The 54,161-nt window shown below is 67.9% G+C and carries 59 protein-coding genes (2 of these 59 cut by a window edge); 19 read left to right on the top strand and 40 right to left on the bottom strand.

Annotation, left to right across the window (positions count from 1 at the left end; genetic code table 11):
• On the bottom strand, positions 1–1,235 hold the 5' portion of the coding sequence (locus ACZ5V4_RS00530; protein WP_464316229.1) for a dephospho-CoA kinase. 346 nt of this gene lie to the left of the window's left edge; 1,235 of the gene's 1,581 nt are visible here — the first part of the coding sequence; its start codon is at positions 1,233–1,235; its stop codon lies off the left edge, out of view.
• 176 nt (positions 1,236–1,411) lie between these two features.
• On the opposite strand from ACZ5V4_RS00530, the gene ACZ5V4_RS00525 reads away from it, so the two are divergent.
• On the top strand, positions 1,412–2,350 hold the full coding sequence (locus ACZ5V4_RS00525; RefSeq protein ID WP_464316228.1) for an MDR/zinc-dependent alcohol dehydrogenase-like family protein: 939 nt from the start codon (positions 1,412–1,414) through the stop codon (positions 2,348–2,350).
• Here ACZ5V4_RS00525 and ACZ5V4_RS00520 read toward each other — a convergent pair.
• The 25 genes from ACZ5V4_RS00520 to ACZ5V4_RS00400 all read right to left on the bottom strand — a co-directional run bounded on the left by ACZ5V4_RS00520 (position 2,306) and on the right by ACZ5V4_RS00400 (position 24,682).
• On the bottom strand, positions 2,306–2,965 hold the full coding sequence (locus ACZ5V4_RS00520) for a class I SAM-dependent methyltransferase (RefSeq protein WP_464316227.1): 660 nt from the start codon (positions 2,963–2,965) through the stop codon (positions 2,306–2,308). The two genes, ACZ5V4_RS00525 and ACZ5V4_RS00520, sit on opposite strands and share 45 nt — an antisense overlap.
• Before the next feature lie 141 nt (positions 2,966–3,106).
• Positions 3,107–3,319, bottom strand: coding sequence for a heavy-metal-associated domain-containing protein (locus ACZ5V4_RS00515; protein ID WP_464316226.1), 213 nt, complete (start codon positions 3,317–3,319; stop codon positions 3,107–3,109).
• A gap of 152 nt (positions 3,320–3,471) precedes the next feature.
• Positions 3,472–4,203: a 1-(5-phosphoribosyl)-5-[(5-phosphoribosylamino)methylideneamino]imidazole-4-carboxamide isomerase gene (gene hisA / locus ACZ5V4_RS00510; protein ID WP_464316225.1), complete on the bottom strand. Its 732-nt coding sequence runs from the start codon at positions 4,201–4,203 to the stop codon at positions 3,472–3,474.
• A gap of 56 nt (positions 4,204–4,259) precedes the next feature.
• Positions 4,260–4,916, bottom strand: a complete 657-nt coding sequence (locus ACZ5V4_RS00505) for a hypothetical protein (protein ID WP_464316224.1) — start codon at positions 4,914–4,916, stop codon at positions 4,260–4,262.
• Positions 4,916–5,497 carry an imidazoleglycerol-phosphate dehydratase HisB gene (hisB, locus tag ACZ5V4_RS00500; RefSeq protein WP_464316223.1) on the bottom strand — a complete coding sequence of 194 codons (582 nt, stop codon included), beginning with the start codon at positions 5,495–5,497 and terminating at the stop codon, positions 4,916–4,918. Before hisB ends, ACZ5V4_RS00505 begins: the two co-directional genes overlap by 1 nt.
• A complete protein-coding gene (gene tatB / locus ACZ5V4_RS00495; RefSeq protein WP_464316222.1) occupies positions 5,490–5,885 on the bottom strand; it encodes a Sec-independent protein translocase protein TatB in 396 nt (131 codons plus the stop codon). The genes hisB and tatB overlap by 8 nt, the downstream gene beginning before the upstream one ends.
• Before the next feature lie 4 nt (positions 5,886–5,889).
• Positions 5,890–7,443 (bottom strand): glutamine-hydrolyzing GMP synthase, encoded by a 1,554-nt coding sequence (gene guaA, locus ACZ5V4_RS00490; protein ID WP_464316221.1) that lies wholly within the window; start codon positions 7,441–7,443, stop codon positions 5,890–5,892.
• Complete coding sequence (gene guaB / locus ACZ5V4_RS00485; RefSeq protein WP_464316220.1) at positions 7,444–8,907, bottom strand: IMP dehydrogenase; 1,464 nt, start codon at positions 8,905–8,907, stop codon at positions 7,444–7,446.
• Between the two features lie 18 nt (positions 8,908–8,925).
• Positions 8,926–9,633 carry an ABC transporter ATP-binding protein gene (locus tag ACZ5V4_RS00480; RefSeq protein ID WP_464316219.1) on the bottom strand — a complete coding sequence of 236 codons (708 nt, stop codon included), beginning with the start codon at positions 9,631–9,633 and terminating at the stop codon, positions 8,926–8,928.
• Positions 9,626–10,411: an ABC transporter ATP-binding protein gene (locus tag ACZ5V4_RS00475; RefSeq protein ID WP_464316218.1), complete on the bottom strand. Its 786-nt coding sequence runs from the start codon at positions 10,409–10,411 to the stop codon at positions 9,626–9,628. Before ACZ5V4_RS00475 ends, ACZ5V4_RS00480 begins: the two co-directional genes overlap by 8 nt.
• 3 nt (positions 10,412–10,414) lie before the next feature.
• The gene (locus ACZ5V4_RS00470; RefSeq protein ID WP_464316217.1) at positions 10,415–11,443 is read right to left on the bottom strand and encodes a branched-chain amino acid ABC transporter permease; all 1,029 of its coding nucleotides are present in this window, start codon (positions 11,441–11,443) and stop codon (positions 10,415–10,417) included.
• 10 nt (positions 11,444–11,453) lie between these two features.
• Positions 11,454–12,341 carry a branched-chain amino acid ABC transporter permease gene (locus ACZ5V4_RS00465; protein WP_464316216.1) on the bottom strand — a complete coding sequence of 296 codons (888 nt, stop codon included), beginning with the start codon at positions 12,339–12,341 and terminating at the stop codon, positions 11,454–11,456.
• Positions 12,342–12,482: 141 nt separating this feature from the next.
• Complete coding sequence (locus tag ACZ5V4_RS00460; protein ID WP_464316215.1) at positions 12,483–13,643, bottom strand: ABC transporter substrate-binding protein; 1,161 nt, start codon at positions 13,641–13,643, stop codon at positions 12,483–12,485.
• A gap of 332 nt (positions 13,644–13,975) precedes the next feature.
• Positions 13,976–14,557: a tetratricopeptide repeat protein gene (locus ACZ5V4_RS00455; protein WP_464316214.1), complete on the bottom strand. Its 582-nt coding sequence runs from the start codon at positions 14,555–14,557 to the stop codon at positions 13,976–13,978.
• The gene (locus ACZ5V4_RS00450) at positions 14,547–14,684 is read right to left on the bottom strand and encodes a CcmD family protein (RefSeq protein WP_464316213.1); all 138 of its coding nucleotides are present in this window, start codon (positions 14,682–14,684) and stop codon (positions 14,547–14,549) included. Before ACZ5V4_RS00450 ends, ACZ5V4_RS00455 begins: the two co-directional genes overlap by 11 nt.
• A 7-nt stretch (positions 14,685–14,691) precedes the next feature.
• Positions 14,692–15,354 (bottom strand): cytochrome c biogenesis protein CcsA, encoded by a 663-nt coding sequence (gene ccsA / locus ACZ5V4_RS00445; RefSeq protein WP_464316212.1) that lies wholly within the window; start codon positions 15,352–15,354, stop codon positions 14,692–14,694.
• A 1-nt stretch (position 15,355) separates the two neighbouring features.
• A complete protein-coding gene (locus ACZ5V4_RS00440; RefSeq protein WP_464316211.1) occupies positions 15,356–16,027 on the bottom strand; it encodes a heme exporter protein CcmB in 672 nt (223 codons plus the stop codon).
• A 55-nt stretch (positions 16,028–16,082) separates the two neighbouring features.
• Positions 16,083–16,742, bottom strand: coding sequence for an ABC transporter ATP-binding protein (locus tag ACZ5V4_RS00435; RefSeq protein WP_464316210.1), 660 nt, complete (start codon positions 16,740–16,742; stop codon positions 16,083–16,085).
• A gap of 155 nt (positions 16,743–16,897) precedes the next feature.
• Complete coding sequence (locus ACZ5V4_RS00430; protein WP_464316209.1) at positions 16,898–18,784, bottom strand: heme lyase CcmF/NrfE family subunit; 1,887 nt, start codon at positions 18,782–18,784, stop codon at positions 16,898–16,900.
• A gap of 37 nt (positions 18,785–18,821) precedes the next feature.
• Entirely contained in the window at positions 18,822–19,244 is a 423-nt protein-coding gene (locus ACZ5V4_RS00425) for a cytochrome c maturation protein CcmE (protein WP_464316208.1), read from the bottom strand.
• A gap of 232 nt (positions 19,245–19,476) precedes the next feature.
• The gene (locus ACZ5V4_RS00420) at positions 19,477–20,541 is read right to left on the bottom strand and encodes a hemolysin family protein (protein ID WP_464316207.1); all 1,065 of its coding nucleotides are present in this window, start codon (positions 20,539–20,541) and stop codon (positions 19,477–19,479) included.
• Between the two features lie 111 nt (positions 20,542–20,652).
• A complete protein-coding gene (locus ACZ5V4_RS00415; protein ID WP_464316206.1) occupies positions 20,653–21,522 on the bottom strand; it encodes a substrate-binding domain-containing protein in 870 nt (289 codons plus the stop codon).
• The gene (locus tag ACZ5V4_RS00410) at positions 21,519–22,703 is read right to left on the bottom strand and encodes an alginate O-acetyltransferase AlgX-related protein (RefSeq protein ID WP_464316205.1); all 1,185 of its coding nucleotides are present in this window, start codon (positions 22,701–22,703) and stop codon (positions 21,519–21,521) included. Before ACZ5V4_RS00410 ends, ACZ5V4_RS00415 begins: the two co-directional genes overlap by 4 nt.
• Positions 22,704–22,731: 28 nt before the next feature.
• On the bottom strand, positions 22,732–23,391 hold the full coding sequence (gene nadD, locus ACZ5V4_RS00405) for a nicotinate (nicotinamide) nucleotide adenylyltransferase (protein ID WP_464316204.1): 660 nt from the start codon (positions 23,389–23,391) through the stop codon (positions 22,732–22,734).
• Positions 23,392–23,422: 31 nt separating this feature from the next.
• Entirely contained in the window at positions 23,423–24,682 is a 1,260-nt protein-coding gene (locus tag ACZ5V4_RS00400) for a glutamate-5-semialdehyde dehydrogenase (RefSeq protein WP_464316203.1), read from the bottom strand.
• A gap of 174 nt (positions 24,683–24,856) precedes the next feature.
• On the opposite strand from ACZ5V4_RS00400, the gene ACZ5V4_RS00395 reads away from it, so the two are divergent.
• The 4 genes from ACZ5V4_RS00395 to ACZ5V4_RS00380 are packed head-to-tail and all read left to right on the top strand — an operon-like array spanning position 24,857 to position 29,526.
• Complete coding sequence (locus ACZ5V4_RS00395) at positions 24,857–25,486, top strand: tetratricopeptide repeat protein (protein ID WP_464316202.1); 630 nt, start codon at positions 24,857–24,859, stop codon at positions 25,484–25,486.
• Between the two features lie 18 nt (positions 25,487–25,504).
• The gene (gene iorA, locus ACZ5V4_RS00390; protein WP_464316201.1) at positions 25,505–27,346 is read left to right on the top strand and encodes an indolepyruvate ferredoxin oxidoreductase subunit alpha; all 1,842 of its coding nucleotides are present in this window, start codon (positions 25,505–25,507) and stop codon (positions 27,344–27,346) included.
• Position 27,347: 1 nt separating this feature from the next.
• Positions 27,348–27,935 (top strand): indolepyruvate oxidoreductase subunit beta, encoded by a 588-nt coding sequence (locus tag ACZ5V4_RS00385; RefSeq protein WP_464316200.1) that lies wholly within the window; start codon positions 27,348–27,350, stop codon positions 27,933–27,935.
• A gap of 13 nt (positions 27,936–27,948) precedes the next feature.
• Positions 27,949–29,526 (top strand): sigma 54-interacting transcriptional regulator, encoded by a 1,578-nt coding sequence (locus ACZ5V4_RS00380; RefSeq protein WP_464316199.1) that lies wholly within the window; start codon positions 27,949–27,951, stop codon positions 29,524–29,526.
• A gap of 70 nt (positions 29,527–29,596) precedes the next feature.
• Here ACZ5V4_RS00380 and ACZ5V4_RS00375 read toward each other — a convergent pair whose 3' ends face one another.
• Positions 29,597–30,280 (bottom strand): type 1 glutamine amidotransferase domain-containing protein, encoded by a 684-nt coding sequence (locus tag ACZ5V4_RS00375; protein ID WP_464316198.1) that lies wholly within the window; start codon positions 30,278–30,280, stop codon positions 29,597–29,599.
• A 166-nt stretch (positions 30,281–30,446) separates the two neighbouring features.
• Here ACZ5V4_RS00375 and ACZ5V4_RS00370 point away from each other — a divergent pair, with 166 nt between their 5' ends.
• Positions 30,447–30,827: a hypothetical protein gene (locus ACZ5V4_RS00370; RefSeq protein WP_464316197.1), complete on the top strand. Its 381-nt coding sequence runs from the start codon at positions 30,447–30,449 to the stop codon at positions 30,825–30,827.
• Between the two features lie 49 nt (positions 30,828–30,876).
• On the opposite strand, the gene ACZ5V4_RS00365 is transcribed toward ACZ5V4_RS00370, so the two are convergent.
• The gene (locus tag ACZ5V4_RS00365) at positions 30,877–31,194 is read right to left on the bottom strand and encodes a saposin domain-containing protein (RefSeq protein WP_464316196.1); all 318 of its coding nucleotides are present in this window, start codon (positions 31,192–31,194) and stop codon (positions 30,877–30,879) included.
• 126 nt (positions 31,195–31,320) lie between these two features.
• Between ACZ5V4_RS00365 and hisH the strand changes: the two genes are divergently transcribed.
• On the top strand, positions 31,321–31,962 hold the full coding sequence (gene hisH / locus ACZ5V4_RS00360) for an imidazole glycerol phosphate synthase subunit HisH (RefSeq protein WP_464316195.1): 642 nt from the start codon (positions 31,321–31,323) through the stop codon (positions 31,960–31,962).
• Complete coding sequence (gene hisF / locus ACZ5V4_RS00355) at positions 31,952–32,731, top strand: imidazole glycerol phosphate synthase subunit HisF (protein WP_464316194.1); 780 nt, start codon at positions 31,952–31,954, stop codon at positions 32,729–32,731. The genes hisH and hisF overlap by 11 nt, the downstream gene beginning before the upstream one ends.
• Positions 32,732–32,805: 74 nt before the next feature.
• Here the strand turns inward: hisF and radA are convergent, their stop codons facing one another.
• From radA to ACZ5V4_RS00325, 6 genes are all read right to left on the bottom strand, one after another.
• Positions 32,806–34,146 (bottom strand): DNA repair protein RadA, encoded by a 1,341-nt coding sequence (gene radA / locus ACZ5V4_RS00350; RefSeq protein ID WP_464316193.1) that lies wholly within the window; start codon positions 34,144–34,146, stop codon positions 32,806–32,808.
• 4 nt (positions 34,147–34,150) lie between these two features.
• Positions 34,151–35,065 carry a DUF3426 domain-containing protein gene (locus ACZ5V4_RS00345; protein ID WP_464316192.1) on the bottom strand — a complete coding sequence of 305 codons (915 nt, stop codon included), beginning with the start codon at positions 35,063–35,065 and terminating at the stop codon, positions 34,151–34,153.
• 16 nt (positions 35,066–35,081) lie between these two features.
• A complete protein-coding gene (gene hpt / locus ACZ5V4_RS00340) occupies positions 35,082–35,600 on the bottom strand; it encodes a hypoxanthine phosphoribosyltransferase (RefSeq protein ID WP_464316191.1) in 519 nt (172 codons plus the stop codon).
• Between the two features lie 3 nt (positions 35,601–35,603).
• Positions 35,604–36,071: an N-acetyltransferase gene (locus ACZ5V4_RS00335; protein ID WP_464316190.1), complete on the bottom strand. Its 468-nt coding sequence runs from the start codon at positions 36,069–36,071 to the stop codon at positions 35,604–35,606.
• Positions 36,072–36,074: 3 nt separating this feature from the next.
• Positions 36,075–36,545 carry a TlpA family protein disulfide reductase gene (locus ACZ5V4_RS00330; protein WP_464316189.1) on the bottom strand — a complete coding sequence of 157 codons (471 nt, stop codon included), beginning with the start codon at positions 36,543–36,545 and terminating at the stop codon, positions 36,075–36,077.
• Positions 36,546–36,606: 61 nt separating this feature from the next.
• On the bottom strand, positions 36,607–39,009 hold the full coding sequence (locus ACZ5V4_RS00325) for a homocysteine S-methyltransferase family protein (RefSeq protein WP_464316188.1): 2,403 nt from the start codon (positions 39,007–39,009) through the stop codon (positions 36,607–36,609).
• A gap of 113 nt (positions 39,010–39,122) precedes the next feature.
• Between ACZ5V4_RS00325 and ACZ5V4_RS00320 the strand changes: the two genes are divergently transcribed.
• The 8 genes from ACZ5V4_RS00320 (at position 39,123) to glpX (ending at position 47,490) form a co-directional block, all read left to right on the top strand.
• Positions 39,123–40,172: a sigma-70 family RNA polymerase sigma factor gene (locus ACZ5V4_RS00320; RefSeq protein WP_464316187.1), complete on the top strand. Its 1,050-nt coding sequence runs from the start codon at positions 39,123–39,125 to the stop codon at positions 40,170–40,172.
• A 17-nt stretch (positions 40,173–40,189) separates the two neighbouring features.
• Entirely contained in the window at positions 40,190–41,860 is a 1,671-nt protein-coding gene (locus ACZ5V4_RS00315) for a tetratricopeptide repeat protein (protein WP_464316186.1), read from the top strand.
• A complete protein-coding gene (locus ACZ5V4_RS00310) occupies positions 41,857–42,699 on the top strand; it encodes a hypothetical protein (protein ID WP_464316185.1) in 843 nt (280 codons plus the stop codon). Before ACZ5V4_RS00315 ends, ACZ5V4_RS00310 begins: the two co-directional genes overlap by 4 nt.
• Before the next feature lie 208 nt (positions 42,700–42,907).
• Positions 42,908–43,342: a ribose 5-phosphate isomerase B gene (gene rpiB / locus ACZ5V4_RS00305; protein WP_464316184.1), complete on the top strand. Its 435-nt coding sequence runs from the start codon at positions 42,908–42,910 to the stop codon at positions 43,340–43,342.
• A gap of 12 nt (positions 43,343–43,354) precedes the next feature.
• Positions 43,355–45,352 carry a transketolase gene (tkt, locus tag ACZ5V4_RS00300; RefSeq protein WP_464316183.1) on the top strand — a complete coding sequence of 666 codons (1,998 nt, stop codon included), beginning with the start codon at positions 43,355–43,357 and terminating at the stop codon, positions 45,350–45,352.
• Positions 45,353–45,645: 293 nt separating this feature from the next.
• Complete coding sequence (locus tag ACZ5V4_RS00295; RefSeq protein WP_464316182.1) at positions 45,646–45,951, top strand: RNA recognition motif domain-containing protein; 306 nt, start codon at positions 45,646–45,648, stop codon at positions 45,949–45,951.
• A 93-nt stretch (positions 45,952–46,044) separates the two neighbouring features.
• Positions 46,045–46,263: a translation initiation factor IF-1 gene (infA, locus tag ACZ5V4_RS00290; RefSeq protein WP_464316181.1), complete on the top strand. Its 219-nt coding sequence runs from the start codon at positions 46,045–46,047 to the stop codon at positions 46,261–46,263.
• A 243-nt stretch (positions 46,264–46,506) separates the two neighbouring features.
• Positions 46,507–47,490, top strand: a complete 984-nt coding sequence (glpX, locus tag ACZ5V4_RS00285; protein WP_464316180.1) for a class II fructose-bisphosphatase — start codon at positions 46,507–46,509, stop codon at positions 47,488–47,490.
• A 100-nt stretch (positions 47,491–47,590) separates the two neighbouring features.
• Here the strand turns inward: glpX and ACZ5V4_RS00280 are convergent, their stop codons facing one another.
• From ACZ5V4_RS00280 to ACZ5V4_RS00255, 6 genes are all read right to left on the bottom strand, one after another.
• Entirely contained in the window at positions 47,591–47,938 is a 348-nt protein-coding gene (locus ACZ5V4_RS00280; protein ID WP_464316179.1) for a cytoplasmic protein, read from the bottom strand.
• Positions 47,938–48,789 carry a thiamine pyrophosphate-dependent enzyme gene (locus ACZ5V4_RS00275; protein ID WP_464316178.1) on the bottom strand — a complete coding sequence of 284 codons (852 nt, stop codon included), beginning with the start codon at positions 48,787–48,789 and terminating at the stop codon, positions 47,938–47,940. Before ACZ5V4_RS00275 ends, ACZ5V4_RS00280 begins: the two co-directional genes overlap by 1 nt.
• A gap of 29 nt (positions 48,790–48,818) precedes the next feature.
• Complete coding sequence (locus ACZ5V4_RS00270) at positions 48,819–50,498, bottom strand: 2-oxoacid:acceptor oxidoreductase subunit alpha (RefSeq protein ID WP_464316177.1); 1,680 nt, start codon at positions 50,496–50,498, stop codon at positions 48,819–48,821.
• 72 nt (positions 50,499–50,570) lie between these two features.
• Positions 50,571–51,068, bottom strand: coding sequence for a hypothetical protein (locus ACZ5V4_RS00265; protein WP_464316176.1), 498 nt, complete (start codon positions 51,066–51,068; stop codon positions 50,571–50,573).
• A gap of 6 nt (positions 51,069–51,074) precedes the next feature.
• Complete coding sequence (locus ACZ5V4_RS00260) at positions 51,075–51,587, bottom strand: ferritin (RefSeq protein ID WP_464316175.1); 513 nt, start codon at positions 51,585–51,587, stop codon at positions 51,075–51,077.
• 4 nt (positions 51,588–51,591) lie between these two features.
• Complete coding sequence (locus ACZ5V4_RS00255) at positions 51,592–51,969, bottom strand: desulfoferrodoxin (RefSeq protein ID WP_464316174.1); 378 nt, start codon at positions 51,967–51,969, stop codon at positions 51,592–51,594.
• Between the two features lie 261 nt (positions 51,970–52,230).
• On the opposite strand from ACZ5V4_RS00255, the gene ACZ5V4_RS00250 reads away from it, so the two are divergent.
• The 3 genes in view from ACZ5V4_RS00250 to ACZ5V4_RS00240 are tightly spaced (at most 36 nt apart) and all read left to right on the top strand, a layout consistent with a single transcriptional unit that may run on beyond the window.
• Complete coding sequence (locus ACZ5V4_RS00250; protein WP_464316173.1) at positions 52,231–53,166, top strand: FlgO family outer membrane protein; 936 nt, start codon at positions 52,231–52,233, stop codon at positions 53,164–53,166.
• Between the two features lie 9 nt (positions 53,167–53,175).
• Positions 53,176–53,430, top strand: a complete 255-nt coding sequence (locus ACZ5V4_RS00245; protein ID WP_464316172.1) for a hypothetical protein — start codon at positions 53,176–53,178, stop codon at positions 53,428–53,430.
• Between the two features lie 36 nt (positions 53,431–53,466).
• Positions 53,467–54,161: the 5' portion of a FlgO family outer membrane protein gene (locus ACZ5V4_RS00240; RefSeq protein ID WP_464316171.1), read on the top strand. 34 nt of this gene lie beyond the right edge of the window; 695 of the gene's 729 nt are visible here — the first part of the coding sequence; its start codon is at positions 53,467–53,469; its stop codon lies beyond the right edge, outside the window.

Raw genomic sequence — 54,161 nt, 5'->3', positions numbered from 1 at the left:
TTGTCCGCCCAGAAGCGCTCCAGGCGGTTCAATACCATGGGATAGAGAAGCTCCATGAGCTCGCGCCGGAACGCCTCGGAGGAGCGCATGGCCGCAAGCAGGGCCTTTTTGTCCACGGGGGAGTCCATTTCCGGCGTGAAACGCTCGCCGAAGCGGCTGCGCAGCATGTGCCAGCCGTCCGCCCCGGGCTCGTAGAGCGCGGCCACGCAGGCGTCCGCGCTGAAAACCGGCCAGCCCCGCTCCCCGATCAGCCCGGCCAGGGCGCTCTTGCCCGAGCCGGGCAGCCCCACCACGCCCACGCGTTGCGGCACCCGGCAAAGCCCGAGGGGCAGCCGCCAGAAGTCTTTCGGGGGCGGACAGGTGAAGGAGAATTCCGCGCCCGTCTCCGGGTGGGTGAAGCCGAGCTTCCAGGCATGGAGCATCTGCCGGGAGGCGAGCCTGCCGAGCGCGCCGTTGCGCCGGGCGAACTCCACCTTCTGCTTGGGGCCGTAGAGCGCGTCGCCGAGCAGCGGGTGGCCGATGTGGGCCATGTGCACGCGGATCTGGTGGGTGCGCCCGGTGGCGATGTCCACCTCCAGGAGGCTCGCGCTCTTGTCCGGCGCGGACCAGACGACGCGGTAGAAGCTCAATGCCTCGCGCCCGCCCTTGACCACGCCCATGCGCGTCTTGTGGGACGGGTCGCGTCCGATGGGGGCCTCGATCTTTGCCTCGGGCTTTTGGGGGACGCCGTGCACCAGGGCCAGGTAGGTCTTCGTCACCTCGCGCCCGGCAAAGGCCTCGGAGAGCTTCAGGCGCGAGGATTCGGCCAGCGCCACCACCAGCAGCCCGGAGGTGTCCTTGTCGATGCGGTGCACTATGCCCGGGCGCTCGCCCTCCAGGCGCGAAAGCTCGGGGAAGTGGTGCAGCAGGCGGTTGACCAGGGTGCCCTCGGGGCAGCTCGGCGCGGGGTGCACCGTGAGCCCGGGCTCCTTGTCCACCACGGCCAGGTGGCGGTCGCGGTAGAGCACCCTGAGCCCGCCGCTCTCCGGCGCGGCCTGGGCTCGCGGCTCGGGCACGGCGAGCGTCAGGGCCTCGCCGCCGCGCAGCTTGTGCGAGGGTTTGGCCACCACGGCCAGGTCCACCGTGGCGAGCCCGGCCTTGATCCACTCCTGGACCCTGGCCCTGGTCACGGACCGCTCCGCGAGTTCCTCGGCCCAGAACTGGTCGAGCCGCCCCGGGCGCGCTGACGCGCTCACGGACCGGGCGTGCTCCGCCGCCTCAATTACCTTATCGCGCACGAAATCCTCTCATGGCCTTTGGATGCATCGAATCCCCGGCGCGGTCAACGCGCGGGCACGGGTGACAAGCGCGCCCTCCCCGACTACCATGCGCGCAAACCAGCCTGGAGCGTCCGCGCATCGAAGGAGGGAACATGCCCAGGGTCGTCTTCGCAAACAGCTCCGTCTCGCTCGAACCGCAGGACAGGCCCTCTCCCGGGCCGGACGAGGCCCTGGTCAGGGTGCTCGTGGCTGGCATCTGCAACACCGACATAGAACTCCTCAAGGGATACATGAACTTTTCGGGCACGCCCGGGCACGAATTCGTGGGCGTGGTGGAGGAGGCCCCCTCGGCCACGCACCTCGTGGGCCGCAGGGTGGTGGCGGACATCAACATCGGCCCCACTCCCGGCGACCACCGGCACACCGAAGGCCGCAGCGTGCTGGGCATCCTGAACCGGCCCGGCGCGTTCGCCACCTGGCTGCTCCTGCCCGTGCGCAACCTGGTCCTCGTGCCGCAAGGCCTGGCCGACGAGGCCGCCGTGTTCGCCGAACCCCTGGCCGCGGCCCTGGAAGTGGGCCAGCAGGTGCACATCAAGGCCACGGACCGCCTGCTGGTGCTCGGCGACGGCAAGCTCGGCCTACTTGTGGCCATGGGGCTCAGGCACCTCTGCCCGGGGCTGGTGCTGGCGGGCAAGCACCCGGAAAAGCTGGCCATCGCCCAGGCCCACGGGGTGCGCACCAGCCTCTCTCAGCACCTCTTCGGGACCTTCGACATGGTGGTGGAGGCCACGGGGAGCCCCCAGGGCCTGGAAACGGCCCTCAAGCTGGTGCGCCCGGAAGGGACCGTCGTGCTCAAGTCCACCACCGAGGCCAAGGCCAGCGTCAACCTCTCCGACGTGGTGGTGCGGGAGATCACCCTCGTGGGCTCGCGCTGCGGCGACCTGCGCCTGGCCCTGGACCACCTCTCGCGAGGGCTCGTGGACCCCTCGGGGCTCATCCAGTCCGTGCACCCCCTGGACGACTTCTCGCGCGCCTTCACCGAGGCCTCACGCCCCGGAGCCAGGAAGGTCCTGCTTCGGATCGGCCAATAGGGTCACGCCCCGGATGACGTTGCCGCTTCGCGTGGGCGCTGGCGCCTCTGCCAGCACCCGGACGCGGCCGCCCGCCTCGTCCATCAGGCCCCGAAGCTCCTCCGGGGTGAAGTGCCTGGCCCAGTAGAGAAGCCCGGACTCCCCGTTCACGGGGAACACCCCGCGCGGCTTGCCCATGGCCTCGCCCTCGCGGTAGCGCGCGGCGTACAAGGGGATCTGAGGCGTCTGGAGGAAGTCCTGCACACCCACCGAGCCCCGGCAAACCCGGAAAGCCTCGCGCAGCACGGCCAGCAGGGCCTCGCGCTCCGGCAGCACCGTGAGCACGGCGCGCAGCATCACAAGATCGAACGAGCGGGCCTTGAAGGGCAGGAAAGCGCCCTCCCCGGCCACGACCGTCCGGCTGACCCGGGCGCGCGCGAGGCTCGGCAGGTTCACGTCCAGGCCCACGTAGCGCGCGCCGCGCAGGGCCACGATCCCGCCCGCCCCGGCCTCGCCGCAGCCCACGTCCAGCACCCGGAAACCGGGGCGGATGCACGGCAGGAACTGATGCGCGAGGCTCAGGCTGGAAGGGACCTTTTGCGTGGTGCGCCAGTTCATGGCGGCGTCAGAATGCATGATGGGGTTCAGCCTCCGGCGGCCAAAGGGCTTCGCCCTCTGGACTCCCGTCTCCTCTTCTTTACGCCCGGCGGCAGCCCGTCCGGTCCGGCCAGAGGGGTCTGCGCAGTGCGGCCCCCTGGCCGGACGCCCGGCTCGTTCCTACCGGAAGTTCCCGGCCGTGAACCCGACGCGCTCGATGGCCGCCTTCACGTCGCCCTCGGCGACGGGCTTCTTCTCTTCATACGTGGCGGTCCCGCCGAGCAGGTCCACCTTCACTTCGCCCACGCCGTCGAGCGCTGCCAGCGCCTTGGTCACGGCCTGGACGCAGTGGTTGCAGCTCATGCCTTTGACTTCGATGGTCTTCGTCGCCATGTCTCACTCCAGATCAAGCAGTATCCAAAAATCCTACCACGCAGGCCCCGCCCTGCCAACGCCTTCCCCGGCCCAGGCCGTCTTGCCGCGAAAACGAAAGCGCCCGGCCGCAGGGGGCCGGGCGCGGAAACGTCAGAGAGCGACAGGCGGGGCTACTGGGCCGCCAGCCACTTCATGGCTTCGTCGAAGTCCAGCGTGCCGGTGTAGATGGCCCGGCCGCTGATCACTCCGTCCAAGCCCTTCTTCGCCAACGGAGCCAGGGCCTTCAGGTCGTCCATGGTGGCCACGCCCCCGGCCGCGATCACGGGTAGCTTCGTTTTGGACAGAAGCGACGCCATGGCCTCGATGTTCACGCCGGTCTGCATGCCGTCGCGGTTGATGTCGGTGTAGATCAGGCAGGCCGCGCCCTGGGCTTCCAGCCGGGGCAGCACGTCGTCCACGGTGAGCCCCGAATCCTCCACCCAGCCCTTGGTCTTGAGCCTGCCGCCGTCGGCGTCCAGCGACACGGCCACCTTGCCCGGCAGGGCAGCGCAGAGCTCCCCGAAGAGGTCCGGGTCGGCCAGGGCCATGGTGCCGATGAGCAGGCGCGTCACGCCCGCCTCCACATAGGCCTTGGCCGTGGCCAGGTCGCGGATGCCGCCACCGAGTTGCACGGGCACGCCCCCGGCGCGGGCGCAGATGGCGGCCACCAGCTCGCGGTTGGCGGGCAGGCCGTCGAAGGCCCCGTCCAGGTCGACCACGTGCAGGGCTTTCGCGCCCCTGTCCAGCCAGTGCCCGGCGGCCGAGACCGGATCGGGGTCGAAGACTGTCACCTGGTCGGCCAGGCCCTGCTTCAGGCGGACGCACTGTCCGTTCTTGATGTCGATGGCCGGGTAGAGAATCACAGGCCCAAATCCTCCGTGGTCTCGCTCGTCTGGGGAAAGCTTACGCCAGGGGCCTACTACAGGCCCATCTCCTTGAGGCCCTTCTCGATGCCCTCGCGGGCCAGGTCAGCGGCCGTGACCCACTGGCCGCGCCGCTTGAAGAACTTGTCGGCCTCCAGGATGTTGTCCGTGAGCGCCTTCTGCTGGTAATCATAGTGGAAGTGCCCGGCCAAGCCGCCGGTCTTCACGTTGATCAGGTAGAGGTCCAGGATGACCCAGGCCGGGCTGGTGGACCCTGCGGCGGAGCCTTCGCGCTCCTTCCAGTGGGCGGCCATGGGCACCAGCAGGTACTGCGCGCCCATGCACTTGCCCACTTCCTGCCAGTACTTGAGGGTGGCCAGGCGGTTGGCGTCGGCCGGGCGGCGCACGCCCTTCATGCAGGACTCGGCGGCGGCCCCGGAGACCACGCTGCGGTTCTTGGAGGACGCGCCCAGGGTCTCGAGCAGGATGGAGTCCAGCGTGGCCAGGGCGTCGGGCCTGGGGGGCGTCACGCGCTCGGGCAGGTACCCGGCGATGAGCTCCCAGGGCTCGGCCGGCACGGTGAAGGGCGCCACGGCCAGGGACAGCTCGGGGTTCATTTTGGGCGCGTCCGTCGCGGCGGGACGGCGCTGACAGGCTGTGACGAAAAGGGCCGACAGGGCCAGGAGGACGATGATGGTGCGGTTGAAGCGCATCAGCCTAGGCTCCCTTTGGTGCTTGGCACACCGGTCCGCTCGCGCCCCACGGCCTGGCGCAACGCCACCCCCACGGCCTTGAAGGCCGACTCCAGCAGGTGGTGTCCGTTCTTGCCGTAGAGCATGCGGACGTGCAGGTTCATCTGGCCCTTGAAGGCCATGGATTTGAAGAACTCCCGCCAGACGTCCTTCTCCTCGCCCGCCACCTGGGCGGGGAGCAGGTCGTCCTCATACACCAGATACGCGCGCCCGGAAAGGTCCACCACGGATTCGGACAGCGCCTCGTCCAGGGGGAAGCGGGCGTGGCCCACGCGGTTGATGCCGCTCTTGTCGCCCAGCGCGTCGGAGAGGGCCTGGCCAAGGCAGAGCCCCACGTCCTCCAGGGTGTGGTGGGCGTCCACGTGCAGGTCGCCCTTGCAGAAGACCTTCAGGTCGAAGCCCGACCAGAAGGCCAAAAGCGTGAGCATGTGGTCGGCGAAGCCCACTCCGGTGGAGACTTCGGCCTGCCCGGAGCCGTCCAGGTCGAGCTCCAGCTCGATGGAGGTCTCCTTGGTGACGCGGGTGATCTGGGCCTTACGCATGGCTCTTTTCCTGGGCTTGGGGCTTGTCGCCGCCCTTGGGGGCCTCGGCCTGGGCCTTGGCTTCCTGCGCGGGGGCGGGCTGCGCCTGCTCCGCGGCGTCCTGGGCCTTGGCCTCGGGCGCGCCTTCGGCCTTGGGGGCTTCCGGCTTGGCCTCGGCCTTGTCTTCGCCGTCGCCGAAGAGCTCCTTCTTGGTCTCCTCGACGCGCTTGGCCTCGTCGGCCTTTTCGATTTCGCGCTCGAGCGTGGACTTCACGTCCGTGCTCATGCGCCTGAACTCCGAAATGCCCTTGCCCAGCGACTTCATGAGGTCGGGAAGCTTCGACGGCCCGATCAGGACAAGCGCCACGATCAGGATGATGACGAGCTCGGTGGAGCCGATGCCGAACATGCGCTTACTCCCATTCGATGGTCGCGGGCGGTTTGGACGAGATGTCCAGAACCACCCTGTTGATGCCCTTCACTTCGTTGATGATGCGGTTGGAGATGCGCGCCAGGATGTCCGTGGGCACGCGGGACCAGTCGGCGGTCATGGCGTCCAGCGAGTCCACGATGCGTAGCGCGCAGACGTTCTCGTAGGTGCGGTCGTCGCCCATGACGCCCACGGTCTTGAGCGGCAGGAGCACGGCGAATCCCTGCCAGACCTTGCGGTACCAGTCCGAGGCCAGAAGCTCGGCCTGCACGATCTTGTCGGCCTTGCGCAGGATGTCCAGGCGCTCGCGGGTGATGGCCCCGATGATGCGGATGGCCAGGCCCGGCCCCGGGAAGGGGTGGCGCCAGATGATGGACTCGGGCAGGCCCAGCTCGTAGGCCACCTTGCGCACCTCGTCCTTGAAGAGCTCGCGCAGGGGCTCCACCAGCTTGAGGTCCATCTTCTCGGGCAGGCCGCCCACGTTGTGGTGGCTCTTGATGACCACGCTGGGGCCGCCCTTGAAGCTCACGGACTCGATCACGTCCGGGTAGAGGGTGCCCTGGGCCAGCCACTTCACGCCCGGGATGGCCTTGGCCTCTTCCTCGAAGACCTCGATGAAGGTGTGGCCGATGATCTTGCGCTTGCGCTCCGGGTCCTCGACGCCTTCGAGCTGCGAGAGGAAGCGGTCTTGCGCCTTGACGTACTTGAGGTTCAGGTCGAAGTGCTCGCGCAGGTAGTTGACCACCTCCTCGCCCTCGTTCAGGCGGAGCACCCCGTTGTCCACGAAGATGCAGTGCAGGCGCTTGCCGATGGCCTTGTGCAGGAGCACCGCCACCACTGTGGAGTCCACGCCGCCGGAGAGCGCGCAGACCACCTGGTCCTCGCCGATCTTCTCGCGCAGCGCCGCGATCTCGGACTCGACGTAGCTGGCCATGGTCCAGCCCGTGCCGACCTTGGCGATCTTGAACAGGAAGTTGTTCAGGATCGTCACGCCGTCCTCGGTGTGGGCCACCTCGGGGTGGAACTGGAGCGCGAAGACGTTGCGCGAGAGGTCCTGCATGGCGGCGGCCTCCACGCTCTGGGTCATGGCGATGACCTCGAACCCGTCGGGCACCTTCACAACGTGGTCGCCGTGGGACATCCACACCGTGCGGCCTACCCCGGCCTCCACGCCCTCGAGGAGCGGGCTTTTTCCCGTGACGGTGAGTTCCGCCCGGCCGTACTCGCGCTCCTTGGCCGCGGCCACTTCGCCGCCCTTGAGCGTGTGGGCCAGGAGCTGCATGCCGTAGCAGATGCCGAGCACGGGCACGCCGAGCTTAAGCACGGCCATGTCCAGCTGGGGCGAGTCGGAGTCGCGCACGCTGGCCGGGCCGCCGGAGAGGATCACCGCCTTGGGCGCGATGGCCTCGAGTTCGGCCGCGCTTATGGTGCAGGGATGGATTTCCGAGTACACGCCCGCCTCGCGCACGCGCCGGGCGATGAGTTGGGTGTACTGGGAGCCGTAGTCCAGGATGACGACGGTGTCGTTGTGCTGCATTTAGTAGCTCTCCACCCTGTAGTTGGGGGATTCCTTGGTGATGATGACGTCGTGGACGTGGGACTCGCGCAGGCCCGCCGGGGAGATGCGCGTGAAACGCGGCTTTTCCTGAAGGTCCTTGATGTTGCCGACGCCCACGTAGCCCATGCCGGAGCGCAGGCCGCCCACCAGCTGGTAGATGGACTCGGACACCGCGCCCTTGAAGGGCACGCGGCCCACGATGCCCTCGGGGACCAGCTTCTTGGACTTGTTGTCCTGGGAGTAGCGGTCCGCGCTGCCCTCGCGCATGGCGTCGATGGAGCCCATGCCCCGGTAGATCTTGTAGGTGCGGCCCTGGTAGAGGATGGTCTCGCCCGGGCTCTCCTCGGTGCCAGCGAACATGGAGCCCATCATCACCGTGTCGGCCCCGGCGGCGATGGCCTTGACCACGTCGCCGGAGAACTTGATGCCGCCGTCGGCGATGCAGCACTTTCCGGCCTCGCGGCAGGCGCGCACGGCCTCCATGATGGCCGTGATCTGCGGCACGCCCACGCCCGCGACGATGCGCGTGGTGCAGATGGAGCCGGGCCCGATGCCCACCTTCACGGCGTCGGCCCCGGCCTTGATGAGCGCCTTGGCCCCGTCGTAGGTGCCCACGTTGCCGGCCACGATCTGAACCTTGGGGAAGTCGGCGCGGATGGCGGCCACGGCGGAGATGATGTTCTTCGTATGGCCGTGGGCCGAATCAAGCACGATGAAGTCGCACCCGGCCTCGATCAGGGCCTCGATGCGCTGCTCGCGCCCGGCGCCCACTCCAACGGCTCCGCCCACGCGCAGGCGGCCCAGGGGGTCCTTGCAGGCGTTGGGGTACTTCTGGATCTTGTCGATGTCCTTGATGGTGATCAGCCCGCGCAGCTTCTTGTTCTCGTCCACCACCAGGAGCTTCTCGATGCGGTGCTCGTGCAGGTGCTCCTTGGCGATCTCCAGCGGAGTGCCCACGGGCACGGTGACCAGGTTCTTGCTGGTCATCACGTCGCGGACCTTGGTCACGTCGTCGTCCACGAAGCGCACGTCGCGGTTGGTGACGATGCCCACCAGCCCGTCGTTCTCCACCACGGGCAGGCCCGAGATGGAGAACTCGGCCATGACCTTGAGGGCGGCGGCCACAGTCATGTCCGGGTGCACGGTCACGGGGTCGATGATCATGCCCGACTCGCTCTTCTTGACCTTCTCGACCTCGAGCTTCTGCTGGGCGATGGGCATGTTCTTGTGGACCACGCCCGCCCCGCCGTTGCGGGCCATGGAGATGGCCATGCGCGACTCGGTGACGGTGTCCATGGCCGCAGAAAGAAGCGGGATGTTCAGCCGGATTTCAGGGGTGAGCCAGGTGGAGACGTCCACCTGGTCGGGCAGGACCTCCGAGTAGGCGGGGATCAGCAAAACGTCGTCGAAAGTGAGGCCCAGACCGATGATCTTGTCGTCCATACGCCCTCCGCAGGCGGATTAATCCAGTCCAAGGTACGCCGAGCGCACCTTCGGGTTTTCCAGAAGGTCCTTGGCGGGTCCTTCCAAAGTGACCACGCCGGTCTCCAGCACGTATCCGCGGTGGGCGATGTGCAGGGCCATCTGCGCGTTCTGCTCCACGAGCAGGATGGTCACGCCCTCCTTGTTGATGCGCTGGATGATCTCGAAAATGTTCTCGACGACGATGGGCGCAAGGCCGAGGCTCGGCTCGTCCAGCAGAAGCACCTTCGGTCTTGCCATGAGCGCGCGGCCGATTGCAAGCATCTGCTGTTCACCGCCGGAGAGCGTGCCGCCGTGCTGCTTCATGCGCTCGCGCATCTTGGGGAAGAGCTCGTAGACCTTCTCCTCGTCGGCCTTGATCCCGTCCTTGTCGTCCCTCAGGTACGCGCCCATGAGCAGGTTCTCGCGCACGGTGAGCCTGGGGAAGATCATGCGCCCTTCGGGCACCTGGGTGATGCCGCGCGCCACGATCTTCTCCGTGGAGAGCTTGGTGATGTCCTCGCCCAAAAACTCCACCGTGCCCTGGCGGGGCTGGGTCACGCCGGAGATGCTCATGAGCGTGGTGGTCTTGCCCGCGCCGTTGGCCCCGATGAGGGTGACGATCTCGCCCTGGTTCACGGTGAGCGTCACGCCCTTGAGCGCGTGGATCGAGCCGTAATAGGTATGGATGGCGCTCAGGCTAAGCATGTGCCGCTCCCCTGCCCAGGTAGGCCTCGATGACCTCCGGGTTCTCCCTGATCTCGCGCGGGCCGCCCTCGGCGATCTTGACCCCGTGGTCCAGCACGACGATGTGTTCGCAGATGGTCATGACCAGCTTCATGTCGTGCTCGATGAGCACCACGGTGATGTCCTTTTTCATGATCGCATGGATGAGGTCCACCAGCGACGCGGTCTCCTGGGGGTTCATGCCCGCGGCGGGCTCGTCGAGCAGGAGGAGCTTGGGCTCGGTGGCCAGGGCGCGCGCGATCTCCAGGCGGCGCTGGTCGCCGTAGGAGAGCGAGCTCGAGAGGTCCAGGGCCTTCTGCTTGAGGCCCACGAAGTCCAGGTATTCGAGCGACTGCTCCACCAGGCGCTTTTCCTCGGCGCGCTGGGAGGAGCTCCTGAACACCGCGCCCCAGAAGCCCGAGGAGGCCCGGCAGTGCCTGCCGATGCGCACGTTGTCCAGCACGGGCAGCGACCCGAAGAGCCGGATGTTCTGGAAGGTGCGGGCAACGCCCATCTGGGTCATCTGCTCGGGGCGCGAGCCGCTCACGTCCGTGGGCGAGCCGTCCTTGGGGAAGACGATGGCCCCTTCCGTGGGCTTGTAGATGCCCGCGATGCAGTTGAACATGGTGGTCTTGCCCGCGCCGTTGGGGCCGATGAGCCCCAGGATGCGGCCCTTCTGCACCTCGAAGCTCACGTCCGAGAGGGCCATGAGCCCCCCGAAGCGCATGCTCACGCCGTCTATCTTGAGAATGGTATCCATGCCTTAGCCCGCCCTCTCGGCCTGAAGCCGCGCCTTGAGGTCCAGAATGAGCCTGCTCTTCTTGCTCACGGCGGCGATGGTGGGGAAGAACCCGCCGGGCTTGAAGCGCATGATGAGGATCATGATCAGGCCGTAGGCCAGGAAGCGCGTCTCCGTGGGCAGGCCCAGCTTGGGCAGCGCCACGCGCAGCACCTCGCCCAGGGCCACCAGCACCACGGCGCCGACCACCGCGCCCCGGATGTTGCCGAGGCCGCCGAGCACGATCATGCACAACACGAGGAAGGACTCCCAGAACTTGAACACGTCCGGGGCCAGAAACATCGACCACTGGGCCATGAAGCAGCCGGCCAGCGCGCCCACCCCGGCGGAGAAGGCGAAGGCCACGGACTTGTAGGCCATCAGGTTCACGCCGCAGCTGGCCGCGGCCAGGGGGTCCTCCTTGATGGCCAGCCAGGCCCGGCCCAGGCGCGAGTCCTCCACGCGGCACATCACCGCGTAGACGAAGGCCAGCATGAGAAGCCCCAGGTAGTAGTACGGGGTTTCGTTCAGGAAATCGTAGCGCCAGTCGATGCCCAGCCACTCCAGGCTGAGCGCGATGGGCGGGATGCCGGGCATGCCCAGGGGCCCGCGCGTGAGCCAGATCTCGTTGGTGAGGAAGAGCACCACCAGCTCGGTGAAGCCGAAGGTCACGATGGCGAAGTAGTCGCCCGAGAGCCTGAGAGTGGGGGCTCCACGCAGAAGCCCGCACAGCGCGCCGAGGGCCACGGCCCCGGGCAGGATGAGCCAGAAGCTCACGTCGTGGTTCAGCGAGAGGATGCCCGCCGTGTACGCTCCGATGCCGTAGAAGCCCACGTAGCCCAGGTCCAGGAGGTCGCAGAAGCCGGGCAGGACGTTCAGGCCCATGGCCAGCACCGCGTAGACCATGATCAGCACCAGCACGTGCAGCACGTACTGGTCGATGAAGGGCGCGAGCGGCAGGGCCAGCAGCACGGCCAGTCCGAGGAGCTTGATGAGATTCTTGTTGCCGTTCATGTCCTTCCCCCTAGGCCTTCTGGGTCACGCTCTTGCCGAGGATGCCCGAGGGCCGAAGCAGGATCACCGCGATCATCACCGCGTAGCCCAGCCCGTCGCGGTACTGCGAGGACACGTAGCCCGCGCCGAGCGTCTCCGCGATGCCCAGCACCACGCCGCCGAGCATGGCCCCGGGCACGGAGCCGATGCCGCCGAGCACGGCGGCCGCGAAGGCCTTGACGCCCGCGTTGTAGCCCATGGTGGCAGAAAGCGTGCTGTAGTACATGGCCACCAGGATTCCGGCCAGCCCGCCCAGGCTCGATCCCAGGGCGAAGGTGAAGGCGATGACGCGGTTGACGTTGATGCCCATGAGCGCCGCGCTGACCGGGTTCTGGGCCAGGGCGCGCATGGCCGTGCCGATGCGGGTCTTGTTGATGATGAGCGTGAGCCCGACCATCATGGCGATGGTCACGGCGTAGATGAAGAGTTGCAGGCCCGTGACGCTCACGCTGCCCAGGGTCAGCACCGCCTCGCCGAACACGGCCGGCACGGCGGCCCTGGGGAAGGGCACGGGGCGCGAGTTCCAGATGATCATGGCGATGTTCTGCAGGAAGATCGAGACGCCGATGGCCGTGATCAGCGCCGCCAGTCTCGGGGCCTTGCGCAGCGGCTTGTAGGCGATCTTGTCGATGGACATGCCCATGAGCGCGCAGCAGCCCATGGCCAGGGGGATGGCCGCCACCAGCGGTACGCCCAGGACGTTGATCAGGGTTACGCACAGAAACGCCCCGAACATGTACACCTCGCCGTGGGCGAAGTTGATCAGTTCGATCACGCCGTAGACCATGGTGTAGCCCACCGCGATCAGCGCGTAGATGAGCCCCAGGGTCAGTCCATTGAAAAGTTGTTGTTCGAACACGGCCTTCTCCGAACCCGGTTTTGGCTGCGCGGACGCGGCCGGAAGGATTTCCGTCGCGGGCGTCTTGTGATCATCCGGAAGGAAACGAAACAGGCTGGACGGTCATCCAGCCTGTTTCGTAGCGGTTATCTTCTTGCGGGGCTAGTTCGTCATCTGCTTTTCGGCGGGGACGAACTTGCCGCCCTTGACCACCTTCACGTAGGCGGGCTTCGTGGTGTCGCCCTTCTCGTTGAAGTAGGTCAGGCCGGTGATGCCCTTGTAGGCCTTCTCCTTGGAGTTGATCGAGGCCAGGTACTCGCGGACCTTGGCGCGATCCGGGCCGACCTTGGCGATGGCCTCGATGATGATCCCGGCGGCGTCATACGCGTTGGCGCTCATCCAGTCAACATCGCGGTTGTACTTGGCCTTGTAGGCGTCCACGAAGGCCTTGGCCTCGGCGGTGGCGGTCTCGGCCTGGAACGGGGTGGTCAGGTAGGTGTCGTCCGCGGCGGGGCCGGCCAGCTTGATGAAGTCGGCGTTGTCCAGGCCGTCGGCGCCGAACTTGGGCACGTTGATGCCCAGCTTCTTGGCCTGGTCGGCGATGAGCGCGCCTTCGTTGTAGTAGCCGGAGATGAAGATGGCCTGGGGAGCGGCGGCCTTGAGCTTGGTCAGCTGCGGGGTGAAGTCCTGCGAGCCTTCCTTGTAGGCTTCCTCGCCCACGATCTCGAGGCCCACGGCCTTGGCCTGCTTGGTGAAGGCGTCCTTCAGGCCGATGCCGTAGTCGGAGTTGGCGAAGAAGATGGCGACCTTCTTGAGCCCCAGCACCTTGGCGATGTAGTCGGCCAGGAAGGTGCCCTGGAAGTCGTCGCGGTACACGTTGCGGAAGCTCCACACCGCGCCCTTGGCGTCCTTGTTCTTGTCCGAAATGGTCACGTTGGTGGCCGTGGGGGACAGGGCGGCCACGCCGGCGCGGATGTAGTTGGGCAGCGCGGCCAGGTGGGCGCCGGAGCAGAGGTGGCCCACGATGGCCACGAGGTCCTTGTCGCCCGCGATCTTGGTGCCCACGGTGGCGGCTTCCTTGGGATCGCACTGCTCGTCGAAGTAGACGGCCTCGATCTTCTTGCCGTTCACGCCGCCCTTGGCGTTGACTTCCTCGACCTTCATGGCCACGCCGGCCTTGACGTTGTCGCCGTAGCCGGCGGCGGGGCCGGTGAAGGGCGAGGGGACGGCGATCTTGATCACGTCGGCAGCCTGGGCCAGGGTGCCCACGGCGAGGAATGCGGCCATGGCGAGCGCCATGACCAGGCCACGTTTGAAGTTCATGCCTGCCTTACCTCCGAGAAAAGGGTTACGGGTAGCGCCCGGCGGGCGCTTGGCCTCGACGGTGAGCTTGGAAGGGGATTCACGGAACCGGGAAATGCCCGGAAAATCCCCAAAACTGTCTTTATCGAACGCGGGAGAAAATGCAACGCTCCCGTAACGTTCCGCTGTGCGAAACAAGCTGCGCGGGGCCGCGCCAGAACTGAAACAGTCGGGTTCCCGCATGGATCGGCGCGTGCGGAAAATGAAACGGAAATGCAAAAAAAACGGGCGGCGGCGTCCAAACAAGCGGACGAGCCGCCGCCCTGTGCGGACGGACGAGAAAAAATGGCGGACTATTGGCCGGGCTCCATCTCCTGCTTGGCCTGGGCCTTGGTGCCCGGGTCGGCCTTGGGGTTGGCCAGCACGGCCTCGAAGTGCTTCTTCGCACCCTCGGGGTCCTGCAGGCCGTGCTTGACCACCGCGCCCAGGTTGAAGCGGGCCTGGTAGTTGTCCGGGTCGATCTCGATCATCTTCTCGAACTGCTTGGCCGCCTCCGAGGGCCGCTCCAGCCTGAAGAGCGTCACGCCCAGGAGGTTCAGCACGTGCATCTCCTTGGGGTCCTTGGCGTGGGCGCGCTCCAGGAGCGGCAGGGCCTTGTCCCACATCTCGGCCTGGGCGAAGGCCTCGGCGGCCTCCTCCAGGGCTCCCACGTCCTCGGGGTTGGCCTGGAGCTTGCTCATGGCGGACATCACGGCGTTCATGGCCCCGCCTCCGGGCATGCCCCCGGCCTGACCGGCGGAGGGTTCCACGGTGGCGATGAGCGACGGGTGGGCCGCGCGGTAGGCGAAGGACCAGGCGAACATGGCCACGAGCCCGGCGAACAGAACCGCCAGGACCAGCTTGCTTGGCGTGCGGGTAGCGCTATCAGTCGTCATTGAGCGTTTCCAGTTGTTTCAGGCGGCGTTCCAAGTGCTTCTGCCGGGAGGCCACGAAGGCCAGGTACCCGCAGAGCCCGAGCCACACCACGATGTTGGCGGCGAGCAGGTAGGTCTGGTTGCCCATGGGTCATTCACCTCGTTTGATGCAGGAATACGTGCCGGATGGCCGCGCCCTGGCCCAACTGGCGCGTGCGCAAGAGAAGAAGCGCCGCCCAGAAGAGCCCCACCGCGAACATGCTGGCCAGGAGCGCCGTGAGCATCTCGGGCTCCAGCCCCCCGCCCTGCTGTCCGAAGACGGTGGGGTGGATGGAGCGCCACTTGCGCGCGGACAGAAACACCAGCGGAACGTCCAGGAAGGCCACGACGCCCAGCGCCGCGCGCACCACCGGGCCGCGCTCGCCCCCTGCCCCGCTCTGGCGCAGGACGAGGTAGGCGGCGTAGACGAACCACATGATGAGCGTGGTGGTCAGCCTGGGGTCCCAGGTCCACCAGACGTTCCAGATGGGCTTGCCCCACAGCGAGCCCGTGACCAGGGCCAGGCCGGAGAAGACCACGCCCAGTTCGCAGGCCGCCCCGGCCAGGCGGTCCCACTTGTTGTCCTTCTTCACCAGAAGAAGCACGGAGGCCGCGAAGACCACCGCGAAGCTGACCATGGCCCACACGGCCATGGGCATGTGGATGTAGAAGATCTTCTGCACCACGCCCATGGTCTGCTCCACGGGGGCGTGCACCCAGATGAGCCATTGGGAGGCGGCAAGGGCCACGGCGGCCAGGGCCGCGAGAACGGCGGTCATGCTATTCCTCGCCTGTGTAGATGTAGGGAAAGAGCACCAGCGCGGCGGCCGAGAAAACGGCCGCGAACGCCGCCGCCAGGCCCAGCCAGTCGAGCCCGGCCTCGCTTCCCAGGATGACCCCTTCCGTCACCCTGATCCCGGCCAGGAGCACAGGGATGATGAGCGGGAAGAAGATCACGGTCAACAGCGATTCGCGCGCGGTCCTGCCCGAGGCCAGCGCGCCCATGAGCGAACCGAGCGCCGCGAGCCCCAGGTCCACGAGCAGCACGCAGGAAAGCCCCAAAAGCGGCGAGCCCTCCACCCCCTGGCCCAGGAAGGCGGCAACGGCAACGGCGAAGACCGCCTGGCAGACGAACACCAGGGCCATCCCGGCCATGGCCTTGCCCAGCCACACGGCCTGGGGCTGCACCGGGGCCATGGCGAGCCCGAGGCGCGCGCCGTTGTTCTCCTCCAGGGCGTAGAGGCCGCTGTAGACCAGCACCTGGGAGAACAGCGTGGAAAGCCAGAAGATGGCGGCGGCGGCAAGCGCCGGGACCTCCTCGCCGGGCCTGCGCGAGAGGCTGAACACGAAGATCACCAGAAGCCCCAGGAGCGCGGTCTGGGCCAGGCCCTGGGCCCCGCGCAGGCACAGGCGCAGGTCCTTGGAGGCGATGCGCAGGGCGGCGCTCAGCATGAGCCCTCCGTCCGGCGCGCAAGGGCGCGGCTGCACGCGACGTGGCGCGCGAAGATCAGCATGCCGAAGCTCCGGCCATGACCGCGGCGTCGAAGCCGGAAACCGGCCCCAGATACGCGCTACGGCCCTTCTCCAGATAGAGGACGTCGTCGGCCCGGGGCAGGTCGCGCGAGAGGTGGTGGCTGACCCAGACCACGGAGCGCTCCCCTTTCCCGGCGCGTTCGATCTCCTCGTGCAGGATGCGCGTGGAGGCCTCGTCCAGGCCGGTGTCGGGCTCGTCCAGGAAGAGGAGCCTTGGCGCGATGCAGAACACGCGCGCCAGGTTCAGCCGCTGGGCCATGCCGCGCGAGAAGTGCCCGGCGCGCTCGAAGGCGAAGCGCCCGAGGCCCACGCGGGAAAGCGCGGCGTTCAGGTCGTCGTCGTGCAGGCGCAGGCCGTAGAGCCCGGTCCAGAAGCGCAGGTTCTCCATGGCCGTGGCCTCGGCGTAGAGAAACGTCTGGTGCCCGAGGTAGGCCATCTGCCCGCGCGAAAGCGTGCTCTCCACCTTGCCGGCCGAAGGCTTGGACAGCCCGGCCATGACCCGCAGAAGCGTGGACTTGCCAGCGCCGTTGGCCCCGACCACCATGAGCGTGCGTCCGGGTTCGAGGACGAGGTCCACGCCCTTGAAGACCAGCCGGTCCCCGTAGAACTTGGCCACGCCGGAAAGCCTAAGCATGCGAGGCCCCTGGAGCGGCCGCGCGCGGCAGCTCCGGGAGGGGGCGCACACGCCGTCCGCGCGCCTGAGTGGGGTTCAGGGGAGCGGGAGGGCACGCCCGCGCGCACGGACGGAGTCCGCGCGGGGGCGCGGCCTGGGCGCGGCCGTCCGTCACGCTAGTCCTCCCTGCCCTGCCCGCGCGGGATGCAGGCGAAACCGGCCAGACACATGAGCGTGCCGCCGATCCAGAACCAGTTCACCAGGGGGTTCACGCTCACCTTGACGCTGGCGCTCTTGTCCGGGGCGAAGGCCAGAAGCGTGGAATAGAGCTCCTTGCCCAGCGACGGGATCACGGAGACCTCGGCGAAGGGCTGGGGGAAGTTCTTGTAGATGCGCCGCTCCGGGGTCATCTCGCCCACGGGCTTGCCGTCCCGGGTCACGGAGATGGTCGCCCTGCCGCCGCCGTAACCGGCGGTGGAGAACTCCTCGACGCCCTTGTAGGTCAGGACGTAGCCGTCGAGCTCGATGGACTCGCCCGGCGAGACCACGGCCTCCTTGGACTGCTGGTACGGCCCGGAAAAGGCCACGCCCACCAGGACCAGGGCCAGGCCCGCGTGCAGCAGCCACGCGCCGAGACCGCCCTTGAGCCCGCGCGAGGCCTTGGACGTGGCCAGCACGGCCGCCAGGCTGACCAGGGAGGACACGCCCGAGGACATGCCCACCAGGGCCACGGGGTTGCGGTAGCCCATGGCGTAGAATGCCCCGGCCGAGGCCAGCATCACAGCCAGGGCCACGGCGGCCCAGCGCGGGTTGCGCAGACCGTCCTTCCAGGAGAGCCAGGGGCAGAAGGCCAGGATCACGCCCACCAGCACGAAGAGCGGGTTGCAGACGCGGTTGTAGAAGTTGGCGTCCAGGCCCACGGTGTTGGCGCTCCAGAGCTTGGAGATCACCGGCCACATGGTGCCGAGGAAGACCACCACGGCGCAGGTGAGCATGAGCCAGGCCAGGGCCAGGAGCATGCCCGGCAGCGAGACCAGCCCGGACATGGGCCTGGACGGCGCGGCCGGAGCGCCGGTGAAGGCGATCAGCAGCGTCAGGGCCAGCCCGGTGAGGATGAACACCAGGAGCGGCCTGCTCACGCCGCCCTCGCCGAAGGCGTGCAGCGATTCGATCACGCCGCTGCGCACCAGGTAGGTGGCGAAGAAGCAGAGCACCAGGGTCAGGGCCATGAGGATGACGTTGGTGCGCTTGAGCGCGTCGCGCCTGGTCTCCACCACGGCCGTGTGGATGGCCGCCGTGGCCGAGAACCAGGGGATGAGCGAGGCGTTCTCCACCGGGTCCCAGGCCCAGTAGCCGCCCCAGCCCAGCTCCATGTAGGCCCACCAGCAGCCCAGGATGATGCCCGAGGTGAGCATGACCCAGGAGACCAGGGTGATGGCCCGGGTGTTCTTCAGCCACGAGGAGCGGTCCCCGGTCATCCAGGAGGCCAGGGCCAGGCACCCGGGCACGGCGAAACCGGCGTAGCCCAGGAAGAGAAGCGGCGGGTGGAAGATCATGCCCGGGTTCTGGAGCAGCGGATTGAGCCCCTTGCCGTCCGGCGGCGCGGGCACCAGCTTGAGGAAGGGGTTGGTGGGCCCGGTGAGAACGATGAGGAAGAAGGCCTCCACGGCGAGAAAGAACATCCAGAAGGCGGTCTTGGTCTCGGGCGCGAGCCTGGCGTAGCCCTTGGTCATGGAGAAGACGAGGCCGAAGAGCGCCGTCATCCAGGCCCAGAAGAGAAACGACCCGGCCTGCCCGGCCCAGAAGGCCGTGATGGCGTAGAACACGGGCAGCACCGAGTCGGTGTAGCCTGCCACGTATTCATAGGAGAAGTCGCGCTTGTAGAGCGCGACGAAGAGCACCACGGAAACGGCCGTGAAGACCGAGAAAAGCAGGCTTTGCCCGCCCTCCAGCCAGGAGAGCCTGTCCGCGTCGCGGTTCCAGAGCTGCCAGGCGGCCAGCCCGGAGAGCACGAGGGCGACGAGAAGCGACAACAAAAGCGCCCAGTGGGCGGCGAAATGCATAAGACCTCCCTGTCAGGGCGCTAGCTGCGCGGCTTTTTCAGCCCTGGGATTCTTTGCGGTTCTCTTTCTGGTACTTGGAGGGGCACTTGGTCATGAGGGTGCTCGCGCCGAACGCCTTGGCGGACGGGTTCATGCTGCCCTCGACGATGACTTCCACGCCGGGCTTGAACGTGTCGGGCACGACGCCCTTGTACTCGACCTTGAGGGTCTTGGAGGAGTCGTCCTTGTCCATGAGGGTGAAGCTCACGCCCAGGCCGCTGGCGGGCTTGTCGATGCCCCCCTCGGCCACGGTGCCGAAGAGCCGGGCCTGGCCCAGCTTGTCCGCCGGGACGGCCAGGGCCTCCCTGACGTTGAGGAAGTAGACCGCGCCTTCGTCCAGGCCGGAATAGACGAGCCAGCCGAGCCCCCCGAGAAACAGGGCCACGGCCGCCGCGTACACGCCCTTCTTGCTGCCAGCCATCGCGTCTCCTGAATGCTTCCTGAAGATGGGTCCGCCGCCCAGCGGCCCCTTGAAACGTTTCGCTAGATACCCCGCAACCTGCCCCCGGTCAATGCGGCGCGGCCAAAAACAGCCTGAAAGGGTCTGCTTCGGGTCGCGAGGGCCGTTTCGGACAGGCCGGAGGCAGCCTCGGGCCGTCACGCGACTCCACCGGCAGCGTATACCCTTGGCCGCGCGCAAGTGCAATTAAATCTTACTTAGGAGATTCTACCCGGGAGCCGTCCGAATGGTTGCGCAGGAGCTTTTCCCGCCGTATGCGGGCCAGCTCGCGCATGTCCGGAACTTCGTCGGTCTCGTCCACGATCTCCTTGCCCAGGATCTCCTCCAGCACGTCCTCGAGGGTGATCACGCCCCCCACCCCGCCGTATTCGTCCAGCACCACAAAGAGGTGCATGCGCGACTCGATGAAGCGGATCAGCGCCTTGTCCAGGGGCATGGAGTCCATCACGAAGGAGACGGGCTTCATGAGGCTCGCCAGTGTCGCGCCGTGCTGGTCGTTGGCCAGGGCCTCGAACACTTGGCGGCGGTAGACGATGCCCACGATGTTTTCGGGGTCGTCGTGTTCGTAGACGGGCACCCGGCTGTGGGGCCAGAGGGGGTTCTCGTCGCGGGCCTCGGCCACGGTCATGCCCGCGGGCAGCGAGAAGACCACGGTGCGCGGGGTCATGGCCTGGCGCACGTGCTTGGTGTCCAGGGACAGGATGTTGGAGATGGACATCTCCTCCAGGGCGTTGATCTTGCCCGCGCGGCTGGTGAGCCTGACCACGGCCCGGATGTCCTCCTCGGTGGCGTCGGGGCCCTTGGACTTGGGCTTGACCAGGTTCACGAGGAGCGCGCTGGCCCAGATCACGGGCGAGAGCACGGCCACCATCACGCGAAGCGGCCCGGCTATCACCGGCCCCAGGGCCCTGGCGTAGGCCACGCCCAGGGTCTTGGGCAGTATCTCGCCGAAGGCCAGGATGATCACGGTGAAGACGAAGGTGAAGTACGCGAGGTTCTGCTCGCCCAGGGCCTGCACCGCGATGGCCCCGGCCATGGCCGCCCCGGCCGCGCAGGCGGCCGTGTTCACGGTGAGGATGGCGGTGATGGGTTTCTCGATGTTCATGCGCATCTGGTAGAGGATCTCGCCGGAGCGCTTGCCCTCGGCGCGCATGCGTTCGATCCAGCTCCAGCGTAGAGAATAGAGCACGGCCTCGCTCACGGAGCAGAAAAAGGACAAGAGCACGGCAAGGGAGACGGCCAGGAGCAGTTCAAGCATGGCCGTCGGAGGGATCACTGGGGATCAGTAGTGGGGGGAGGTCCAAGGTAGTCGTCCGCCGGTTCGGGTTTTGACTGGATTTTAAGGTTTTCTCGCGCGTTGTAAAGGGCGTCAGCGCCGGTCGCCCAGGAGGCGCTCGGGGAAGGCCACGGGCAGCGCGCTCTTGGCCGCGGGCTTGTCCGAAAGCTTGGCGTAGCCGGTCCGGACGAGCGCGGCCTGGCCCTCGGGGCCCGTCATGTAGTCGATGAAGGCCTGGGCCAGCTTGGAGCGGTTGGCGATGGCGGCCATGTGCAGCACCCGGTGGACGTTGTAGCGCCCTGCGAGGAAGTTCTCCAGGGTTGCGGCCGTGCCGTCCAGGGCCACGGGCTTGACCGTGGCGTCCAGGTCCCGGACGCTCATCACGCCAAGGGCCTCCCGGGTGCGCAGCAGGATGAAGCGCATGGCGGCCTGGGTGGAGACGCTCAGGGTGTCCCGGATGGTGCCGGGCTTACCCTCGACCTCCGAGGCCTCGATGTAGATGGGGATCACCACCGCTTCGCCGTTGCCGGGCCCGCCCGCGTCCTTCCAGAAGCGGGTGGCCCCGGAAAAAAGGCTCGAGGCCTGGGCGGCGGTCAGCGACGTGACGGGGTTCAGGGGATTGACCACCACGGCCACGGGGTCCACGCCGTAGGGCACGAACTCCAGGGGCACGTCCAGCGCGGCCTTGGCCAGCGACGGGTCGCGGTCGTAAAGGGCGATGTCGGCCTGGCGCATGCGCACCCATTTGAGCCCGACGCCGGCCCCGGTGAGGGAGAAGGTGATGCTCACGCGCGGGTGCGCGGCCATGATCCGCTCCGCCGCCTCCCTGGCCGCGGCCAGGCCCACGTCGCCGCCCGCGACGTGCAGTTCGCCGGAGAGGCCCTCGAAGGGGTCGGCCCCAGCCCCGCGAACGGGCGAAGCCATGAGGGCAATGACGAAGAAGGTCAGAAGGATGCGCTTCACTGGGCTGCCCCCTGTCCGGCGCCCTTCTGCACCACGGGCAGGAAGAAGCGCTCGGCGACCTGCTCCACCACCACGTCGGGCTTCTCGGCCTCGATGAGTTCCTTGTCGAAGATGCTCTCGGCGCCGTCCAGGCCGGGCTTGACCCACACGTACACGGCCCTGCTGAAGTGCTCGCCCAGGAAGCCGGCTATCTCCCAGAAAAAGGAGTCGTGGAAGACCACGGCCTTGGGCAGGCCCGCGCCGGGCCTTTCCGAACCCTGGGCGGGCTGGCTGTAGCCGGTCTTGAAGGTTCCCACGCTCACGCCCCTGGCGCGCAGGGGCGACTTGGGGATCATGTAGACCTTCTTTTCCGTGATGAGGTCCTCCACGCCGACCATGTAGGAGAGGTCGCCGCCGAGGAACGTGAACTCCTGGAAGAAGAAATCCGAGGCGTTCATGGGCGTAAGGGCCGGGAAGTCCTTGCCCAGGCGCTCGATGATCGCCCGGTAGGCGGGGAAGGCGCCGTAGGCGTTCCAGTGGCTGTCCGTGGCGTAGAACACCTGCCTGCCCTTCTTGGCCTCCATGAGGGCCGGGCGCAGGTCCAGGACGTCGAGCCTGGTCTTCTCCCGGATGTGGGCCATGATCTGGTCCATCCTGGAGACCGGACCCACCTGGGCGTATTCGTCGGGCAGGTGCTCGGGGTAGATGCTCTCCTTGTTGGGGGCCACGGCCACCAGGTACCTGATGCCGCGCTCGGCGCACCAGTCGGCCCTGGCCTGGAACTTGGCGGCCACGGAGGCCACCTGGGCCTCGGTCAGGGGAGTGACGGCGCGGTGCTCCTCGAGCACGTTCAGCGACCGGTCGCGCGAGAGGAAGAGCCAGCCTTCCTTGCCCACCACCACGGGGGAGTTGTTGGCAAGCGAGCCGAAAAGCGTGGCCGAGGCGTAGTTGTACCAGCGGATCAGCTCGCCCCGGTAGGGAAAGTTCTTCTCCAGCCAGCCGTCGGCCAGGGACTTGCCCATGGCCCTGAAGGACTGCCTGGACCATTCGAATTCCGGGAAGGGCGAGCCCGTGGCCTCGGCCAGCTTGCCGTGGGGGGAAATGCCCAGCAACTGGGAGCCCAGGGGCAGCGAACACGCCGCCAGGAAGATGGCCGTACAGCATGCGGCCGCGAATCTGCGGCCGCCAAGGATCTGATTCACTCGTGCACCTTTTCGGGATGACGCCTTGTCAGGACCAGATCTCGAGCACGCGGTCCCTCTGGCGGCACAGTTCGTCCTCGACCCCGGGAGGGACGAGGAAGCGCAGGTTCGCCCCGCGCCGGAAGCGGTCTCTAATAAAGGAGGCGCTGATGTCAAGCCGGGGGATTTCCACCAGTTCCAGGCGCCTGCCCGAGGGGAAGCGCCAGGCGCCCGGCCCGTGGGCCTCGGCGCCCATCTCCGGGCGCTCGGCCAGGTAGGCGCGGACCTCCTCGCGGCCCAGGGTCTCGCGCGTGGCCACGGCCAGGCTGGCCAGCTCGCAGAGCCTGAGCCCGTTTCGCCACAGGTGCAGGCTCATCAGGTCGCTCGACCCCATTATGAAATGGATGTCCGCGCCGGGCCGGGCGCGGGAGAGCTCCGTGAGCGTGTCCCAGGTGTAGGAGGGACCGGGGCGCTCGGCCTCCATGAGGTTGACCGAAAGAAAATCCAGGCCCTCCACGGCCTTCCCCAGAAGCGCGGCCCGAAGCTCGAAGGGCAGCATGCCCTCCCCGGGCTTGTGCGGCGGCCTGGCCGCCGGGATGAGCTCCACGCGGTCCAGCGAGAGGGCCTCGGCCATCTCCACGGCCAAGCGGACGTGGGCCACGTGCACGGGGTTGAACGAGCCCCCCAGGATGCCCAGGCGCAGGCTCACCGCGCCGCCCGGGACTCACGCGCCCGGGGCACTAGGCCCTCACCTGCCCCTGGCCCAGCACCACGAACTTCAGGCTGGTCAGCTCGCGTACGCCCATGGGGCCGTAGGCGTGCAGCTTGGAGGTGCTGATGCCGATCTCCGCGCCGAGGCCGAGCTCGCCCCCGTCGTTGAAGCGCGTGGAACAGTTCACGCCCACCATGGAGGCGTCGGCCTCGCGCAAAAAGCGCATGGCCCGGGAGTGGTCGCGGGTCAGGATGCACTCGGTGTGGTTGGAGCCGTAGTCCGCTATGTGCGTAAGCGCCTGGTCCATGTCCTTCACCACGCGCACGGCCAGCACGTAGTCGAGAAATTCGTAGCCCCAGTCGGCCTCGCTGGCGGGCTTGGCCGTGGGCCCAAGGAGCGGCAGCGACACCGGGCAGGCCCGGAACTCCACGCCCCTGCCCCCGAGCGCGGCGGCGACCATGGGCAAAAAGGCCTTGGCCGACTTCTCGTGCACCAGCAGGCACTCCAGGGCGTTGCACACGCCCGGGCGCTGGCACTTGGCGTTGTCCGCGATGGCCACGGCCTGCTCGAAGTCGGCCTCCTCGTCCACGAAGAGGTGGCACACGCCCTTGTAGTGCTTGAGCACGGGCATGGTGGCGGCGGCCACCACGGAGCGGATCAGCCCCTCGCCCCCGCGCGGGATCATCACGTCGATGTATTCGTCGAGCTTGCACAGGGCGGCCACCGCGGCGCGGTCGGTGGTGGGGGCCAGGCGCACGGCCGTCCCGGGCAGTCCGGCGTCCTCCAGGGCCTGGCTCAGGAGCTCGGCCAGGGCCATGTTGGAATGGAAAGCCTCGGACCCGCCGCGCAGCACCACGGCGTTGCCCGCCTTCAGGCAAAGGATGGCCGAATCCACGGTGACGTTGGGGCGCGATTCGTAGATCATGCAGACGACGCCCAGGGGGATGCGCATCTTGCCGACCATGAGCCCGTTGGGGCGCTGCCACATGGTCTCGATGGCGCCCACGGGGTCGGGCTGGGCCGCGATGTCCAGGCAGGCCTTGGCCATGGAGGCCAGGACCTTGGGGGTCAGGCGCAGGCGGTCGAGCTTGGCCTTGTCCATGCCGGCCGCCTCGGCGGCCGAGACGTCCTTGGCGTTGGCGGCGGCGACGAAGTCCGCGCGCGATTCGAGGAGCCCGGCCAGGTTGGCCAGGGCCTTGTCCTTGGCCGCTCCGGGGGCCTTGGCCATCAGCCTGGAAGCCTCCTTGGCCTGCGCCGCCAGCGCCTTCATCTGCTGCTCGATGCTCATGCGTCCTCCGGATGATCGCTAAAAAGTAATGATAGCCCCGCGCGAGCGCCCGCGTCAACGAGAGCCTTTTGACAGGGGCTGCGCTTTGGGTATAGATGTGACGTCTTTCGGCTCAGACCTCCGCCCCTGGCGGCGGTTTTTTTTCAACCTTCCAAACAAAAACAGCGGCACACAATGGCAGACATCACCTTCGAGCGTCCCGAGCAGATGACCCCCCTGGCCCGTTTTGTTTCCCAGTACTGGCGCGTCGCGGCGGCTGGCGTGGTCGCGGCGCTGCTGCTCCTGGCCGGGATCGCCTGGTACAAGGCCCTGGCCAAGCAGTCCCTGGCCAAGGCCGAGAACGAGCTCGGCGCGATCATCGCCGAGAAGACCGGCCCCGAGCGCCTGAGCGCCCTGGAGGCCTTCCTCAAGACCGCCCCGGATTCCATCAAGGGCGCGGCGCTCCTCGAAACCGCCCGCACCGCCCTGGACCAGCGCGCCTTCGCCAAAGCCGCCGACGCCTGGAACCAGCTGGCCGTTTCCGGCCCCGACGGCATGCGCGAGCTGGCCGTGATCGGCCAGGCCACCGCCCTGGCCCAGGCAGGCGAGCTGCCCAAGGCGGTCTCCATCCTCTCGGACTTCCTGCCCAAGGCCCCCAAGGCCATGCAGCCCATCGTGGCCCGCCAGCTGGGCGCCGTGGCCGAGGAGGCCAAGGCCTGGAAGGAGGCGCTGGCCGCCTACGAGCTGATGAAGAACTCCGCCAACGGCGGCAGCAAGTCCTTCTACGAGGCCAAGATCGACGAGATCAAGGCCAAGATGCAATAAAGCGCGAGGTTTCATTCCATGCCTAGCCCCCTGCTGGCCGACACCCCGGGCGAGACGCTCCTGCTGCTTGGCAACGAGGCCATCGTTCGCGGAGCCCTCGAGGGCGGCGTCGGTTTCGTGAGCTGCTACCCGGGCACGCCCTCCTCCGAGGTCCCGGACACGTTCTTCCGCCTGAAGTCCGAGGGCGACTACATCTTCGAGTATTCCGTCAACGAGAAGGTGGCGCTGGAGGTCGGGGCCGGAGCGGCCCTGGCCGGCCTGCCCACCCTGGTGACCATGAAGCACGTGGGCGTGAACGTGGCGGCCGACCCGCTGCTCACGCTGACCTACATCACGGCCCCGGGCGGGCTGGTGCTGCTCTCGGCGGACGACCCAGGCTGCCACTCCAGCCAGAACGAGCAGGACAACCGCCACTACGCCCGCCTGGCCGGGCTGCCCTGTTTCGAGCCCGCCACGGCCCAGGAATGCAAGGACATGGCCCGCGACGCGCTGCACCTGGCCACGCGCACCGGCCAGCCCGTGCTCCTGCGCACCACCACGCGCGTCAACCACGTGCGCGGCCCCGTGACCCTGGGGAGCCTGCCCGCCGAGAAGCCCAGCAAGCCGTTTACGCGCAACCTCCAGCAGTACGTGCCCATCCCGGCGCACTCGCGCGTGCACCATCGCCAGCTGCTCGACAGGCTCTCCGCCATCCGCAAGGAGGCCGACCGCTCGCCCTGGAACAAGGTCTCCGGCGAGGGCGACGTGGGCGTGATCGCCTCGGGCGTGAGCCGCTGCTACTTGAAAGACGCCCTGCTCGAGGAGGGCCTGGAGGGCGCGGTCAAGGTGCTGGAGCTGGGCTTCAGCTACCCCACCCCGGACGGGCTGATCCTCTCGTTCCTCAAGGGCCTGAAGAAGGTCCTGGTCATCGAGGAGCTGGACCCGCTGGTGGAGGAGCACGTGCGCGCGCTCGTCCAGCGCGAGGGCGTCACGCTCGAGGTGCTGGGCAAGAGCCAGGTGCTGCCCCTGTGGGGCGAATACTCCACGGACATGGTCCGCCAGGCCCTGCGCGGAGCCCTCGGCCGCCAGGCCCGCACCGTGGACCACTGCGCCCCGGAGCAGGGGCTGGCCATGCGCCCGCCCAACCTCTGCGCCGGCTGCTCGCACCGCGCCAGCTACTTCACCGTGCGCGAGGTCTTCGGCAACGACGCTTTCTACTCCTCTGACATCGGCTGCTACACCCTGGGCCTGCTGCCGCCCCTCTCGGCGGCGGACTTCCTCGTGTGCATGGGGTCGAGCGTCTCCACCGGGTCCGGGTTCGCCACGGCTTCGGGCAAGACGACCATCGCCTTCATCGGCGACTCCACCTTCTTCCATTCGGGCATCACCGGCCTGGTCAACGCCGTGTACAACGCCCACGACATCCTGGTGGTGGTCCTGGACAACCGCACCACGGCCATGACCGGCCACCAGCCCCACCCGGGCGTGGACCAGACCGCCATCGGCCCCAACGAGCGCCGGGTGGAGATCGAGCCCCTCGTGCGCGCCTGCGGCATCGAGCACGTCAAGGCCCTGAGCCCCCTGAACCACAAGGCCACGAAAAAGGCCCTGGAGGAGATGAAGGAGCTCAAGGGACCGCGCGTGCTCATCCTGCGCGACCCCTGCGTGATCCACGAGCGCCGCGTGAGCAAGAAGCAGAAGCCCCAGGTGGCCACGGTGTCGGAAACCACCGAAGGCTGCCTGGACGTGCTGGGCAAGCTGGCCTGCCCGGCCTTCCTCAAGGAAGGCGGCACGGTCCGCGTGGACGAGGAGATGTGCTCCGGTTGCATGTTCTGCCTGCAGTTGGACAAGTCCTACAAGGCCAAAAAGAGGGGCGCCTGAGATGCAGCGCACGCGTATATTCTTCACCGGCGTCGGCGGGCAGGGCACCCTGACCGCCACCAAGCTCGTCTCGCTCACCGCCCTGGACGAGGGCCTGCCCGTGACCTCGGGTGAAATCCACGGCATGGCCCAGCGCGGCGGCGTGGTGGAGTCCACGGTCCTGGTGGGCTACCAGAGCCCCAAGATCACCCACGGCGAGGCCGACGTGCTCCTGGGCTTCGAGCTTCTGGAAACCCTGCGCGCCCTGTGCTACCTCAAGCCCGGGGGAAAACTCGTGAGCAACTCCGAGGCCATGCCGCCCCTGTCCGTGGCCACGGGCAAGGCGGGCTACCCCACCTTGGACGAGGTGCGTTCCAAGGCGCAGGCCGTGGCTTCCTGGTCGCTTTTTTTGCCCTGCCGCACGCTCGCGGAGCAGGCCGGGTCCGCCCAGAGCGCCAACACGGTGCTGCTGGGAGCCGCCTGCGCGGCCAAGGCCCTGCCCTTCGGCATGGAGGCCCTGGAGCGCTCCGTGCGCAAATACCTCAAGCCGGCGCTGGCCGAGGTGAACCTCAAGGCGCTGGAACTCGGGGCCAAAGCGGTCCCGGCCTGAAAGGGATGAACAGATGACGTTCTTCTCACCGGGCGAGAGCCTGTCCCAGAAATTCCCCATGGCCCTGAGGGGCATCCTGGACGAAGCCATGCCCTCGCGCGCCGCGCGCGACTGCCTGGACGCCATGCTCGCCCGCTTCGTGGAGGTGATGGGCTACCACCGGGTGTACCTGGAGCTTCTGGACGTGCCCCTGCCCAACCTGCGCCTCTCGCTCTCGCGCGGGCAGGAGGCCTTCTTCGGCTCGCCCCAGGGTCCGGGCCCCATCGCAACGGGCCAGGCCCTGGCCACGCGCCAGGCCGTGATCATCGAGAACATGGCCGACCACCCGGACTTCTACGGCAGGCCCGCCCAGGAGCTGGAAAACCTCTCCTTCATCTGCGTGCCCGTGCTGGAGCCCGGCGTGCGCTACACCGGCAAGGCCGGGGTGATGGGGGCCTTCTGCGCGGACGTGCCCAAGGCCCCGCCGGTCTTCCTCGAAAACCAGCGCGACCTGATGATGTCCGCCGCCGGGGTCTTCTCCCTGGTGGCCCTGCGCCTGCGCGAGGAGATGAACGACTCCCGGCTGCGCCGCAAGCCCAAGCGCAGGCCCGAGGCCGAGCCCGAGGTCCTGCCCGGCCCCACGGGCGCCAAGCCCAAGGTCGTGGCCGTGTCCAAGAGCATGCGCCTGGTGCTGCGCCAGATCGAGCAGGCCGCGCAGACCGACTCGCCCGTGCTGGTGCGCGGCGAGGAGGGAACGGGCAAGGAGTTTTTGGCCATGGCCCTGCACGGCCAGAGCCCCAGGCGCAAGCGGCCCTTCCAGCGCCTGGTCTGCTCCGCCGAGCCGCCCGAGGCCATCGAGCAGGCGCTCTTCGGCGTGCAGAAGGGCGAGGCCTCCAAGTCCACCCAGTCCAAGCGCGGCGCGCTGGAGCTGGCCCAGAGCGGGACCATCTACATCGAGGACGTGGAGGAACTGAGCCAGGAGGCCCAGGAGAGCCTGCTGCGCTTCCTCCAGGAGGGCGCGGCCCGGCGCTTCGGCTCCGACCAGCCCGTGCCCCTGGACGTGCGCGTCATCGCCTCCAGCCGCGTGAACCTGGAGGACATGGTCTCCAGCGGCGACTTCCTGGAGGACCTCTACTACGCCCTCTCCGTGGTGACCATCTACGTGCCGCCCTTGCGCGACCGCGCGGGCGACGTGCTGCCCCTGGCCGAGCACTTCCTGGAGGAGGCCGCGGCGGCCGAGGGCCGCGAGTTCAAGCGCATCTCCACCCCGGCCATCGACCTGATCAGCCAGTACCACTGGCCCGACAACGTGCGCGAGCTGCGCTTCTGCATGGAGCGCGCCTTCGAGCAGTCCGAGGACGGTGTGATCCGGGCCTACCACCTGCCCCCCACCCTCCAGACCGCCGAGAGCTCCAACACCGAGGCCACCCTCTCCTTCGGCGAGGCCGTGGACCAGTTCGAGAAGGAACTGCTCATCGAGGCGCTGAAGAAGGCCAAGGGCAACATGTTCCAGGCCGCCAAGAACCTGCGCGAGAGCTATCGCATCATCAACTACAAGGTGAAGAAGCACGGCATCGACCCCAAGCGCTTCACCCCGGGCAAGAAGCGCTAGCCGCTCCGCTCCCCTGAAAAGAAGGCCCCCGGCGAGCGACCTCGCCGGGGGCTTTTTCGTGGGCCTTGCCTCAGCCCTTCTTCAGCATTTCAAGCATCAGGCGCGCCGCCTCTTCGGAGGATGCCGGGTTCTGGCCCGTGACCACCTTGCCGTCGGCCTTCGCGTAGGCGGCGAAATCCGGGCCCTTGGAGTAACGCGCGCCCTGGCGCCTGAATTCGTCCTCGATGGAGAACGGCACCGCCTCCTCGAGCCCCACGGCCTTCTCCTCGGAGTTGCTGAACGAGGTGACCGCGAGCCCGGCCACCAGCGGGGAGCCGTCGGGCTTGCGCGCACGCACCAGCGCGGCCGGGCCGTGGCACACCGCGCCAAGCGGCTTGCCCGTGGCGTAGGCCTCCTCGGCCATGCGTAGCGAATCGGCGTCGGTGGCCAGGTCCCACAGCGGGCCGTGCCCGCCGGGGTAGAAAACCGCGTCGTAGTCGCCGGCCTTCACGCCGGAAAGGCGCGCCGTGGAGCCGAGAAGGGCCTGGGCCTCGCGGTCCGCCAGAAACCGGCGCGTGGCCGGGGTCTGCGCCCCTTCCTCCGCGCTGCCCGGGTCCATGGGCGGCCGCCCTCCCTTGGGCGAGGCGAGCGTCACCTCGGCCCCGGCGTCCTTGAAGACGTAGTACGGCGCGGCAAGCTCCTCCAGCCAGAACCCGGTTTCCCTGCCGGTGCCGCCGAGGGCGGCGTGGGACGTGATAACCATCAGAATCTTCATGGCCAAGCCTCCTTGCTCGAAAAGCCTTTCCGGTCATTCTGCCGGATACGCCTCCCGGGCGGCCGGGGCAACACTTCTCGCGGCCTTGTTTGACCACGCCCCGCTTTGTGCTATGGAGGAGACTGGCGCGGCAGCCGCCGCCCGATTTCACGACAAGGAGGCCAAGATGACCCGCCAGATTTCCTTCACGCGACTCGAACAGGCGCTGCTCCCGGGATTCCGCGAACGCATGGACAGGGCGGAATCCACCGAGGACGTGCGCAAGTTCTTCTCGGAGGTGGCCTCCACCTTCCTCTCGGACGCGCTGGGCGAGTCCGGCGCGGTGCGCTTCGAGGACGTGTCGCTCGCTCCCGGGGAGCCGGACGGGTTCGTGATCTCGGAAAAGGTCCGCGCCCTGCCCGCCTTCGCCTCCGCCTGGGAGGACTCGGACATGCCCAGGATCATGAAGTACCTGGCCGGAAAGTCCGTGAACCGCTACCTGCACCTGGACAAGAACCCGGAGAAGACCGAGGCCAAGATGTTCCATCACAAGCAGGGCAAGCGCTGATACACCCCACGGAAAGACCGTCAGGGGAGGCCCGGAGCCTCCCCTCTGCCTACCGGCAATAGGCCATGGCCCGGCAGACGTCCTCCAGGCTCGCGCCCTTGGCGCGCCGCTCCTTCAGGGCCTTCAGGAATTTCGGCCCCATGGCGGCGTAGAACCTCTCGCACTCCGCCCTGTCCCCGGCGGGCAGGAGCGAGCACTGCCTGCTCGCGTCCACGGTGACGTCCTGCCCGTCCCCGGCGGAGGACTCCACCAGCCCCAGCACAAGCTGGCAGGCCGAGCATTCGAGGTATCCCCCCTGGGCGAGGGTCTGGATGGGCTGGGCCGAAAGCGCTAGCGCCGCGAAAGCGGCGAGGATGATTCGTCTCATGCGGCAAGCTCCTCTCGTGTTTGGCGTGATGCGGTGCGGGTTCTAGGCAAGACGCCCGCGAAACACAAGCGCGCCACTTGCCTGAAAACGTAAATTCTACTAGCAACGCGCCCACGGGAGGAAACCATGCTCGCCATTCTCGACTACAAGGCCGGCAACCAGACGTCCGTACGCCGCGCCCTGGATTACCTCGGCATCCCCTGCCGGATCACCGCCGATCCCCAGACCCTGCGCCAGGCCTCCGGCGTCATCTTCCCCGGAGTGGGCGCCGCCGGGCAGGCCATGAACGAACTGACCAGCACCGGTCTCGACGACGTGCTCCACTCCATCGTCGCCTCGGGCAAGCCGCTGCTCGGCATCTGCGTGGGCTGCCAGATTCTGCTGGACTACTCCGAGGAGAACGACACCAAGGCCCTGGGCATCGTCCCGGGCGCTTGCGCAATGTTCAACCGGGGCCTCGTGGAGGAGGACGGCCAGCCCATCCGCGTGCCGCACATGGGCTGGAACAAGGTGAAGCTCGCCGTGCCCTGCGAGCTCTTCGAGGGCGTGGACGAGGCCTCGGAGTTCTATTTCGTGCACAGCTACTACCCCGTGCCTGCCCCGGAGTTCGTCATCGGCACGACCTTCTACGGCATGGAGTTCTGCTCCGTGCACGGCCGCCCCGGGCTCTGGGCCGTGCAGTTCCACCCCGAGAAGTCGGGGCGGCCCGGGCTCAAGCTTCTTTCCAACTTCGCCAAATACTGCGGGGAGGCGTCCAATGCTCAGTAAGCGCATCATCCCCTGCCTGGACGTCCGCGACGGCAAGCTGACCAAGGGCGTGAAGTTCCTGGGCAACGTGGACATCGGCGACCCCGTGGAGACCGCCCGGGCCTACTACGAGCAGGGAGCCGACGAGATCGTCTTCTACGACATCACCGCGTCCGCCGAGGGCCGGGGCATCATGCTCAAGGTGGTGGAGAAGGTTGCCTCGCGCATCTTCATCCCCTTCTCCGTGGGCGGGGGCATCTCCACCGTGGAGGACATGCGCGCGGTGCTCCTGGCCGGGGCCGAGAAGGTCTCGGTGAACTCCGCCGCCGTGAAGAACCCGGACATCATCAGCCAGGGCGCGGCCGCGTTCGGCGCGCAGTGCGTGGTGGTGGGCATGGACGTGCTCAAGGTGGGCGTGAGCGAGCAGATCCCCTCGGGCTACGAGATCGTGATCCACGGCGGGCGCAAGCGCATGGGAATGGACGCCATCGAATGGGCCAAGACCGCCGAGGCCCTGGGCGCGGGCGAACTGTGCGTGAACTCCATCGACGCCGACGGCACCAAGGAAGGCTACGAGCTGACGCTCACGCGCATGATCAGCGAGGCCGTGACCATCCCCGTGATCGCCTCGGGCGGCGCGGGATCGCCCGCGCACATGCGGGACGCCCTGACCGAGGGCAAGGCCAGCGCGGCGCTCATCGCCTCCATCGTGCACTACGGCGAGTACACCATCGGCCAAATCAAGGACTACCTTTCGGACGAAGGCGTGAAGATGCGCACGGTCTGGTAGGATTCACCCGATACGCGAGAAAGCGAACGCCCGCCCGGGAGATGTCCGGGGCGGGCGTTTTCCGTTGCGGCGGTTCAGGGCGCGCCGAAGAGGGCGCGCTGGAAGTCCTTGAGGGTGGCGATGCCCCTGCCCTCCCCGGGCGGATGGAAAATGGGGTCGTAGCCGAGCCTCCTGGCCTGCTTGAGCCTGGCATCGTGCCCGGACACGGGCCGGATGCGCCCGCTCAGGTCCAGTTCGCCCCAGAACACCGCGCGCGGCGGCAGGGGCCTGTCGTACCAGGAGGAGAGCACGGCGGCCACGAGGCCCAGGTCCAGGCCCGGGTCGCTCAGCTTGAGCCCGCCTCCGGTCTTGGCGTAGATGTCGGACTGGCCGAGCTGCACGCCAAGGCGCTTCTCCAGCACGGCGAGCAGCAGGTTCAGCCGGTTCAGGTCGAACCCCAGGGCAGTACGCCTGGGCATGGCCAGGTAGGAGCGGCTGGCCAGGGCCTGCATCTCCACGGCAAAGGGGCGCTTGCCTTCGAGGGCCAGGACCACGGCCGAGCCGCTGGCCGTCTCGTCGCGCTCGCCCAGGAAGTACGTGGATGGGTCCGGCACGGGCACCAGGCCGTCGCCCAGCATCTCCAGGACCATGAGCTCGTCCGTCGGGCCGAAGCGGTTCTTGAACACGCGCAGGATGCGGTAGAAGTGTTGGCGGTCGCCTTCGAGGTAGAGCACCGTGTCCACCATGTGCTCGAGGATCTTCGGCCCTGCGATGAGCCCTTCCTTGGTCACGTGGCCCACCAGGATGAGCGTGGCCGCGCTCTTCTTCACGGCCTCCACCAGTTCGGCGGCCACGGCGCGCACCTGCCCAGGGCTGCCGGGCACGCCCTCGGCCAAGGACGAGGACATGGTCTGCACGGAGTCCACCACCAGGAGCGCCGGGCAGTCGCCGCCAGAGAGCGCGTCCACGGCCTCGGCCGCGCTGGTGGTGCTCACGGCCATGAGCTCCCCGGCGTCCAGGCCCAGCCTGCGGGCGCGCGCGGCCAGCTGCCCGAGCGACTCCTCGCCGGAGACGTACACGGCCCTGCGCCCGGACGCGGCCACCTGTCCAGCCAGTTGCAGAAGAAGCGTGGACTTGCCGATGCCCGGCTCGCCGCCCAGAAGCACGGCCCCGCCGGGCTGGAGGCCCTGGCCGAGCACGCGGTCCAGGTCGGGCAGGCCGCTTGGCGCGGCCGGGGCGTGTTCGGGAACGAAGGAGGCGAGGCTCACCGGCCCCTGGGAGAAAACGGCGGATGCGCTCGCGCGCTGGGCGCGCGCGGACGGCGCGGCCTGGGCCGAGAGGGTGTTCCATTCCCCGCAGGTGGGGCACTGCCCGCTCCAGCGCGGGCTCACGCCGCCGCAGGACGAGCAGACGTGGACGGTCTTGGCCTTGGCCACGCCTTTACTTCTTGGTCCCGGGCTGCTGATCCTGGGCCTGGGGGGCCACCTCGAAGTAGTTCTTCACCTTGAGCGTGAAGTTTTTGACGCCGTCCGGAATGTTGACGAAGGCCACCATGAAGGGGACCTCCTCCCCGGGCTTGACCGAAGAGTTGTTGAGCATGATCTCCTGGCGCGAAGAGAGCCTGCTCTCCAGGTCTTCCTTGCCAAGCGTCTTGAGCTCGAAGTTGGAGGCCTTTGGCCCGGCCTGGAACTCCTTGTTCGCCAGCGGGGCGTCCTTGCCGTCCAGCAGCGAGGCCTCCAGGCTGATCTGGCCCACGGTCACGGGGGACTTGTTCACCAGCTTGCCCTCGATGACGAAGAGCTTGCCGACCTTGTCGTTGTCCACGAAATAGTGGTTGTAGGAGACGATCTGGAGCTGGCTGGTGTAGTCCGGCGCGGGCTCCTTGGCGGGCGGGGTCACGGCGTTCTCCATGGGCGAGGCCGCCGGCTTCGGGGCGAAGGGCCAGAACTCGAAGAAGTAGGCCCCGGTGCCCGCGATGCCCGCGAACACCACGACGCCGATGAGCGCGGCCAGGAGCATGCCCCTCTTGGAGAGCCCGCCGCTTTTCTTCTCGGGCTTGCCGAAATCGATGGATGTGAACTCGGAGGAGGAGACGCTTATGTCGTCGAAGCGGTCCTTCTGGCGCTCCTCGTCCAACTGGGCGGCGAAGTCGTCGCGGGCGGGTTCCTCGTGGGCGTCCACGGGCCAGCCCGCGTCCGCCCCGGACTCGCCGAAGCCCGGGAAGTCCTCGGTGGGCGGGTGCTCCACGTGGAAAACGTGCCTGCAGAGGCTGCAACGCACGCTGGCCCCTTCGGGGCCGACTTTGTCATCGGGCAGATTGTACTTGGTATGGCAGCTCGGGCATTCGACCTTCATGGCGACATGGACCTTCTTACTGGCTCAGTTCGTAGACCCCTGGAAGACAACGATAGTCTTCTGCAAAGTCCAGACCGTACCCGACTAAGAAGCCCTTTGCCAGTCTGAATCCGGAAAAGTCAACCACAACTTCGGCCTGGCGCCTTTCCGCCTTGTCGATGAGCGCGCACAGCCTGACCGACGCGGCCCCGCGCGAGCGCAGCACGGACAGGAGCATGGACATGGAGTGCCCCGTGTCCACGATGTCCTCCACCACGAGGACGTGCTTGCCCTCGCAGGGGGTCTCAAGGTCCTCCAGGAACTTGAGGTCGCCCGGGCTGTCCTTGGAGCCGTAGCTGGCCAGGCGCACGAAATCCACCCTGGCGGGCACGCTCACGTGACGGACCACGTCGGAGAGGAACATGAACGCGCCCTTGAGCACGCCCACCACCAAGAGCTCCTTGCCCTGGTACTCGCGGGAGATCATGGCCCCCAACTCGGCCACCCGGGAGGCGATTTCCTCCGGGCTGATGACGGGAATGAGCTTCGCGGCCACGCCTTACATCTCCATGACCATGGCGATCTCGTCGCACTCGGGGAACTTGGGGCAGTGGATGCAGTCCGCCCAGACCTTCTGGGGCAGCTTCTCCTTGCTCACCTCCTCGAAACCGATGCGGGCGAAGAAGTCGCGCTGGTAGGTCAGGGTGAACACCTTGTACACGCCGAGCGTCACGGCCTCGGACAGGCAGGCCTCCACCAGCTTGCGGCCCCAGCCCCGCTTTTGCAGGTCCGGGTGCACCACCAGCGAGCGGATCTCGGCCAGGCCCTCCCAGCAGATGGACAGGGCGCAGCAGCCCTTCACGTCCTTGCCCTCCCTGGAAGCCAGCACGTAGAAGTCGCGCAGGTGGGAATAGAGCTGGTTGAAGGAGCGCGGCAGAAGGAGCTCGCCCTTGGCGCACTCCATGAGCAGCGCGTGGATGACCTTCACGTCCTGGATGCGGGCCTTGCGCAGCTGATACTCGATCATCCCCTAGCTCCCCAGGTGCTTGTTGATCAGTTTCTCCAGCTCCTCGCCGGGCATGTAGCCCTCCTGGGTGTGCACCATCTCGCCCTTGGGCGAATAGACCACGGTCCTGGGGATGGCGCGGATGGAGAAGGCCGGGGTCACGTCGTCGGCGGCGCGGAACACGGGGTAGTTGAACCCGGCGCGGGCGCTGTAGGCCGCGTACATGGTGGGTTCCTGGTCCAGGCTCACGCCCATGATGAAGACCTTGTCCGCCGGGAGGCGCTTGCGCAGCGCGATCAGGTCGGGGATCTCCTGGCGGCAGGGGCCGCACCAGGAGGCCCAGAAGTTCACCACCACCACCTTGCCCTTGGCCTGGATGATGGACTTGAGGATGTCCTGGCTCGTGGCCGGGACGCTGCTGGTCTGGGCCGGGGCGGCCACGGCGGCCAGGAGGACCAGGGCCAGGGCCGGGAGGATCGTGCGGATCGCTTTCATGTCTTCTCGTTGGGGCCTGTTTGATGTTTATGCGCGAAAGAAAAGTATAACACCCCGGAGCCTAGGCGTCCACGAGGCGCTTGGCGAGCCGGACGGCCTCCACGGCGTCGGCCGCGTGGCCGTGCGCCCCGATGGCCTTGGCGTAGGAGTCCGTGACCACGGCCCCGCCCACCATGACCTTCTGGGTCATGCCGCGCTCGCGCAGGAGCTTCACCGTGTCCTCCATGCGCACCATGGTGGTGGTCATGAGCGCGGAGAGCCCGATGAGCGAGGCCCCGTTCTCGGCGGCGGCGTCCACGATGCGCTCGGCGGGCACGTCCTTGCCCAGGTCGATCACCTCGAACCCGTGGTTCTGGAGCATGAGCCCCACGATGTTCTTGCCGATGTCGTGGATGTCGCCCTCCACCGTGGCCAGGACGATGCGCGGCTTGGCCTGCCCCTTGGTCTCGGCCTCCAGGAGCGGCTTCAGGCGCTCGAACCCGCCCTGCATGGCCTCGGCCGAGAGCAGGAGCTGGGGCAGGAAGTACTCCTTCTTCTCGTAGAGCACGCCCACGTCCATGATGCCGGGGATGAGTTCGCCGTTCAGGATGTCCGCCGGGGCCTTGCCTTCGGCGAGGGCCTCCTCCACCATGGAGAGCACGGCCTCCTTGCGCCCGGCCACCACGGCCTCGCGCAGGCTGGCCACCGCCTTCTGGGCCGCGTCCCTCAAGGCCCCTCCCGAGCCGCCCCCGTACTTCCAGTCCGCCAAGTTGGCGATGAAGCGCCCGGCCTGGGGGTCGCGCGCGAGGAGCACCTCGCCCGCGAAGCCAACCTCGCGCGGCAGCGGCGTGGACGGGTTCGAGATGTGCGCGGCCATGCCCGCGCCCAGGCACATGGCCAGGAACGTGGCGTTCAGGAGTTCGCGCGCGGGCAGCCCGAAGGAAATGTTGGAGAGCCCGAGCGTGGTGGGCAGGCCCCAGACCGCCGCGCAGTGGCGGATGGTCTCCAGGCAGTGGCGCGCGGCCTCGGGCTTGGAGGACACCGTGAGCGCCAGGGCGTCCACCAGGATGAGGCGCTTGGGGATGCCCAGTGCGTAGGCCTTGTCCAGAAGCGCCTCGATGGCCGCGATGCGCTCGGAGGCCGTCACGGGCAGCTTCTTGCCCGCCAGGGGCAAAAGGATGAAGGGCGCGCCGTGCAGCTTGCACAGGGGGCCGAGCTCCTCCATGCGGCCGGGCTCGCCGCTGATGGAGTTGACCAGCGCCGAGCCGGGCACGGCCCAGAGGGCCTCCTCGACGGCCTCGGCCTTGGTGGAGTCCAGGCACAGGGGGGCGAGGAAGCGCGCGGTGAGCTGCTTGACCAGCGCGGGCAGGAGGACCTCCTCCTGCACCAGGGGGGCGCCCACGTTCACGTCGAGCACGGTGGCCCCGGCCTGGACCTGTTCCTCGGCCAGGCGCAGGGCCTCGCCGAACTGCCCGGCCTGGAGCTCCGCCGTGAGGGCCTTCTTGCCCGTGGGGTTGATGCGCTCGCCGATGCACACGGCGGGCAGGCCCACGCCGATGCGCACGCTCTTCGAGCGCGAGGTGAGCATGAGCGGGCGGCCCTCGGCGGGCTCGGGCTTCGTCCACGCCCGGCCCCCGGCCAGGGCGGCCAGGGCGCTTATGTGCGCGGGCGTGGTGCCGCAGCAGCCGGAGACGCACTTGGCGCCCATCTCAAAGAAGGGCTCCATATGCTGGGCGAATTCGTCCGGCCCCATGGGGTAGACCGTGACGCCGTTCTCGAGCCTCGGCAGCCCGGCGTTGGGCTTGATGAAGAAGGGCGTGTCGATGCGCGGCAAAAAGTCCCGGGCCACGGCCAGCATCTGCTCGGGGCCGAGGCCGCAGTTGACGCCCAAAAGCTCCACGCCCAGGTTCTGCATGGTGTCGGCGAAGGTGGAGGACGGCGTACCCGTGAGCGACCCGCCGGGCTCGAAGGTCATGAGCACGCCCACGGGCAGGTCGCAGACCCGGCGCGCGGCCAGGACCACGGCCTTGGCCTCGGCCAGGTCGAAGTGCGTCTCGGCGATGATCAGGTCCGCCCCGCCCTCGGCCAGGCCCTCGATCTGCACGGCGAAGGCGTCCACCATCTCGCGCAGGGTCAACGTGCCCAGGGGCTCAACGAAGTGGCCGGTGGGGCCGACGCTTCCGGCCACGAAGTTGTTCTCCCCGGCGGCCTGCCGGGCCACGCGGGCCATCTCGGCGCTCACGCGCCTGATGTCGGTGCCGTGGGGCAGCTTGAAGCGGGTGCCGCCGAAGGTGTTGGTGGTCACCACCCTGGCTCCGGCGCGCAGGTAGTCCTCGTGGACGGCGCGCACCACGCCCGGGTTCTCTAGCCCCCAAAGCTCGGGGGAAGCGCCAGCGGGGAGCCCGCGCTCCTGGAGAAGGGTGCCCATGGCTCCGTCGAAAACGATCACGGAATTACCGGAAAGGGCCTTGCGAAAATCCGCCACCGAGATTCCTCCTTGCCTGAAAGCCTCTGGGTCGTACTGAAAAACGTTGAATCCGGCAAATGAAAAGCGTATGAGGTAATGCTTCGGGCGCTGTGCGCCCACTGGAAAGCATCATGAGCAAGCATACGGATCAACCCGAGGAGGAGATCCTTCTCTCCGGCGACGGCGGCGAGGACGCCGCGGACGAGGAGGAGCCCGGCTCGGAGGACGTTTCCGAAGAAGCCGCCGAGGCCCAGGAGGAGGACTCTCCGGAAGGAGAGTTCCCGAGCCTGCCCGTGGCGCGCATCCCTTCCGTGCCCTCCTCGGGCCGGGACAACCTGCACGCCTACCTGCGCGAGATAAGCAGGTTCCCCCTGCTCGCCCCGGACGAGGAGTTCGAGCTGGCCCGGCGCGTGCGCGACAGCGGCGACCAGCAGGCGGCCTTCCGCCTGGTCACCTCGCATCTGCGTCTGGTGGTCAAGATCGCAATGGACTTCCAGCGCCGCTGGGCCCAGAACGTGGCCGACCTGATCCAGGAGGGCAACGTGGGGCTCATGCGCGCGGTCAAGAAGTTCGACCCGGAAAAGGGGATCAAGTTCTCCTATTACGCGGCGTACTGGATCAAGGCCTACATCCTCAAGTACATCATGGACAACTGGCGCATGGTGCGCATCGGCACCACCCAGGCCCAGCGCACCCTGTTCTACAACCTGAACAAGGAGCGCCAGCGCCTGACGTCGCTCGGCTTCGACCCGTCGGTGTCCAACATCTCCAAGAACCTCAGGGTCTCCGAGGCGGACGTCCTGGAGATGGACCAGCGCATGGCCAGGAACGACCTCTCGCTGGACATCACCCTGGGCGACGACTCCACGTCCACCAGGCTCGACTACCTCCCGGCCCTGACCCCGGGCATCGAGGAGATGCTGGCCAAGGACGAGATCGCCGGGCTCGTGGAGAAGCACCTCCAGACCATCATGCCCGAGCTCTCCGACAAGGAGCGCGACCTTCTGGAGCAGCGCATCCTCTCGGACTCCCCCGTGACCCTGCGGGAGATCGGGGCCAAGTACGGCATCACGCGCGAGCGCGTGCGCCAGATCGAGACCCGCCTCCTGGAAAAGATACGCAGCCACTTCACCAAGCGCATCGACGACTTCTCGGCGGAGTGGATTCGCAAGGAAGAGTGATCCACCGTATGCAGCAGATGACCCGATACGTCCTCATCGCGATCCTGGCGGCGCTTCTGGCCTCCTGCGCCCAGAAGAAGCCCGCCCCTCCGGCGGACATGAGCCCCAGGGGGCTCTCCAAGGAGGCTGCTGCGGACTATTATTACCTCCTCTACCAGGACCTCTCCCGCAAGGGTCAGGTGCGCGACGCCGTGACCGTGCTGGAAAGGCTCCTGGAGCTGGCCCAGACCCCCGAGCTCTACCGCGACCTGGCCAACCTCCACTGGGGCCTGGGCGACGCGGAGAAGACCCGCGAGGTGCTGAACGAGGCCATCGCCAAGTACCCCGACGAGAAGCTCCTGTACTTCTACCTGGCCAACTCGCACATGATGCTGCGCCAGTACGACGAGGCGGCCAAGGTGCTGGCCAAGTACCTGGCCCGCCATCCCAAGGACACCGCCGCCAGCCAGGAGCTGAGCGCCGTGCTCGTGGAGTCCGGCCGCTTCCAGGACGCCCTGGACTTCATGGGCCAGCTGCCCCGCGACAGGCGCACCCCGGCCATGTCCTACTACGAGGCCAAGGCCTACCTGGGGCTTAACAAGCGAAGGCCCGCCATGGACAAGCTGCGCCAGGCCCTGCGCGAGGACCCCAACCTCCTGGCCGCCTGGTCCGAGTTGGCCTTCCTGCACGAGCAGAGCAGCGAATGGAAGCAGGCCGAGGAGGCCTACCGGCGCATCCTGGACCTGGGCGAGGACGGCCCCGAGGTCTGGATCAGGCTCATCCGTGTGGCGCTCAAGCAGAAAAACGACGCCAAGGCCCTGGAGCTGGTTGACAAGGGCCCAAAGGACCGCGCCTTCCTCTTCGAGGTCATGGGCCTGTTCATGGACGAGGGCCGCCAGGACGCGGCCACCGCCATCCTGGAGCGCCTGGCCGGGGACCAGCCCGGCAACGCGGACGTGATCTTCCTCCAGGCCATGATCGCCGTGGACAAGGAAAAGAACCTGGACAAGGCCTTCGCCCTGCTTGCCCAGATCCCCAAAAACCACAAGTTCTACGACAAGAGCCTGACCACGCGCGTCCAGCTCGCCCTGGACGCCGACCGCTACGACCTGGCCATGCCCCTCATCGAGGAGGGCAAGAGCCTCTACCCCGACCGGGTGGACTTCCTCTTCTTCGAGGCCGTGGCCTACGACAAGCAGGGCAACCTGCCCAAGGCCGCCGAGGTCTACTGGATCGCCGTTGGCAAGTGGCCCGCCAACACCGAGGCCCTCTACCGCTACGCCACGGTGCTCGAGCGCATGGGCAACCGCGCCGAGGCCATGAAGATCATGGAGCGCATCCTTTCGCTGGAGCCCGCCAACCCGGACGCACTGAACTTCGTGGGCTACGCCCTGGCCGAGGACGGCCGCGAGCTGGACCGCGCCCTGGAGATGATCAGCCAGGCCCTGGCCGCCAAGCCCGACAGCCCCTACTTCATCGACTCGCTGGCCTGGGTCCACTTCAAGCGCGGCGACCTCAAGCAGGCCTGGGCCGAGATCCAGCGCGCCGTGTCCAAGCCCCTGGAAGACCCGGCCATCTGGGAGCACTACGGCGACATCGCCAAGGCCCTGGGCAAGCGCAAGGAGGCAGCCAAGGGCTACGCCCGCTGCCTGGAGCTCAAGCCCTCGGACCCCGGCGCGGTCAAGGCCAAGCTGGATTCCGTGCAATGACCTCCGCCCAGCGTTCCCCGCGCCCCGGCGCAGCCGCCTTGGTCCTGGCGCTCGCCCTGGCCCTGGGCTTCGCGCTCGGAGGCTGTGCCCCGAAGGCTGGCCCCAGGGGCGCCCCCCAGGCCGACGCCCAGGCCCTGTGGCGCTCGTTTTCCGCCCCGGCCCAGACCGAAGCCAAGTCCTTCACGCTTTCCGCCAGCCTCTCCGTGGCCAGCCCCTCGCGCTCGGCGCGCCTGCTGGTGCGCTTCTGGGGCGGCGTGGACGGACCGGTGCGCCTGGACCTCTCCTCCGGCATGGGCCAGACCTTCGCCATGTGGCGCGAGGACCAGTTGGGCTGGCTGGCCGTATACCCTGGCTCCAACCAGGCCTTCACCCACTCCGACACCAAGGCCGCCCTGGCCAGGCTCGGCATGCCGTTCCCCTTCACGCTGAAGGACCTGGCCGCCATCTGCGCCGGGCGCTTCCAGGGCATCGTCCCGGCCAGCTACTCCGGCGTGAAGCGCACTGCCTCGGGGTTCACGTACACCCTGCCCCAGGGTTCGGCCGTGGGCTCGCTCACCCTTGACTTCGCGGGCAATCCCATTCATCTCACCGGCCGGGGCGTTGAGCCGTGGAGCGTGGAACTGGGCGATTTCGCCGCGCCCGCCGAGGGCGGCAGGCCTTTGGCCCAGCGCATCGCCGTGACCTCCCCGGGCGGGCTCCAGGCGGTCCTTCGGATCAAGAAGATCGAGCTCTCGGCCGCGCCCGCCGACGCGTCCGCCTTGGGGCTCACCGTGCCGCCGCAGGCCAGGCACATCCCCCTGGACCGCCCCGGGGACGTGAGCGCGCCCGAGCTGCCCTGACACCGGCCAGGCCAGGCCGCCTCACGGCGGGTTTGAACTTTTTTCGAAAAACTTCGACAATGATCGTGACGTATTGCGCCCCTTCACTCCCGGGCAGGCCCGGGCTTCCGGGCGGCGGCGTTGCGCAAATCCGCCTGAAAAGGATATGACGCCGGTCATGGCGACATCCCCGGCGGGCCTCAACCAGCAAAACAGCCCGGAGAACGCAATGGGCACTCCCGTCATTTTCGGCTCGGACCACGCAGGCTTCGCCCTCAAGGAACAGCTCAAATCCTTCGCCGCCTCCCTGGGCTTCGATCCCGTGGACGTGGGCACGGACACCACGGCCAGCTGCGACTACCCGGTTTTCGCCTTCAAGCTGTGCGACCTGGTGCTCGAGAAAAACTGCCTGGGCGTGCTCGTGTGCGGCTCGGGCATCGGCATGTCCATGGCTGCCAACCGCCGCGCGGGCATCCGGGCCGCGCTGTGCGCCAACGAGTACATGGCGCGCATGACCAGGCTGCACAACAACGCCAACGTGCTCTGCCTGGGCGAGCGCTGGGCCGGGCCAGGCCTCGCCCAGTCCATCACCGAAGCCTTCCTGCAAACTCGGTTCGAAGGCGGACGCCACCAGCGCCGCATCGAGCTCTTCGACACCCTTTAAAAGGATACAGCCATGTCCGTGACCAACGAGCAGGACCGCCTGGCGGTCAACGTCATCAAGGGCCTCATAATGGACCAGACCCGCAAGGCCAATTCCGGCCACCCAGGCGGGCCCATGTCTTCGGCCGACATGGCCTACGTCCTCTTCAAGGACTTCCTGAACCACTCCCCGGACGACCACGAGTGGTTCAACCGCGACCGCTTCGTGCTCTCGGCCGGGCACGAGTCCGCCCTGCTCTACGCCCTGCTGGCGTTCAGGGGGCTCCTGACCGTGGACGACCTCAAGGCCTTCCGCCAGTGGAAGTCCCGCACCCCGGGCCACCCCGAGGTGCACGTCACGCCCGGCGTGGAGGCCACCACCGGCCCGCTGGGCCAGGGTTTCGCCATGGCCGTGGGTATGGCCGCGGCCGAGTGCATCCTGCGCGCGCGCATGGGCCAGGACGTCTGCGATCACCACACCTACGTGCTGGCCTCGGACGGCGACCTGCAGGAGCCCGTCTGCCTGGGCAGCGCGGCCCTGGCCGGGCACTGGAGCCTGGGCAAGCTCATCGTGCTCTACGACTCCAACCAGATCCAGCTTTCCGGGCCCACCAAGCGCTGCGACTGCACCAACTACCGCACCGTGTTCGAGGGCTTCTGCTGGCAGGTGATCGAGGTGGACGGCCACGACCACGAGGCCATCCGCAAGGCCCTGGCCGAGGCCAAGGCCGACACCGCCCGGCCCACGCTGATCATCGGCCACACCACCATCGCCAAGGGCACGGCCACCCGCGAGGGCGACTTCGAGACCCACGGCGCGCCCCTGCCCCCCGAGGAGATCGCGGCCACCAAGAAGAAGCTCGGCCTGCCCGAGGACAAGTTCTTCCACATGCCCCAGGAGGCCCTGGAGGCCTTCCGCGCCCGCTTCCCCGAGCTTCGGGCCATGGCCGCGGCCTGGAACAAGAACTTCGAGGCCAGGTTCGACAAGGACGAGGCCTTCCAGGACCTCTGGCGCGTCTCCAAGCGCAACCCGGCCAACCGCTCCTTCAACTGGCCCGCGTTCGAGCCCGGCTCCAAGATCGCCACCCGCTCGGCCTGGGGCAAGTGCCTGGAGGCCCTCATCGACCAGCTGCCCATTCTCGTGGGCGGTTCTGCCGACCTGGACCCCTCCAACATGACCGCCAAGTTCCGGGAAAAAGTGGGCAACTTCAGCGCCTGCGAGCCCTTGGGCCGCAACCTGGCCTTCGGCGTGCGCGAGTTCCCCATGGGCGCCATCGTCAACGGCATCATGCTCCACGGCGGCCTGGTCGCCTTCGGCGCCACCTTCCTGACCTTCTCGGACTACCAGCGCAACGCCCTGCGCATGTCCGCCCTGCAGCACATCCCCGCGCTGCACATCTTCACCCACGACTCCTTCCACCTGGGCGAGGACGGACCCACCCACCAGCCCATCGAGCACGTCAGCGCCCTGCGCCTGATCCCGAACATGCTGGTGATGCGCCCGGCCGACGCCCTGGAAACGGCCCTGTGCCTGGAGACCGCGCTCAAGCAGACCTCCCGGCCCACGAGCCTGATGCTCTCGCGCCAGAATCTGCCGGTGATGGACCCCAAGGAATATCCGGCCGTGCTCGAGGGCGCGAAAAAGGGCGGCTACGTGCTCCTGGACGCCCCGGGCGGCAAGCCGGACCTGATCATCCTGGCTTCCGGCTCCGAGGTGCCCATGGCCCTGGCCGCGGCCAAGGCCCTCACGGAGCGCAAGGTGCGCGTGGTGAACATGTGCTGCATGGAGCTCTTCGACGAGCAGCCCCAGCTCTACAAGGACGAGGTCCTGCCCCCCTGGTGCGCCTGCCGCGTGGCCGTGGAGGCCGGGCGCCCCGAGCTGTGGTACAAGTACGTGGGCTGCGGCAGCCTGGTGCTGGGCATCGCGCACTACGGCGATTCCGCCCCGGCCGAGCTTCTGGCCGAAAAGTACGGCTTCACCACCGAGAACCTGGTCAAGCTCATCCGCGAGCGCCTGGCCCTGGCCGGCTGACGCTTCGTCGCGGCGCGATCTGGAGCCCCCCGCCGGCCTGGCCGCGCGGGGGCTTTTTTTCCGCCGGGCTGGCCCGCGCCCACGGCGGAGCACCCCGCGATGCCGCCTTCTTTCATGCTCCCGAAGCGATGAAAAATTTTTCGCACCACGAAACTTTTTGTCTTGACTCCTGGCGAAATGAAATTAAATTGTCACCTCAAACGGCATCGGTCTTGTTGATGGTTGGGTCAAGCGTGTGCTTCGCTCCAATTTGATAAGAATGAATGCCAAATACCAGTTTGGAGTGTTTGCACATGGCTAAGAAATTGTATGTCGGCAACCTGCCCTTCTCCGCTTCCGAGGACGACGTTCGCGATTACTTCGCTCCCTACGGCGAGGTCATTTCCGTCGCCCTGATCACCGATCGCGAGACCGGCCGCCTGCGCGGTTTCGGCTTCGTCGAGATGAACGACGAGGGTGCGCTCGCCGCCATCGAAGCCCTGGACGGCCAGAGCTTTATGGGCCGCAACCTGAAGATCAACGAGGCCCAGGCCCGTCCGCCCCGCCGCCAGTTCGGCGACAGCGGCCGCCCCGGCGGCGGCCAGCGCCGTCCCTGGTAGTTCGCGCTTCCAGTCGTGCGTCCAAGCCCCGTCCCGCTTGGGACGGGGCTTTTTTATTCCCCCCTCATCCGGTTGCCCGCTCAGGAGCAGATAATGGCGAAGGAAGACGGCATTGAAATACCCGGCATCGTGCAGGAAGCCCTGCCGGGCACCATGTTCGAGGTGAAGCTGGACACGGGCCAGACCGTGTTGGCCTATCTCTGCGGCAAGATGCGCAAGTTCAGGATCAAGATCCTTCCCGGAGACTCCGTGAAGGTGACCATGTCCCCCTACGACCTGACCAAGGGCCGCATCACCTTCAGGGCGCGCTAGCCCGCCCGGCCCCCCGGGGTTTCCGCTTCAGCTCCCGGCGGGCCACGCCCGCCGCGCCGGACAGGCGCAGAGAACTCGCGGCCCTCTCTCCCGCTCATCCTTCCGCCTCGTTCCCCCAAGGGCGCACCCGGGGCGGATTTCCTCGTTCCCTCGGGGTGCGCCGACGCCCGGGGCCGCCCGGCGGACTTTACGCGCAGGCGCTTTTTCTCTAGTTTCCCCGGACCTATTCACCCCGGAGGAAACATGGAAGCTCCCGACCGCAACCTCGCCCTGGACCTCGTCCGCGTCACCGAAGCAGCAGCCCTGGCCAGCGCCAGATGGCTCGGCAAGGGCGACAAGAACGCCGGAGACCAGGCCGCGGTGGACGCCATGCGCCTCTCCTTCGACACCATCAACATCCAGGGCATGATCGTCATCGGCGAAGGCGAGAAGGACGAAGCCCCCATGCTCTTCAACGGCGAGGCCGTGGGCTCGGGATCCGGCCCGGCCATGGACGTGGCCGTGGACCCCGTGGAAGGCACGCGCCTGCTTGCGTACGGGCGGCCTAACGCCATCGCGGTGGTGGGCGTGGCCCCAAAGGGTTCCATGTTCGACCCCGGGCCCAGCTACTACATGCAGAAGCTCGTGGCGCCCTCCTGCGCCCGCGACGCCGTGGACCTGGACGCCCCCGTGGCCGACAACCTCAAGGGCATCGCCAAGGCCCTGGACAAGGACGTGGACGACCTGGTGGTCTTCGTGCTGGACAAGCCCCGGCACAAGAAGCTCATCGAGGACATCCGCGCCGCCGGGGCGCGCATCCAGTTGCACACCGACGGCGACGTGGCCGGATCGCTCATGGCGCTCGACCCCAAGGACATGGTGGACGTGATGATGGGCACGGGGGGCACCCCCGAGGGCGTGCTCTCGGCCTGCGCCATCCGCGCCGTGGGCGGGCAGATGCTCGCGCGCCTGGACCCGCAGTCCGAGGACGAGCGCTCAAGGCTCGTGGAAGCCGGGATCGACCTCAAGCGCGTGCTCACCGCCGAGGACCTCGTCTCCAGCCACGACACCTTCTTCGCGGCCACGGGCATCTCGGGCGGCACCTGGCTGGAGGGCGTGTCCTTCTCGGGCAGGGGCGCGGTGACGCATTCGCTGGTGCTGCGCGGCAAGACCGGCACCATGCGGCGCATCGAGTCCCACCACACCTGGGACAAGCTCATGAAGTTCAGCGCCGTGAAGTACGACTAGCCTCGAAAATCGCTGAAAAAATAACGCCCGGGAACCTGACGCGGTCCCCGGGCGTTATTTTTGACCAATTGCGGCAGGCCAGCGCGCGAACGGCCCGAATCTAGAAGGTGATCACGCCGTAGCCCTTGGCGATCCACTCGGCCATGCCCGCGTGGCCGTGCATGGCGTCCAGCAGGGGCAGCCCCTCGGCCTGGACGGCCGCGAGCGCCCCCATGGCGTGCGCGCAGGCCTTGCAGGCCCCGGCGAAGAGCCCCAGGGCCTTGGTCTTCTCGAAGAGCGCATGCATTGGGTGCTCCTTGCGGGACAGCGCGGCCAGCACCCTGCTCGACTCTCCTTCAAGCACTACTTGAACTTCGAAGCCTTTCTCGCGCATGTCGATGGCGTTCAGCATCACGTGCACGAAGCAGGGGACTTCCCCTCGAAACGCGAAGAGCACCGCCTTTTCCATCACGCGTACCCCTCGATGATCTCCGCCAGCTTGGCCCGGTCCGGCGCGGACGTGGCAAGGGGACGGCGCACGCGCTCGTTCAGGAAGCCCTCGAAGGCCGGTCGCCCGCCCTTGTGGATCACGCCTATGGGGATGCGCTCTCCGAACTCGGCCGCCCTGGCCAGGGCGGCGGCGCGGTCAGTGGGGTCGTGGCTGGAGTCGAGCTTGTAGCAGCGCTCCTTGTACCAGGCGTAGGTGTTCACCTTGTTGAAGGACACGCACGGCTGGAGGATGTCCACCAGGGCGAACCCCGGGTGGCGGTGCGCCTGGGCGATCAGGTCGGCCAGGTGGTCGATCTCTCCCGCGAAGCCGCGCGCCACGAAGGGCACGTCCATGGTCACGGCCACCAGGACGGGGTTGAAGGGCATGGAGGGCACGCCGCCGGGCTGGAACTTGGTCGTCTGGCCCTGGGCCGTGGTGGGGCTCGCCTGGCCCTTGGTCAGGCCGTAGATCTGGTTGTCGTGCACCAGGTAGGTCATGGTCACGTTGCGGCGCATGGCGGCCAGGAAGTGGTTGCCGCCCTCGCCGTAGCTGCACCCGTCCCCGCTTTCGGCGAACACGGCCAGCCCCGGGTTGGAGAGGGCCGCGCCCTGGGCCGGGGGCAGGCTCCGGCCGTGCAGGCCGTTGAAGCAGTTGCAGCGCAGGTAGTGCGGGGACTTGGCAGCCTGGCCGATGCCCGAGCAGACGAGCACCTGATGCGGCTCCAGGTCCAGGGCGGACAGGGCCTTCTTGAGCGCCTTGTTGATGGCGAAGTTGCCGCAGCCGGGGCACCAGGCGGTCTCGAACTCGCCGTATCTCTCGATGGGTATCATGGTGTCGACTCCTTGGGGCGTGCCGTGGGCTACAGGCGTTCCAGGATGTAGGCCGCGCTCAGGGGCAGGCCGTCGTAGCGCGTAACCGTGGAGGAGAAGGCGTAGCCGGTCTCCTGGCGGATGATTCCCGCCAGTTGGGCCGAATGGTTGCCCTCCACCATCACCGTGCGCCCGGCGGACTCGAGAACCGGCAGGAAGTGCCCGGGGTCGAGCGGCCAGACCTGCCCGAAGTGCATCACCGCCGCGCTGGTTCCGCCCTGACGGAGCGTCTCGGCGGCCTCCAGGGCGGGCCCAAGGGTCGAGCCCCAGCAGGCGAGCAGCACATGGGGTTTCTCGTCGCCGGTCACGGAGGGCGGGATGATGTCCGCCTTGAGGCCCGCGTTCTTGCGCATGCGCTTGTCCACCATTTGGATGCGCACGGCGAGGTCCTCGGTGATGTGCCCGTCCGGGGTGTGCTCGTCGCTGTCGAGCACCACCAGGTGCTCGCCGAAGCCCGGCACGGCCCTGGGAGAGACGCCGTTCTCCGTCAGGGCGTAGCGCTCGTAGGCGGCCCCGGCCCGGGGGGACAGCTCCGGCCCCTCGATGACGGGGTGCGCCGAAAGGTCGAAGGGGACCACGGCCCGGTAGGAGTCGGCCAGGTACTGGTCCGTGAGCACGAAAGCGGGGCTCTGCCACTTCTCGGCCTGGTCCATGGCCCGCCAGGTCAGTTCGAAGCACTGCTCGGGCGTGCCCGGGGCGTAGATGGCCCGGGGGAAGTCGCCGTGCCCGGCGTAGAGGGTCATGTTCAGGTCGCCCTGCTCGGTGCGCGTGGGCAGGCCCGTGGCCGGGCCGGGGCGCTGCGCCAGGACCACAACGATGGGCGTCTCGGTCATGCCCGCCAGGCTCACGCCCTCCACCATCAGGGCGAAGCCGCCGCCCGAGGTGGGCACCACGGCCTTGGCCCCGGCGTAGGACGCGCCCAGGGCCATGTTGATGGCCGCGATCTCGTCCTCGGCCTGCTCGACGAGCATCCCGAGCTTCGCCCCCTGGGAGACGAAGGCCTGGGCCACGGACGTGGCCGGGGTCATGGGGTAGTAGGAGCAGAAATTCGCGCCCGCGGCCAGGGCGCCCAGGGCGATGGCCTCGTTGCCGTTCATGAAGAGGCGCTTTTCGGTGCGCGTGGCTGGCGCGATGCAGGTGAACCCGGCCTTTTTCTCTTCGGCGAAGGCGTGGGCGTCGGCAAAGACCTTCAGGTTGGCTTCAACCACCTGCTCGCCTTTCTTGACGAACGTCTCGCGGATCACCGCCTCCAGCCAGGAGCGCTCCAGGCAGAGCAGTAGCGCCAGGACGCCCAGGGCGGCCATGTTCTCGTAGATGGGCTTGGGGCAGAGCTTCTTGAACGGGATGGAGAGCCCGTTCAGGCCCGCAAGCCCGATCGACTCGCCGGCCAGCACCAGCGCCCGGGCCGAGAGCTGCGCCTTGTGCAGCTCCACGGTGGCCGCGTCCAGGGCCACCAGCAGGTCGATGGACCCGCAAGGGCCGTGCACCGCCTCGGGGCTCACGCGGATGGCGTAGGTGTTGTGGCCGCCCCTGATGCGCGACTGGTAGTCCTGGGTGACGACGATCTCGTAGCCCGCGCGCACGAGCGCCTTGGCCAGGAAGTCGCCCACGGTGACCAGCCCCTGGCCGGCCTCCCCTCCGATGACGATGTTCACGCTTGGGTCCTGCATGGTGTGTTAGCCTCGCGGTGGTGAAACGAAAAAGCGGCCGCCGGGTGAACCCGGCGGCCGCCTGTTGCTGTTTCAGTTCCCGGAACCGGCCTCGGTGGCCGTCTCGAAGTAGTAGCGCATGTCGGAGACGAGCACGAAGTGCCCCTTCTCCTCCTCCAGGGCCCGCTGGAGCACGGAGCGCACGCCCTGGTCGGCCTCGGCCGAGAGCATGCCCTCCAGGTGCGACAGGCAGGCCTGCTCCAGGGCCAGGGCGGACCCGATCAGGTCGAGGTCCGCCGCGCTCGGGCTCAGGGCCGCCGCGCGCAGGGCGGCGACGGCTTCCGAAGCGCCGGGGACGTCCTCCCGGGTTTCCTCGATCAGGGCGCAGGCGTTTGCCAGGCTCATGCCCCGGCCCAGGGCGGCGGATATCTCCGCGAGCCTGGTGGCCAGGCGCTTCTTGTCCTCGGCCAGGAGTTCGAAGACGCGTCTGCCCAGTTCGCTCCTGCTCTGCTCCCGCGCGGCCTCGTAGAAGTCCAGGGCCTTGCGGTCGAGCTCCAGCGCCCGGCACAGCGCGGGCCCGGCGGCGTCCATTGCGGCCTACTCCGCCCCCGCGGGCGGGGTGAACACGCGCGCGCCGAGCTCCTTGTCCAGCATGTACAGCGCCGAGGGGTTGCCCTCCACGAGCTTCAGCTTGTTGATCACGTCCTGGACGCTGGCTTCCTCCTCGACCTGCTCGTCGATGAACCACTTGAGGTAGGAGGCGGTGGCGTGGTCCTTCTCCTTGATGGCCAGGTCCATGAGCGCGTTGATGCGGGCGGTCACGCCCTGCTCGTGCTTCAAGGTGTCCTGGAAGACGGCCATGGGGCTCTTCCAGCTGCTCTCGGGCGCTTCGAGGGTCTGCAGGACGATGCGCCCGCCGCGCTCGAAGGTGTAGCCGTAGAACTTGGTGGCGTGGAACTTCTCCTCCTGCTCCTGGACCTTCATCCAGCTGGCGAAGCCCATGAGGCCCATGTCCTCGAAGTAGGCGGCCATGGAGAGGTACAGGTAGGAGGACCAGAGCTCCCACTTCACCTGGTCGTTCAAGGCCTGCTCCATCTTCTTGCTCAGCATGGGGCTACTCCGCCTTCCACAGGCCGTGGAGGTTGCAGTACTCGCGGGCCACGATCTTGTCGGCCTTGATGCAGAACTCGGCCTCGGGCTTCTGGCCGGGCAGCAGGTCCTGGCGGTAGACCTTGCCGTCGGCGATGACCTCGATGAACTCGATGTAGTGCTTCTCCTCCATGGGATGGGGCACGCTGCCGACCAGCACCTTGAAGCCGTTGGCGGTCTTCTCGATCACGGGGACGTGCTTCTCCTTGGCGGCGTCCACGGTGTTCTCCTGGAAGTACTTCATGGGCTGGCCGCAGCAGACCAGGTCGCCGCCGCCGGTGTGCAGCACTTCGACGATGTTGCCGCAGATGTCGCATTTGTAGATGCCGTTCTTCTCGGTCATATCTTTCGCTCCTTTGGAATGTGGTCCGGATGGGCCGGGACGCAAAAAAACGACCCGGCATTTCCATGACATAAACCACTTTCGGGGCGTTTGCGCAAGCCCTTTCGGGAGACACGCGCCACGCACGCCGCCAACATTTCCGGCATGGACTTTGCGTGCAAGCGGCGTTACCGGTGTCATACGGCAAAAACCGCCCATTGCGGGACTTAAGGGTTTTGCAGGTGAAGCCGATGAGACGCAAAACCGCCGGAGGATGAAACCATGCGCGCGCCAGCACTTTTCGCGGCGCTCCTGACCGCGAGCCTCTTCGCGCCGGGGGCGTCCGCCCAGACCATCGGGCCCGTGGACCCGGGCGCGCCCATGGAACTGAGCGCACCCCGCGACGCCACGATCAACGGCACGCGCGACGTGCCCGTGCGCGACACGCCAGGGGCCTCGCAGGGCTTCATGGTCCCGGACGCCAAGGGCGGCTACGTGCACTACGCCCCGGGACCGGCCCCGGCCCCGCCGCCGGCCTCGCGCGCCGACGCGGAGGAAGTGCGCCTCTACGCCAGGGAGCTCGCCTCCCAGATCACGCGGGGCATCTCCGGCGACGCTTCCTTGACCGGCGTCGTCAGCGTTCCGTCGGCTTTCGTGGACCAGGACACCCGCATGGTCACGCCCTTCGGCCGCCTCATGGGCGAGCAGATGATCTACGAGCTGAACAGCAGGGGCTTCCCGGTCCAGGAGGCCAGGGGAGCCGCCCCCGCCGCCGCGAAGTCCAAGGGCAGGAAGGCCGCCGCGCCGGCCCAGCCCTTCGCGGTGCTGGCCGGGTCCTACTACGCGGACAAGGACAACCTCTTCGTCAACGCGAGGCTCGTGGAACCCTCGGGGCGCGTGCTGCGCACGGGCTCCGCGCTCATCCCCATGACGCCGACCCTCAGGCGCATGCTGGGCCTGCCCGAGCCCAACCCTTCGGGCCTGCGCCCGACGCCGCCCGTGCTCATCGGCTCGCGCGACGTGAACGACCCTCCGGGATCGGGCGTGAAGACCCCGACGCCCTACTCGCCGCAGCCCAAGAAGAAGGCTCCCCCGAAGAAGGCCGTCAAACCCAAGGCCAAGGCCCCCTGCCCTCCGGGGTGCGAGCCCATCGACACCAACGCGAAAGCCGCCTCGGGCCAGGGCCAGCAGCCGCTCGCCCAGCCGGCCGAGAAATAGGAGCCGGACATGAAATTCCTGTCCGCAGCCCTCCTGGTCCTGATGCTCGGGGCCTGCCACGGCAAGGAACTGGCCGTGATCCCCCAGGACGCAGGCAGCCTGGACCACTACGCCATGGGCCTGCGCATGAAGCGCGAGGGCCGCTTCCTGCTGGCCAGGGAGCACTTCGAGCTGGCCCGCGCCACCGCGCGCGACCAGAACATGTACTCGCGCTGCGAAGCCGAGATCGCGGCCATGGACCGCGCAATCAAGGCCTTGCGCTAGCAGGGGCCATCCCAGACGCACACGAGGAGACGCGCCATGAAACGGTTCGCGTGGATACTGATACTTCTGGCCGGGGCCTGCGCGCCCATGGCCAACGGCGAGATGGCCTACCTCTTCAAGGAGGTGGGGGCGAGCATGCCCTGGGCGGGCGCGGGCGACGCCAAGGAGCACTATCCCCAGGCCTCCCAGGAAATGGCCGCCGAACTGGACATGCAGCTGGCCGCCCGCCTGGGCTTCGACCACACCACCACGCGCGGCCTGCAGTGGCTTCTGGTGACCACCCCCACGGATTTGAACAACATGGGCCAGGCCGTGCCGCTTTCGCGCGCCCTGGCCGAGCAGCTCGGCCAGGCCATGACCGCCAAGGGCTATTACGTGCAGGAGATCAGGAAGACTTCCGAGGTGGTGTTCGACAAGGCCCAGGGCGAGTTCATGCTCTCTCGCGACGTGCGCGCGCTGGCCACAAGGAACTTCCAGGGCACGCTGGTGGCCACGGGCACCTATGCGGCCACGCCCTACGGCGTGCGCTTCAACATCGAGGTGCTCGACGCCAGGAACAACGACGTGCTGGCCAAGAGCAGCCGCGTGATCCCCATGAACCGCACCGTGGCCTTCCTCATGGAGCAGCCGTCCCAGGGCCCGGCCACCATCCGCCCCACCGTGGCCACCGTGCCTGGCGCGCCCGAGCCCAAGGGGCAGTCCTACCTGCCGCCGGGCGACTGGCGCACCAG

It is taken from the genome of Fundidesulfovibrio sp. YSD1 (assembly GCF_055397115.1).
Note: the sequence above shows the minus strand (reverse complement) of the source record. Positions and strands in the feature narration are given on the sequence as shown.

Excerpts from the sequence above, each read along its gene's own strand:
- ACZ5V4_RS00420 (WP_464316207.1), bottom strand. The coding sequence starts at position 20,541 with ATGCTTGAACTGCTCCTGGCCGTCTCCCTTGCCGTGCTCTTGTCCTTT.
- ACZ5V4_RS00385 (WP_464316200.1), top strand. The coding sequence starts at position 27,348 with ATGCAGCGCACGCGTATATTCTTCACCGGCGTCGGCGGGCAGGGCACC.
- ACZ5V4_RS00480 (WP_464316219.1), bottom strand. The coding sequence starts at position 9,633 with ATGCTTAGCCTGAGCGCCATCCATACCTATTACGGCTCGATCCACGCG.
- ACZ5V4_RS00395 (WP_464316202.1), top strand. The coding sequence starts at position 24,857 with ATGGCAGACATCACCTTCGAGCGTCCCGAGCAGATGACCCCCCTGGCC.
- ACZ5V4_RS00250 (WP_464316173.1), top strand. The coding sequence starts at position 52,231 with ATGCGCGCGCCAGCACTTTTCGCGGCGCTCCTGACCGCGAGCCTCTTC.
- ACZ5V4_RS00275 (WP_464316178.1), bottom strand. The coding sequence starts at position 48,789 with ATGATACCCATCGAGAGATACGGCGAGTTCGAGACCGCCTGGTGCCCC.
- ACZ5V4_RS00375 (WP_464316198.1), bottom strand. The coding sequence starts at position 30,280 with ATGAAGATTCTGATGGTTATCACGTCCCACGCCGCCCTCGGCGGCACC.
- ACZ5V4_RS00400 (WP_464316203.1), bottom strand. The coding sequence starts at position 24,682 with ATGAGCATCGAGCAGCAGATGAAGGCGCTGGCGGCGCAGGCCAAGGAG.
- ACZ5V4_RS00455 (WP_464316214.1), bottom strand. The coding sequence starts at position 14,557 with ATGACGACTGATAGCGCTACCCGCACGCCAAGCAAGCTGGTCCTGGCG.
- ACZ5V4_RS00315 (WP_464316186.1), top strand. The coding sequence starts at position 40,190 with ATGACCCGATACGTCCTCATCGCGATCCTGGCGGCGCTTCTGGCCTCC.
- tatB (WP_464316222.1), bottom strand. The coding sequence starts at position 5,885 with ATGTTCGGCATCGGCTCCACCGAGCTCGTCATCATCCTGATCGTGGCG.
- ACZ5V4_RS00440 (WP_464316211.1), bottom strand. The coding sequence starts at position 16,027 with ATGCTGAGCGCCGCCCTGCGCATCGCCTCCAAGGACCTGCGCCTGTGC.
- ACZ5V4_RS00265 (WP_464316176.1), bottom strand. The coding sequence starts at position 51,068 with ATGGACGCCGCCGGGCCCGCGCTGTGCCGGGCGCTGGAGCTCGACCGC.
- guaB (WP_464316220.1), bottom strand. The coding sequence starts at position 8,907 with ATGGACGACAAGATCATCGGTCTGGGCCTCACTTTCGACGACGTTTTG.
- ACZ5V4_RS00365 (WP_464316196.1), bottom strand. The coding sequence starts at position 31,194 with ATGAGACGAATCATCCTCGCCGCTTTCGCGGCGCTAGCGCTTTCGGCC.
- ACZ5V4_RS00475 (WP_464316218.1), bottom strand. The coding sequence starts at position 10,411 with ATGGATACCATTCTCAAGATAGACGGCGTGAGCATGCGCTTCGGGGGG.
- ACZ5V4_RS00260 (WP_464316175.1), bottom strand. The coding sequence starts at position 51,587 with ATGCTGAGCAAGAAGATGGAGCAGGCCTTGAACGACCAGGTGAAGTGG.
- ACZ5V4_RS00245 (WP_464316172.1), top strand. The coding sequence starts at position 53,176 with ATGAAATTCCTGTCCGCAGCCCTCCTGGTCCTGATGCTCGGGGCCTGC.
- tkt (WP_464316183.1), top strand. The coding sequence starts at position 43,355 with ATGTCCGTGACCAACGAGCAGGACCGCCTGGCGGTCAACGTCATCAAG.
- hisF (WP_464316194.1), top strand. The coding sequence starts at position 31,952 with ATGCTCAGTAAGCGCATCATCCCCTGCCTGGACGTCCGCGACGGCAAG.
- ACZ5V4_RS00295 (WP_464316182.1), top strand. The coding sequence starts at position 45,646 with ATGGCTAAGAAATTGTATGTCGGCAACCTGCCCTTCTCCGCTTCCGAG.
- infA (WP_464316181.1), top strand. The coding sequence starts at position 46,045 with ATGGCGAAGGAAGACGGCATTGAAATACCCGGCATCGTGCAGGAAGCC.
- ACZ5V4_RS00370 (WP_464316197.1), top strand. The coding sequence starts at position 30,447 with ATGACCCGCCAGATTTCCTTCACGCGACTCGAACAGGCGCTGCTCCCG.
- ACZ5V4_RS00320 (WP_464316187.1), top strand. The coding sequence starts at position 39,123 with ATGAGCAAGCATACGGATCAACCCGAGGAGGAGATCCTTCTCTCCGGC.
- glpX (WP_464316180.1), top strand. The coding sequence starts at position 46,507 with ATGGAAGCTCCCGACCGCAACCTCGCCCTGGACCTCGTCCGCGTCACC.
- ACZ5V4_RS00310 (WP_464316185.1), top strand. The coding sequence starts at position 41,857 with ATGACCTCCGCCCAGCGTTCCCCGCGCCCCGGCGCAGCCGCCTTGGTC.
- ACZ5V4_RS00505 (WP_464316224.1), bottom strand. The coding sequence starts at position 4,916 with ATGCGCTTCAACCGCACCATCATCGTCCTCCTGGCCCTGTCGGCCCTT.
- ACZ5V4_RS00330 (WP_464316189.1), bottom strand. The coding sequence starts at position 36,545 with ATGAAAGCGATCCGCACGATCCTCCCGGCCCTGGCCCTGGTCCTCCTG.
- ACZ5V4_RS00345 (WP_464316192.1), bottom strand. The coding sequence starts at position 35,065 with ATGAAGGTCGAATGCCCGAGCTGCCATACCAAGTACAATCTGCCCGAT.
- ACZ5V4_RS00380 (WP_464316199.1), top strand. The coding sequence starts at position 27,949 with ATGACGTTCTTCTCACCGGGCGAGAGCCTGTCCCAGAAATTCCCCATG.
- ACZ5V4_RS00520 (WP_464316227.1), bottom strand. The coding sequence starts at position 2,965 with ATGCATTCTGACGCCGCCATGAACTGGCGCACCACGCAAAAGGTCCCT.
- hisH (WP_464316195.1), top strand. The coding sequence starts at position 31,321 with ATGCTCGCCATTCTCGACTACAAGGCCGGCAACCAGACGTCCGTACGC.
- hisB (WP_464316223.1), bottom strand. The coding sequence starts at position 5,497 with ATGCGTAAGGCCCAGATCACCCGCGTCACCAAGGAGACCTCCATCGAG.
- ACZ5V4_RS00255 (WP_464316174.1), bottom strand. The coding sequence starts at position 51,969 with ATGACCGAGAAGAACGGCATCTACAAATGCGACATCTGCGGCAACATC.
- ACZ5V4_RS00270 (WP_464316177.1), bottom strand. The coding sequence starts at position 50,498 with ATGCAGGACCCAAGCGTGAACATCGTCATCGGAGGGGAGGCCGGCCAG.
- ACZ5V4_RS00435 (WP_464316210.1), bottom strand. The coding sequence starts at position 16,742 with ATGCTTAGGCTTTCCGGCGTGGCCAAGTTCTACGGGGACCGGCTGGTC.
- rpiB (WP_464316184.1), top strand. The coding sequence starts at position 42,908 with ATGGGCACTCCCGTCATTTTCGGCTCGGACCACGCAGGCTTCGCCCTC.
- ccsA (WP_464316212.1), bottom strand. The coding sequence starts at position 15,354 with ATGACCGCCGTTCTCGCGGCCCTGGCCGCCGTGGCCCTTGCCGCCTCC.
- ACZ5V4_RS00280 (WP_464316179.1), bottom strand. The coding sequence starts at position 47,938 with ATGGAAAAGGCGGTGCTCTTCGCGTTTCGAGGGGAAGTCCCCTGCTTC.
- ACZ5V4_RS00430 (WP_464316209.1), bottom strand. The coding sequence starts at position 18,784 with ATGCATTTCGCCGCCCACTGGGCGCTTTTGTTGTCGCTTCTCGTCGCC.
- ACZ5V4_RS00335 (WP_464316190.1), bottom strand. The coding sequence starts at position 36,071 with ATGATCGAGTATCAGCTGCGCAAGGCCCGCATCCAGGACGTGAAGGTC.
- guaA (WP_464316221.1), bottom strand. The coding sequence starts at position 7,443 with ATGCAGCACAACGACACCGTCGTCATCCTGGACTACGGCTCCCAGTAC.
- ACZ5V4_RS00425 (WP_464316208.1), bottom strand. The coding sequence starts at position 19,244 with ATGGCTGGCAGCAAGAAGGGCGTGTACGCGGCGGCCGTGGCCCTGTTT.
- iorA (WP_464316201.1), top strand. The coding sequence starts at position 25,505 with ATGCCTAGCCCCCTGCTGGCCGACACCCCGGGCGAGACGCTCCTGCTG.
- ACZ5V4_RS00450 (WP_464316213.1), bottom strand. The coding sequence starts at position 14,684 with ATGGGCAACCAGACCTACCTGCTCGCCGCCAACATCGTGGTGTGGCTC.
- ACZ5V4_RS00470 (WP_464316217.1), bottom strand. The coding sequence starts at position 11,443 with ATGAACGGCAACAAGAATCTCATCAAGCTCCTCGGACTGGCCGTGCTG.
- ACZ5V4_RS00460 (WP_464316215.1), bottom strand. The coding sequence starts at position 13,643 with ATGAACTTCAAACGTGGCCTGGTCATGGCGCTCGCCATGGCCGCATTC.
- ACZ5V4_RS00515 (WP_464316226.1), bottom strand. The coding sequence starts at position 3,319 with ATGGCGACGAAGACCATCGAAGTCAAAGGCATGAGCTGCAACCACTGC.
- ACZ5V4_RS00525 (WP_464316228.1), top strand. The coding sequence starts at position 1,412 with ATGCCCAGGGTCGTCTTCGCAAACAGCTCCGTCTCGCTCGAACCGCAG.